The sequence below is a fragment of the Nonomuraea sp. CA-141351 genome (genome assembly GCF_050944675.1).
Classification (GTDB): Bacteria; Actinomycetota; Actinomycetes; order Streptosporangiales; family Streptosporangiaceae; genus Nonomuraea.
Genome location: NZ_CP191982.1, coordinates 7,453,515 through 7,511,185, shown reverse-complemented (window position 1 = coordinate 7,511,185; position 57,671 = coordinate 7,453,515). Strand labels below are relative to the sequence as shown.

At 71.1% G+C, this 57,671-nt stretch carries 47 protein-coding genes (2 of these 47 cut by a window edge); 28 read left to right on the top strand and 19 right to left on the bottom strand.

What is annotated here, in order from left to right; genetic code table 11:
• The 8 genes from ACQPWU_RS35450 to ACQPWU_RS35415 all read left to right on the top strand — a co-directional run.
• Positions 1-813, top strand: the 3' portion of a protein-coding gene (locus tag ACQPWU_RS35450; RefSeq protein ID WP_433429635.1) for an ABC transporter permease. It extends 162 nt beyond the left edge of the window; 813 of the gene's 975 nt are visible here — the last part of the coding sequence; its start codon lies off the left edge, out of view; it ends in the stop codon at positions 811-813.
• Positions 814-823: 10 nt separating this feature from the next.
• Positions 824-1,720, top strand: coding sequence for a carbohydrate ABC transporter permease (locus tag ACQPWU_RS35445; protein ID WP_433429633.1), 897 nt, complete (start codon positions 824-826; stop codon positions 1,718-1,720).
• Positions 1,717-2,337, top strand: a complete 621-nt coding sequence (locus tag ACQPWU_RS35440; RefSeq protein WP_433429631.1) for a rhamnogalacturonan acetylesterase — start codon at positions 1,717-1,719, stop codon at positions 2,335-2,337. The genes ACQPWU_RS35445 and ACQPWU_RS35440 overlap by 4 nt, the downstream gene beginning before the upstream one ends.
• Positions 2,334-4,916 carry a Tat pathway signal sequence domain protein gene (locus tag ACQPWU_RS35435; RefSeq protein WP_433429629.1) on the top strand — a complete coding sequence of 861 codons (2,583 nt, stop codon included), beginning with the start codon at positions 2,334-2,336 and terminating at the stop codon, positions 4,914-4,916. The genes ACQPWU_RS35440 and ACQPWU_RS35435 overlap by 4 nt, the downstream gene beginning before the upstream one ends.
• 113 nt (positions 4,917-5,029) lie before the next feature.
• The gene (locus ACQPWU_RS35430) at positions 5,030-6,628 is read left to right on the top strand and encodes an ABC-F family ATP-binding cassette domain-containing protein (protein ID WP_433429628.1); all 1,599 of its coding nucleotides are present in this window, start codon (positions 5,030-5,032) and stop codon (positions 6,626-6,628) included.
• 113 nt (positions 6,629-6,741) lie between these two features.
• Positions 6,742-6,957, top strand: a complete 216-nt coding sequence (locus ACQPWU_RS35425) for a helix-turn-helix domain-containing protein (RefSeq protein ID WP_020547488.1) — start codon at positions 6,742-6,744, stop codon at positions 6,955-6,957.
• 150 nt (positions 6,958-7,107) lie between these two features.
• Complete coding sequence (locus ACQPWU_RS35420; protein WP_433445365.1) at positions 7,108-7,923, top strand: enoyl-CoA hydratase/isomerase family protein; 816 nt, start codon at positions 7,108-7,110, stop codon at positions 7,921-7,923.
• Between the two features lie 264 nt (positions 7,924-8,187).
• Positions 8,188-10,074 carry an ABC transporter ATP-binding protein gene (locus ACQPWU_RS35415; RefSeq protein WP_433429626.1) on the top strand — a complete coding sequence of 629 codons (1,887 nt, stop codon included), beginning with the start codon at positions 8,188-8,190 and terminating at the stop codon, positions 10,072-10,074.
• Here ACQPWU_RS35415 and ACQPWU_RS35410 read toward each other — a convergent pair.
• On the bottom strand, positions 10,046-10,930 hold the full coding sequence (locus ACQPWU_RS35410; protein WP_433429624.1) for a sulfotransferase family protein: 885 nt from the start codon (positions 10,928-10,930) through the stop codon (positions 10,046-10,048). The genes ACQPWU_RS35415 and ACQPWU_RS35410 overlap by 29 nt on opposite strands.
• Before the next feature lie 81 nt (positions 10,931-11,011).
• Between ACQPWU_RS35410 and ACQPWU_RS35405 the strand changes: the two genes are divergently transcribed.
• Complete coding sequence (locus ACQPWU_RS35405) at positions 11,012-11,905, top strand: S66 peptidase family protein (RefSeq protein ID WP_433429622.1); 894 nt, start codon at positions 11,012-11,014, stop codon at positions 11,903-11,905.
• A gap of 33 nt (positions 11,906-11,938) precedes the next feature.
• Positions 11,939-12,808: a hypothetical protein gene (locus ACQPWU_RS35400; RefSeq protein ID WP_433429620.1), complete on the top strand. Its 870-nt coding sequence runs from the start codon at positions 11,939-11,941 to the stop codon at positions 12,806-12,808.
• Between the two features lie 66 nt (positions 12,809-12,874).
• Here the strand turns inward: ACQPWU_RS35400 and ACQPWU_RS35395 are convergent, their stop codons facing one another.
• The 3 genes from ACQPWU_RS35395 to ACQPWU_RS35385 form a co-directional block, all read right to left on the bottom strand.
• Entirely contained in the window at positions 12,875-15,181 is a 2,307-nt protein-coding gene (locus ACQPWU_RS35395) for an ATP-binding cassette domain-containing protein (RefSeq protein WP_433429618.1), read from the bottom strand.
• Positions 15,182-15,300: 119 nt separating this feature from the next.
• Positions 15,301-16,464 (bottom strand): pyridoxal phosphate-dependent aminotransferase, encoded by a 1,164-nt coding sequence (locus ACQPWU_RS35390; RefSeq protein WP_433429617.1) that lies wholly within the window; start codon positions 16,462-16,464, stop codon positions 15,301-15,303.
• Between the two features lie 57 nt (positions 16,465-16,521).
• Positions 16,522-17,667, bottom strand: coding sequence for a PP2C family protein-serine/threonine phosphatase (locus tag ACQPWU_RS35385; protein WP_433429615.1), 1,146 nt, complete (start codon positions 17,665-17,667; stop codon positions 16,522-16,524).
• Between the two features lie 331 nt (positions 17,668-17,998).
• On the opposite strand from ACQPWU_RS35385, the gene ACQPWU_RS35380 reads away from it, so the two are divergent.
• The 7 genes from ACQPWU_RS35380 (at position 17,999) to ACQPWU_RS35350 (ending at position 25,358) form a co-directional block, all read left to right on the top strand.
• Positions 17,999-18,328: a hypothetical protein gene (locus ACQPWU_RS35380; RefSeq protein WP_433429614.1), complete on the top strand. Its 330-nt coding sequence runs from the start codon at positions 17,999-18,001 to the stop codon at positions 18,326-18,328.
• Positions 18,328-19,887 (top strand): hypothetical protein, encoded by a 1,560-nt coding sequence (locus ACQPWU_RS35375; RefSeq protein ID WP_433429612.1) that lies wholly within the window; start codon positions 18,328-18,330, stop codon positions 19,885-19,887. The genes ACQPWU_RS35380 and ACQPWU_RS35375 overlap by 1 nt, the downstream gene beginning before the upstream one ends.
• Before the next feature lie 164 nt (positions 19,888-20,051).
• Positions 20,052-21,797, top strand: a complete 1,746-nt coding sequence (locus tag ACQPWU_RS35370; RefSeq protein WP_433429611.1) for an ABC transporter ATP-binding protein — start codon at positions 20,052-20,054, stop codon at positions 21,795-21,797.
• Positions 21,794-23,635, top strand: coding sequence for an ABC transporter ATP-binding protein (locus ACQPWU_RS35365; RefSeq protein ID WP_433429609.1), 1,842 nt, complete (start codon positions 21,794-21,796; stop codon positions 23,633-23,635). The genes ACQPWU_RS35370 and ACQPWU_RS35365 overlap by 4 nt, the downstream gene beginning before the upstream one ends.
• On the top strand, positions 23,623-24,462 hold the full coding sequence (locus tag ACQPWU_RS35360; RefSeq protein ID WP_433429608.1) for an NAD-dependent protein deacetylase: 840 nt from the start codon (positions 23,623-23,625) through the stop codon (positions 24,460-24,462). The genes ACQPWU_RS35365 and ACQPWU_RS35360 overlap by 13 nt, the downstream gene beginning before the upstream one ends.
• Before the next feature lie 5 nt (positions 24,463-24,467).
• Complete coding sequence (locus tag ACQPWU_RS35355; RefSeq protein WP_433429607.1) at positions 24,468-24,842, top strand: YchJ family protein; 375 nt, start codon at positions 24,468-24,470, stop codon at positions 24,840-24,842.
• Positions 24,843-24,935: 93 nt separating this feature from the next.
• The gene (locus ACQPWU_RS35350) at positions 24,936-25,358 is read left to right on the top strand and encodes a DoxX family protein (protein WP_433429605.1); all 423 of its coding nucleotides are present in this window, start codon (positions 24,936-24,938) and stop codon (positions 25,356-25,358) included.
• Here the strand turns inward: ACQPWU_RS35350 and ACQPWU_RS35345 are convergent.
• The gene (locus ACQPWU_RS35345; RefSeq protein WP_433429603.1) at positions 25,322-26,149 is read right to left on the bottom strand and encodes an SAM-dependent methyltransferase; all 828 of its coding nucleotides are present in this window, start codon (positions 26,147-26,149) and stop codon (positions 25,322-25,324) included. The two genes, ACQPWU_RS35350 and ACQPWU_RS35345, sit on opposite strands and share 37 nt — an antisense overlap.
• 330 nt (positions 26,150-26,479) lie before the next feature.
• Between ACQPWU_RS35345 and ACQPWU_RS35340 the strand changes: the two genes are divergently transcribed.
• Complete coding sequence (locus tag ACQPWU_RS35340) at positions 26,480-27,514, top strand: hypothetical protein (protein WP_433429602.1); 1,035 nt, start codon at positions 26,480-26,482, stop codon at positions 27,512-27,514.
• Positions 27,515-27,581: 67 nt separating this feature from the next.
• On the opposite strand, the gene ACQPWU_RS35335 is transcribed toward ACQPWU_RS35340, so the two are convergent.
• Positions 27,582-29,567, bottom strand: a complete 1,986-nt coding sequence (locus ACQPWU_RS35335; protein WP_433429600.1) for a beta-galactosidase — start codon at positions 29,565-29,567, stop codon at positions 27,582-27,584.
• A gap of 179 nt (positions 29,568-29,746) precedes the next feature.
• On the opposite strand from ACQPWU_RS35335, the gene ACQPWU_RS35330 reads away from it, so the two are divergent.
• The 6 genes from ACQPWU_RS35330 to ACQPWU_RS35305 all read left to right on the top strand — a co-directional run bounded on the left by ACQPWU_RS35330 (position 29,747) and on the right by ACQPWU_RS35305 (position 35,401).
• A complete protein-coding gene (locus ACQPWU_RS35330; RefSeq protein ID WP_433429598.1) occupies positions 29,747-31,063 on the top strand; it encodes an ABC transporter substrate-binding protein in 1,317 nt (438 codons plus the stop codon).
• Entirely contained in the window at positions 31,060-31,944 is an 885-nt protein-coding gene (locus tag ACQPWU_RS35325) for a carbohydrate ABC transporter permease (RefSeq protein WP_433429597.1), read from the top strand. The genes ACQPWU_RS35330 and ACQPWU_RS35325 overlap by 4 nt, the downstream gene beginning before the upstream one ends.
• Positions 31,944-32,801 carry a carbohydrate ABC transporter permease gene (locus ACQPWU_RS35320; protein ID WP_433429596.1) on the top strand — a complete coding sequence of 286 codons (858 nt, stop codon included), beginning with the start codon at positions 31,944-31,946 and terminating at the stop codon, positions 32,799-32,801. The genes ACQPWU_RS35325 and ACQPWU_RS35320 overlap by 1 nt, the downstream gene beginning before the upstream one ends.
• A complete protein-coding gene (locus tag ACQPWU_RS35315; RefSeq protein WP_433429595.1) occupies positions 32,798-33,793 on the top strand; it encodes a LacI family DNA-binding transcriptional regulator in 996 nt (331 codons plus the stop codon). Before ACQPWU_RS35320 ends, ACQPWU_RS35315 begins: the two co-directional genes overlap by 4 nt.
• Before the next feature lie 31 nt (positions 33,794-33,824).
• Positions 33,825-34,475 carry a nitroreductase family protein gene (locus ACQPWU_RS35310; RefSeq protein WP_433429594.1) on the top strand — a complete coding sequence of 217 codons (651 nt, stop codon included), beginning with the start codon at positions 33,825-33,827 and terminating at the stop codon, positions 34,473-34,475.
• 95 nt (positions 34,476-34,570) lie between these two features.
• Entirely contained in the window at positions 34,571-35,401 is an 831-nt protein-coding gene (locus ACQPWU_RS35305; protein ID WP_433429593.1) for an SAM-dependent methyltransferase, read from the top strand.
• Here ACQPWU_RS35305 and ACQPWU_RS35300 read toward each other — a convergent pair.
• The 3 genes from ACQPWU_RS35300 to ACQPWU_RS35290 all read right to left on the bottom strand — a co-directional run bounded on the left by ACQPWU_RS35300 (position 35,398) and on the right by ACQPWU_RS35290 (position 40,195).
• The gene (locus tag ACQPWU_RS35300; RefSeq protein WP_433429592.1) at positions 35,398-36,783 is read right to left on the bottom strand and encodes a GH1 family beta-glucosidase; all 1,386 of its coding nucleotides are present in this window, start codon (positions 36,781-36,783) and stop codon (positions 35,398-35,400) included. The genes ACQPWU_RS35305 and ACQPWU_RS35300 overlap by 4 nt on opposite strands.
• 18 nt (positions 36,784-36,801) lie before the next feature.
• Positions 36,802-39,063 carry an alpha-xylosidase gene (yicI, locus tag ACQPWU_RS35295; protein ID WP_433429590.1) on the bottom strand — a complete coding sequence of 754 codons (2,262 nt, stop codon included), beginning with the start codon at positions 39,061-39,063 and terminating at the stop codon, positions 36,802-36,804.
• Positions 39,064-39,169: 106 nt separating this feature from the next.
• Positions 39,170-40,195 (bottom strand): LacI family DNA-binding transcriptional regulator, encoded by a 1,026-nt coding sequence (locus ACQPWU_RS35290; protein ID WP_433429588.1) that lies wholly within the window; start codon positions 40,193-40,195, stop codon positions 39,170-39,172.
• Between the two features lie 751 nt (positions 40,196-40,946).
• On the opposite strand from ACQPWU_RS35290, the gene ACQPWU_RS35285 reads away from it, so the two are divergent.
• Both ACQPWU_RS35285 and ACQPWU_RS35280 read left to right on the top strand, forming a co-directional pair.
• On the top strand, positions 40,947-41,303 hold the full coding sequence (locus tag ACQPWU_RS35285) for a hypothetical protein (protein ID WP_433429587.1): 357 nt from the start codon (positions 40,947-40,949) through the stop codon (positions 41,301-41,303).
• Between the two features lie 2 nt (positions 41,304-41,305).
• A complete protein-coding gene (locus ACQPWU_RS35280) occupies positions 41,306-42,880 on the top strand; it encodes a zinc ribbon domain-containing protein (RefSeq protein ID WP_433429586.1) in 1,575 nt (524 codons plus the stop codon).
• A 204-nt stretch (positions 42,881-43,084) separates the two neighbouring features.
• Here the strand turns inward: ACQPWU_RS35280 and ACQPWU_RS35275 are convergent, their stop codons facing one another.
• Positions 43,085-44,872: an aldehyde ferredoxin oxidoreductase C-terminal domain-containing protein gene (locus tag ACQPWU_RS35275; RefSeq protein WP_433429585.1), complete on the bottom strand. Its 1,788-nt coding sequence runs from the start codon at positions 44,870-44,872 to the stop codon at positions 43,085-43,087.
• A gap of 152 nt (positions 44,873-45,024) precedes the next feature.
• Between ACQPWU_RS35275 and ACQPWU_RS35270 the strand changes: the two genes are divergently transcribed.
• Both ACQPWU_RS35270 and ACQPWU_RS35265 read left to right on the top strand, forming a co-directional pair.
• A complete protein-coding gene (locus ACQPWU_RS35270; protein WP_433429583.1) occupies positions 45,025-47,523 on the top strand; it encodes a beta-glucosidase family protein in 2,499 nt (832 codons plus the stop codon).
• 74 nt (positions 47,524-47,597) lie between these two features.
• Positions 47,598-48,569, top strand: coding sequence for a glycosyltransferase family 2 protein (locus tag ACQPWU_RS35265; RefSeq protein WP_433429581.1), 972 nt, complete (start codon positions 47,598-47,600; stop codon positions 48,567-48,569).
• A 9-nt stretch (positions 48,570-48,578) separates the two neighbouring features.
• Here the strand turns inward: ACQPWU_RS35265 and ACQPWU_RS35260 are convergent, their stop codons facing one another.
• From ACQPWU_RS35260 to ACQPWU_RS35220, 9 genes are all read right to left on the bottom strand, one after another.
• Positions 48,579-48,968: a hypothetical protein gene (locus ACQPWU_RS35260; protein ID WP_433429580.1), complete on the bottom strand. Its 390-nt coding sequence runs from the start codon at positions 48,966-48,968 to the stop codon at positions 48,579-48,581.
• Positions 48,969-49,728: 760 nt separating this feature from the next.
• Positions 49,729-50,958, bottom strand: coding sequence for a glycosyltransferase family 4 protein (locus ACQPWU_RS35255; RefSeq protein ID WP_433429578.1), 1,230 nt, complete (start codon positions 50,956-50,958; stop codon positions 49,729-49,731).
• Positions 50,955-52,202, bottom strand: a complete 1,248-nt coding sequence (locus tag ACQPWU_RS35250) for a lipopolysaccharide biosynthesis protein (RefSeq protein WP_433429577.1) — start codon at positions 52,200-52,202, stop codon at positions 50,955-50,957. The genes ACQPWU_RS35255 and ACQPWU_RS35250 overlap by 4 nt, the downstream gene beginning before the upstream one ends.
• Positions 52,190-52,936, bottom strand: coding sequence for an NTP transferase domain-containing protein (locus ACQPWU_RS35245; protein WP_433429575.1), 747 nt, complete (start codon positions 52,934-52,936; stop codon positions 52,190-52,192). Before ACQPWU_RS35245 ends, ACQPWU_RS35250 begins: the two co-directional genes overlap by 13 nt.
• Positions 52,933-53,631, bottom strand: a complete 699-nt coding sequence (locus tag ACQPWU_RS35240; RefSeq protein WP_433429574.1) for an HAD family hydrolase — start codon at positions 53,629-53,631, stop codon at positions 52,933-52,935. The genes ACQPWU_RS35245 and ACQPWU_RS35240 overlap by 4 nt, the downstream gene beginning before the upstream one ends.
• Positions 53,628-54,776: a 2-phospho-L-lactate transferase CofD family protein gene (locus ACQPWU_RS35235; RefSeq protein ID WP_433429573.1), complete on the bottom strand. Its 1,149-nt coding sequence runs from the start codon at positions 54,774-54,776 to the stop codon at positions 53,628-53,630. The genes ACQPWU_RS35240 and ACQPWU_RS35235 overlap by 4 nt, the downstream gene beginning before the upstream one ends.
• Positions 54,773-55,549, bottom strand: coding sequence for a glycosyltransferase family 2 protein (locus ACQPWU_RS35230; RefSeq protein ID WP_433429572.1), 777 nt, complete (start codon positions 55,547-55,549; stop codon positions 54,773-54,775). The genes ACQPWU_RS35235 and ACQPWU_RS35230 overlap by 4 nt, the downstream gene beginning before the upstream one ends.
• 4 nt (positions 55,550-55,553) lie before the next feature.
• On the bottom strand, positions 55,554-56,231 hold the full coding sequence (locus tag ACQPWU_RS35225; RefSeq protein ID WP_433429571.1) for a hypothetical protein: 678 nt from the start codon (positions 56,229-56,231) through the stop codon (positions 55,554-55,556).
• Positions 56,232-56,667: 436 nt separating this feature from the next.
• A protein-coding gene (locus ACQPWU_RS35220) for a WD40 repeat domain-containing serine/threonine protein kinase (RefSeq protein ID WP_433429570.1) crosses the window boundary here: on the bottom strand, positions 56,668-57,671 show its final stretch. Its footprint extends 1,051 nt past the window's final position; the window shows 1,004 of its 2,055 coding nt (coding positions 1,052-2,055); its start codon lies beyond the right edge, outside the window — the gene reads right to left on this strand; it ends in the stop codon at positions 56,668-56,670.

The window sequence follows — 57,671 nt, the reverse complement described above, 5'->3', positions numbered from 1 at the left end:
TACGGCGTGACGATCGCGTTCCAGGACTTCCTGCCGTTCCTCGGCTATTCGGGCAGCCCCTGGGTCGGCTTCAAGCACTTCGAGGAGCTGTTCGCCGGGCCGGACTTCGGCCGGCTGATGTTCAACACGCTGTTCCTGGCGCTGCTGCACATCGTCATCGTGTTCCCGGCGCCGATCGTCGTCGCGCTGCTGCTGAACGAGCTGCGGATCAACATACTCAAGCGCTCGGTCCAGTCGCTGGTGTACATCCCGCACTTCCTGTCCTGGACGATCGTCGCGTCGCTGACGTACGTACTGTTCGCGGCGGACTTCGGAGTGCTGTCCGGATGGCTGCGCGACATACTCGGTGACACTTCGAAGATCGACTACATGGCGCAGGAGGACTGGTTCCGTCCGCTGATCATCCTGCAGCAGGTGTGGAAGCAGACCGGCTGGGGCACGATCATCTACCTCGCCGCGCTGGCCGGCGTGGACCCGCAGCTGTACGAGGCGGCGCGCATGGACGGCGCTGGACGCTTCAAGCAGCTCTGGCACGTCACGCTGCCCGCCATCCGCCCCACGGTCGTCGTCATGGCCATCCTCGCCTCCGGCAACCTGCTCGACTCGGGCTTCGAGCAGATCTGGCTGATGACCACCTCGCTGAACCGCTCCGTGGCCGACGTTTTCGACACGTACGTCTACTACACCGGCATCACCCAGGGCGCGATCAGCTACTCCACCGCCGTCGGCCTGTTCAAGGGTGTGGCCGGCGTCATCCTGATCTTCGGCTCCAACTGGCTGGCCAAGCGCCTCGGCCAGCGGGGACTGTTCTAAGGAGCCCGGCATGAAGACCAAGAACAAGAAGCTCGCCAGCGACTACAGCACCGTGGGCAGCCGGGTGTTCGACGCGATCAACATCGCCGTGCTCGTCGGCCTGGCGCTGATCACGGTCCTGCCGCTGCTGTACGTCCTGGCAGGGTCGTTCGCCGGCGAGGCGGAGATCTCCACGCGGCCGTTCTTCCTGTGGCCGGAGAAGTTCGTCACGGAGTCCTACCGCTACATCTTCGCCACCGACGCCTTCGTCCGTGCCCTGCTCACGACCGTCGTGGTGACGGCGGTGGGCACAGTGGTGCAGGTGCTGCTGACGTTCAGCATGGCCTACCCCCTGGCCAAGCGGTACCTCCCGGGCCGCGCGCTGGTGCTGAACCTGATCATCTTCACGCTGGTCTTTTCCGGCGGCATGATCCCCACCTACCTGGTGGTGCGCGACCTGGGGCTGCTGGACAGCTACTGGGCGCTGATCCTGCCGCTGGCGATCAACCCGTTCTACCTGATCATCGTGAAGAGCTTCTTCCAGGAGCTGCCGCAGGCGCTCGAGGAAGCGGCGCGCATCGACGGCTGCAACGAGATGGGCGTCTTCTTCAAGATCGTCCTGCCGCTGTCCAAGCCGATCATCGCGACGTTCTCGCTGTTCTACGCGGTGGGCATCTGGAACGACTACATGTCGCCGCTGCTCTACGTCACCGACCCGAACAAGTGGACGCTGCAGATCCTGGTGCGCCAGCTCGTCAGCACCGACGCGGCCAACGCCCTGTCGCAGATGGACCGGACCTGGGTGCCGCCGGAGCAGGGGCTGAAGTTCGCGGTCGTGGTGATCGCGACGCTGCCGATCCTGTTCTTCTACCCGTTCCTGCAGAAGCACTTCACCAAGGGCGTCCTGATCGGGGGCGTCAAGGAGTGACCCGCACCATCCTCCTGGCCGGTGACTCGACGGTCGCGTCCTGCCCGGCCTGGGAGGCGCCCATGTCCGGGTGGGGAGCGCAGCTCGGCGCGTACGCGGGCGAGCCCGTGCGCAACTTCGCCAAGGGCGGCGCCACCACGGCGAGCCACCGGGCCGAGGGACTGTGGGCGGCGCTGCTGCTCGAGGTCGTGCCCGGAGACGTGGTGGTGATCGAGTTCGGGCACAACGACCAGAAGGATCCCGCGATCCCGTACCAGGACAACCTGCGCGCCTTCGTCGAGCAGGCGCGCGGGGCGGGGGCGCTGGCGGTGCTGTGCACGCCGGTGCAGCGGCGCAGGTTCGACGGGGAGCGGCTGGTGCCCACCCATGGCGAGTACCCCGAACAGGTGCGCGCGCTGGCCGCCGCCGAGGGCGTGCCGCTGATCGACCTGACCGCCGCCACGACCGAGCTGTACGAGCGGCTCGGCCCCGACGGCTCCAAGGCCCTGTTCACGCACTTCCCGCCGGGGCGGCACCCGCTCTACCCCGGCGGGGTGGCCGACGACACCCATTTCAGCTTCCGCGGCGCCGACGAGGTGGCCGCGATCGTCGCCGAGCGACTGAAGGAGATCCGATGACTGCGCTTCGCTGGCTGGACCGACCGGGAGAGCAGGGGGTGACCTGGGGCGTCCCGTGGCCGCGGGGCACAGTCGAGCGAGATACGACGTTCGCGCTGGCGGACGCGGAGGGGCGCGAGGTGCCCGTCCAGAGCTGGGTGACCGCCACCTGGCCGGACGGCTCGGTCAAGTGGTCGGCCCACGCGATCGGCGCGCAGCCGGCCGCGTACTCGTACCGGATCGAGCCGGGCAGTGAGCCCGCCGCCGCGGCCACACCGGTCACCGTCGTCCGGGAGGGCGGGGTGCTGACCGTGAGCACCGGTGTGGTCACCTGGACGATCGAGGAGTCCGGCGGCACGCTGGCCCGTTCGATCTCGCGCGGGAGCCGCGAGATCGCCCGGGACGTCCGCCTGGTCAGCCTCCGCCAGAGCGAGCCGACGCCCGACGAGGGCGGCCCGGTGGCCCGTTCGGAGAGCACGGGGCAGGTCGAGACCGTCACGGTCGAGCAGGACGGGCCCGTGCGCGCCGTCGTCCGGCTGGAGGGCAGGCACGGCGACTGGCTGCCGTTCACCGTCCGCCTGTACTTCTACGCGGGCGCCGAACAGGTGCGGATCATGCACACGTTCGTCTGGGACGGCGACCCCGAACGCGACTTCCTGGCCGGGCTCGGGCTGCGCGCCGACGTGGTCATGCGCGACGAACCGCACGAGCGGCACGTACGCCTGGCCGGTAGCGGTGGTTTCCTCACCGAGGCCGTGCGCGGGCTGACCGGTCTGCGCCGCGACCCCGGCGAGTCCGTACGGCGGGCGCAGGTCGAGGGCCGCCCGGTCGGCGAGATCGCCCCCGACGTCGCCTCCCGGCTGCACCTCATCCCCGCCTGGAACGACTACACCCTCGACCAGAGCTCCGCCGACGGCTTCACGCTGCGCAAGCGCACCGCCGACGGCCACGCCTGGGTGACGATCCCCGCGGGCACCCGCTCGGCCGGGTACGGCTACGTCGGCGGCGTCAGCGGCGGCCTCGGCTTCGGGCTGCGCGACTTCTGGCGCCTGCACCCCACCCGCCTCGACATCAGGAACGCGGCCACCGACCTGGCCGGCGTGACCGTCTGGATGTGGTCGCCGTCCGCGCCGGCCATGGACCTGCGCTTCTACCACGACGGCATGGGCCAGGACACGTTCGCCGAGCAGCTCGAGGGCCTGGAGATCACGTACGAGGACTACGAGCCCGGCTTCGGCGACGCCCACGGCGTGGCGCGCACGCACGAGCTGATCCTGCGCGCCCACGACGCCACGCCGCCGTCGCGGGCCCTCGCGGAGCACGCGGCCGCGATGAACCAGCCGGGGCTGCTGGCCGTCGACCCCTCGCGGACGCGCGAGGCCGGCGTGTTCGGGGTGTGGGAGCTGCCCGACCGCTCCACGCCCGCGCAGGCCCAGATCGAGGACCGCCTGGACTTCCTGTTCGACCTGTACGAGCGCGAGCGCGAGCAGCGCAGGTGGTACGGCTTCTGGGACTACGGCGACGTGATGCACACGTACGACCCGGACCGGCACACCTGGCGCTACGACGTGGGCGGCTACGCCTGGGACAACTCCGAGCTCTCGCCCGACCTGTGGCTGTGGCTGCAGTACCTGCGCACGGGAAGATCGGACGTCTTCCGCTTCGCCGAGTCGATGACCCGCCACACCGGTGAGGTCGACGTCTACCACGCGGGCAGGTGGAAGGGCCTGGGCAGCAGGCACAACGTGCAGCACTGGGGGTGCAGCTGCAAGCAGCTGCGCATCTCCAACGCCGCCTACCGGCGCTTCTACTACTACCTGACCGCCGACGAGCGCACGGGCGACCTGCTGGACGAGCTGAGCACGCCCGAGGAGACGTTCGTGGTGATCGACCCCACACGCAAGGTGCGCGAGGACGTCTACACCCCGGACCCGTCGGCGCTGTCGGTCGGCCTCGGGACCGACTGGGGATCGCTGGCCGCCGCGTGGCTGACGCGGTGGGAGCGGCACGGCGACGAGCGGGCCAGAGACCGGTTGCTGGGCACGATGGCCGACATCGGGGCGCTGCCGCACGGATTCCTGACCGGCGAGGCCAGGCTGGACCTGGAGAGCGGACGGTTCGACACCTCACGCGACAAGATCTCCGTCTCGCACCTGTCGTCGCTGTTCGGGTTGCCGGAGATGTGCGCGGAGCTGATCGCGCTCGACCTGGACGTGCCCGGGTTCGAGCAGGCGTGGCTGCAGTACTGCCGGCTCTACCTGGCCACGCCGGAGCAGCAGGAGGCGGAGGTGGGGGAGCGGCTGAGCGGGATCTCGCTGATCCAGGCGCACAGCAGGCTCACCGCGTACGCGGCCGCCCGCACCGGGGACGCCGAGCTGGCCGCCTGGGCGTGGCGGAAGTTCACCTTCGACGAGGGCGACCAGCTCAACAAGAACCAGCTGCAACGGCAGAAGGACTGGCGCCTGACCCTGGTGGACGGGCCTCACGTGCTCTCTCCCGTACGGGAGGCGCCCTTCGTGAGCACCAACGGCGCCAGCCAGTACGGCCTGGCCGCCATCCACAACCTGGCCCTGATCGGCAAGCACCTGGCGGAGCGTTAACCAGAGGTGGGCCCCCGGCCAGGGGGCCTACACTGATGCGTATGCATACTCCCGATTGATCTGGCGTCGCACGCCCAATCCTCCGTTTCCTAGCTCGGGAGTGTTCCGCCAATATGATCATCGCCAGTGATATCGAGCTGCGCGCGGGCGCGCGGCTGCTCATCGAGAAAGCCTCGTTCCGGGTCAACCCGGGCGACAAGATCGGGCTCGTCGGCCGCAACGGCGCGGGCAAGACGACCCTCACCAAGGTGCTGGCGGGCGAGGGCCTGCCAGCCTCCGGCACCGTCACCACCAGCGGCGCCGTGGGCTACCTGCCCCAGGACCCGCGCACCGGTGACCTGCAGGTGCTCGCCCGCGACCGCATCCTGTCGGCGCGGGGCCTCGACGAGGTGCTGCGCAAGCTGCGCGAGGCCGAGCTCGGCATGTCCTCCGCCGACGACCGGACCCGGGAGAAGGCGGTCAAGCGGTACGGCAGGCTCGAAGACCAGATGCACGTCCTGGGTGGATACGCGGCCGAGGCCGAGGCGGCCTCCATCGCCTCCAGCCTCGGACTGCCGGATCGCGTGCTGTCACAGCCGTTGCAAACGCTTTCCGGCGGTCAGCGCCGACGCGTGGAATTGGCGCGAATTCTTTTCAGCGGGGCGGAAACTCTCCTTCTCGACGAGCCGACAAACCACCTAGATGCCGACTCAATCGGGTGGCTTCGTGATTTTTTGCGATCTCATCAAGGTGGGTTGGTGATCATCAGCCACGATGTCGGTCTTCTTGAAGCGACGGTCAACAAGGTCCTGCACCTCGACGCCAACCGTTCGGTGATCGATCACTACAACGTCGGCTGGAAGGCCTACCTCGCCCAGCGCGAGACCGACGAGAAGCGCAGGAAGCGCGAGCGCGCCAACGCCGAGAAACAAGCGGGTGCGCTGCTCGCGCAGGCCGACAAGATGCGCGCCAAGGCCACCAAGGCCAAGGCCGCCCAGGACATGATGCGGCGTGCGCACCGGTTGCTGTCGGGCACCGAAGAAGAGCGTAAAAGCGACAAAGTGGCGCGGCTGCGCTTCCCCGAGCCGCAGGCGTGCGGGCGCACCCCGCTCACGGCCGAGGGGCTGTCCAAGGCGTACGGCTCGCTGGAGGTCTTCACCGACGTCAGCGTGGCCATCGACCGAGGTCACAGGGTCGTCATCCTCGGCCTGAACGGCGCGGGCAAGACCACGCTGCTGCGCCTGCTCGGCGGCATCGAGACGCCCGACACGGGCGAGATCCGGCCCGGCCATGGCCTCAAGATCGGCTACTACGCCCAGGAGCACGAGACCCTCGACCCCCGCCGCACTCTGCTGGAGAACATGCAGTCGGCCGGCGGCCAGTTCACCGACACCGAGCTGCGCAAGGTGCTCGGCTCGTTCCTGTTCACGGGCGACGACGTCGACAAGCCCGCGGGGGTGCTGTCGGGTGGCGAGAAGACCCGGCTGGCGCTGGCGATCCTGGTGCTGTCGAGCGCCAATGTCCTCCTCCTGGACGAGCCCACGAACAACCTCGATCCGGTCAGTCGCGAGCAGGTTCTCAATGCTCTCAGGTCGTATTCAGGAGCAATCGTCCTAGTCACACATGACGAGGGTGCCGTTGACGCCCTGTCACCGGATAGGGTGATCTTGCTACCTGACGGAACTGAAGACGCATGGAGCGACGAATTTTCCGATCTTGTGGCACTTGCCTGATCTTAATTTGAGTGGGTACGGATCTTTTCCCGTGGAGTAGGTAGCCGATCCCGCTGAAATGACTGATCATGGCGGAGTAACGCTGCGGAAGTCCGGCACTACAGGAGGTACTCGTGGCCGAGACACTGAAGAAGGGCACCCGGGTCACCGGGGCCGACCGGGAAAAACTGGCCGGCGATCTCAAGAAGCGCTACGCCGCGGGTGAAAGCATCCGCGCCCTGGCCGCTTCTACCGGTCGGTCTTACGGGTTCATCCACCGCATCCTGAGCGAGTCCGGCGTGACTCTGCGCGGGCGCGGCGGGGCGACTCGAGGCAAGTCCAAGCGCTGACGGCCGCCTCGGAACGTGCGACCGCAGCCGCCCGTCCCAAGTCAGCCATCCGTCGCGCCCGTGCCAGAACGATATTCTGTAGGCTCGGGCGCGACGGTCAGCTTTCTGGGCGCGCACTCCTTGCGCGACCAGGACTGGAGGGAGCGGGCGATGGCGGAAGCACAGGCGCGACAGCGCGGGGGGTATGCGGATGAGGTCTCCGCTGCGGCGGAGAACGGGGTCCGCTTCGAGGTGGACGGTGAGATAGCGACGATCACGCTGGACCGGCCGGAAAAGCGCAACGCACAGACGTTCGCGACATGGTCGGCGCTGGCTCGGATCGGCGAGAGCCTGCCCGAGCAGGTGCGCGTAGTCGTCGTGAAAGGTGAGGGACCGTCCTTCTCGGCAGGGATCGACCTGCGAATGTTCACACCTGAGGGGGTGCCCGGGCAGGGCTCGTTCAGCTCGGCGGCCACCAGCGACGACGCAACCTTCGAGCAGCGCATCCGGCAGGCACAGGCGGGATTCCTGTGGCTGCGCCGCCCGGAGATCGTTTCCATCGCCGCAGTGCAGGGGCACGCGATAGGCGCGGGGTTCCAACTCGCGCTCGCCTGCGACCTGCGGATAGTGGCCGATGATGTTTCCTTCTGCATGAAAGAGCCCGCACTGGGCCTGGTGCCCGACCTGACGGGGACCAAGCCCCTGGTCGAGCTGGTGGGTCTGGCCAAGGCGATCGACATCTGCCTGACCGCCAGGACCGTGCACGCGGACGAGGCCATGCGCATCGGTCTCGCCGAGCAAGTGGTCGTCGGGGGCGACCTGGATCAAGCGGTACGAGACAAGGTCGCGCAGCTGCTGGCCGTCAACCGGGACGCGGCGGTCGCGACGAAGCGGCTCCTCCAGGGGGCGCAGGGCCGCACCCTGGAGGAGCAGAGCGTTGCCGAGGGCCTTGAACAGGCGGCCCGCATCAAGGCCCTCTTCGGCTGACCCGATCGGCGGCGCCCAGGCGCCGCCGCCGTCGTGGCTGCCGTCCTTTGAAGGGCAGGGTAGGGGAGGGGAGGGGCGCAGACCCGCGGTCGGCGGCGATCCGTGGGACGGTGCGCATGGACGCGGTGGGTCGCGGTGGGCGGTGCCGTCGTGAGGAGCCGGGAAGAAGGGTGGCGATGGCGGTGAGTTTCGCGGTGAGCGGACGGGGGAATCGCCAGGCGCGATGGCGGCGCTGACTCCGGGGGAGGAGGAGGGATCCCCCGCATGATGGTGATGGGAGGGGGCTTCGGCCCTCACGTGATGGCGTCCCTGCGGCGCGACGGCTCGGTCACCGAGCAGCGGTTGCGACCCGGCACGGTCCGGCGCATCGCGCGCTACGCCAAGCCGTACCGGACGCATATCGCCGCGTTCCTGCTGCTCGTCGTGGCGGGCGCGGTGATCGTGGTCGTCAACCCGCTGCTGATGAAGGCGATCATCGACGACGGCATCCTGGCCAAGCAGCCGGGCGTCGTGGTCGCCCTGGCCGTGACGATCGGCGCGCTGGCGCTGGTGGACGCCGGGCTGACGCTGGTGCAGCGGTGGTTCTCGGCGCGCATCGGCGAGGGCCTGATCTACGACCTGCGCACCGAGGTGTTCGACCACGTGCAGCGCATGCCGGTGGCGTTCTTCATGCGCGCCCAGACCGGCGCGCTGGTCAGCAGGCTCAACACCGACGTGATCGGCGCGCAGCGGGCGCTGACCAGCACCCTGTCGTCGGTGGTCTCCAACGTGGTCAGCCTGGTCCTCGTGCTGGGCGCGATGCTGGCGCTGTCGTGGCAGGTGACGCTGGTCGCGCTGGTGCTGCTGCCGATCTTCATCGTGCCCGCCAAGTTCGTCGGGCGGCGCATGTCGGCGCTGACGCGCGAGCAGATGCAGCTCGACGCCGAGATGAGCTCGGTCACCACCGAGCGCTTCAACGTGGCCGGCGCCATGGTCGCCAAGCTCTACGGCCGCCCGGAGGACGACGCCGAGGTGTTCGGCCGCAGGGCCGCCAGGGTACGCGACGTGGGCGTGACGGTCGGCATGTACGGCACCGTGTTCAGGGTCGCGCTCGGGCTCGTCGCCGCGCTCGCCACAGCGCTGGTGTACGGCATCGGCGGCGTGCTGTCGGTCTCCGGCGTCTTCGAGCTGGGCACGCTGGTGGCCCTGGCCGCCCTCCTGATGCGCCTGTACGGGCCCCTCACGTCCCTGTCCAACGTGCACGTCGACGTGATGACCGCGCTCGTGAGCTTCGACCGGGTCTTCGAGATCCTCGACCTCAAGCCCATGGTGGCGGAGAAGCCCGGCGCCACCAGGCTCCCCGACGGGCCCGTGACCATCGAGTTCGACGACGTGCGCTTCCGCTATCCGGCCGCCGAGGAGGTCTCGCTGGCCTCGCTGGAGTCGGTGGCCAGGCAGGACAGCGGCCCGTCCTACCCCGTGCTCAAGGGCATCTCGTTCACGGCCGAGCCGGGCCGGCTCGTCGCCCTGGTCGGCCACTCGGGCGCGGGCAAGACCACCATCACGTCACTGGTGTCCCGCCTGTACGACGTCAACGAGGGCGCGGTCCGGATCAACGGGCTCGACGTGCGCGACGCCACCCTCGACTCCCTGCGCGACACCGTCGGAGTGGTCATGCAGGACGCTCATCTCTTCCATGACACGATCGGGGCCAACCTCCGCTATGCCAGGCCGGGGGCGGGCGACGAGGAGATCTGGGAGGCTCTCAGGGCCGCGCAGATCGGCGACCTCGTCGAGAGCCTGCCCGACCAGCTCGAGACGGTCGTCGGCGACCGCGGCTACCGGCTGTCCGGGGGCGAGAAGCAGCGCCTCGCGCTGGCCAGGCTGCTGCTGAAGGCGCCCCGCGTGGTCGTGCTCGACGAGGCCACCGCCCACCTCGACTCGGAGTCGGAGGCGGCCGTGCAGGTGGCGCTGAAGACCGCGCTGGAGGGCCGCACCTCGCTGGTGATCGCGCACCGGCTCTCCACGATCAGGGAGGCCGACGAGATCCTCGTCATCCACGAGGGCCGCATCGCCGAGCGCGGGCGCCACGAGGAGCTGCTGGCCCGCGGCGGCCTGTACGCCGAGCTCTACCGCACCCAGTTCACTTCTTCAGGTAGCCCAGGCGCTTGAGCTCCTCTCTGGCCACCTTCTCCACGAGCTCCAGGTCGGCCGATCTGAGCTTGGTGCGCCAGGCGCCGACCTTGGGGACGCCGGTGTCGTACAGGACGACCTTCGACACCCGCGTCTCCAGGAACTCCGCCAGCGCGGCCACCGACGGCGCCGGCTTCTGCACCAGGTCCTCGTAGCGCAGCGTCAGGAGCTGTCGCTCGGGCAGCGTCCTGCGCAGCTCGGCGCTCAGGCGCACGGCGCTGCGCCAGCGCAGCGCGCTCTTGCCGGCCGCCGGCATGCTCTTCCACCGGTCGAGGTGCTCGTCCTTGTTGACGCCGAGGAACGCGTTGGGGAACTCGGTCTGCTCCGACAACATCGCCGGCTTGAACCAGGCCAGGCACGCGGGATCGCCGAGCATGCCGGCCACCACGTCCCTGCCGTCGCGGATGAGCTGCACGAACCGCGCGTCGGGAAAGGCCTGGAGCAGCACGGGAGCGCTGTAGAGCAGGTCGGGGCCGCCGTCGCCGAACCTGGTGATCTCGCTCGTGGACACGCAGGGACCGGTCCCCGTGACCCCGCCCGCCTCTCTGCACGACTCGGCGCACCCGCCGCAGGATCGGGGCAGCACCTGCCACGACTCGGCGAGCGCGTCGCGCATGACGCGCACGGCGCCGGAGGTCTGGCCGATGGACGGCTTGCGGGCGAAGGCGTACACCACGTGCGCCACGCTCGCGCGGCCCATCGTCACGTGGAAGCCGGGAGATCTTTTCAGGGCGCGGGCAAGCAGGTCCGTACCGGAATGCGGCGCTCCGATCAGGAAGACCGGCCGGCGGACCTTGATGCCGTTGACCACGAGTATGTGGGGCGGAAGTCGCATATGAGAGGTAAGTGTGACACCGTTTTCCACGTGGACGAGCCATTCGTTTCCACCCGAACGAGCCATTCGAGGAGTTGATCGATGCGACCCGGTGACACCGTCGCGGTCGTCTCGCCGTCGGGCCCGCCCAACGCGGTGATGCTCAGGCGCGGCGTCGAGCGTCTGGAGAGCCTCGGGCTGAAGGTCGTGGCCGGCGCGCACGCGCTCGACCGGCAGCCGCTCGACTACCTGGCGGGCGACGACGCCGCCAGGGCCGCCGACCTGCAGTCCGCCTGGTGCGACCCGGCCGTCTCCGCGGTGTTCTGCTGCAGGGGCGGGTACGGCGCCGCCAGGCTGCTCGACCTGCTCGACTGGAACGCCATGCGTGCGGCGGGCCCCAAGGTCCTGCTCGGGTCGAGCGACATCACGGCGCTGCACAACGCGTTCGCCATCGAGCTCGGCGTGCCCACGCTGCACGGGCCGATGGCGGCCTGCGACATCCTGGCCGACGAGAAGGGGCCGGAGCCGCGCACCTGGAAGAGCCTGCAGGCGGCGCTGTTCGGCACGCCCGAGCCGGTCCAGGGCGAGCGGGTGCTGGTCCAGGGGCGGGCCGAGGGCGTGCTCGCCGGCGGCAACCTGTCGCTGCTCGCCTCGATGTGCGGCACGCGGTGGCAGCCGTCGTTCGCGGGGAAGCTCGCGTTCCTGGAGGACATCGGGGAGGAGCCGTACCGGATCGACCGCATGCTCACCCAGCTCCTGCAGGCGGGGGCGCTCGACGGGGTACGCGGGATCGCGCTCGGTTCGTGGGTCGACTGCGGTGACCCGTACCCGGTGCTCGAAGACCGGCTCGGCGGGCTCGGGGTTCCTGTCCTGGCGGGGCTTCCGGTGGGACACGGGTCGCCCCAGATGAGTGTGTGGCTTGGGAGACTTGGGGTTATCGATACCGAATCGTGCTCCCTAGCTGCCATTGTCGGTGATGGGGAGCAGGCAAGGTAAGAGGGACGAATCCGACAGAAAGGGACATTGCGCGTGAGCTTGTTCAGGCGGCACCGGGAGCCCTCACGCCGGCCGGTCGAGGACGTCGATCTCGACTCGCTGCTCGCGCTCGTCGCCGAGTCCCTCGGATACTCCTTCGAGTTCGCCCGTGACGGCGGATCCGTGACGCTCACGGGCGACATGGAGCTGGTCGTCAGGCTCACGGGGCTGCGTCGCGAGGCGGGGCGCAGGGCCAGGGAGGACTGGCCCATGCTCGTCTCCGAGCACCTCTCGCACGCCGTGGCCACCGCGGGGGAGCGGCTGGACGTCTGCGACCTGGAGCAGGCCGGGCCGCTCGTCCGGACCCGCGTGGAGGCCGTGGAAGAGGTGGCCGACCTGACCCGCGTGGTGGGCCGCCACCTCAACGCCGACCTGGTGGAGCTGCTCTTCGTGGGCTCGCGCGCCGTGCGGCCCGAGCAGGCCGGGTGCTGGCCCGTGCCGACCGCCCAGGCGATCGAGATGGCCGTCGCCAACGTCCGCCGCGAGGAGCGGCTGGAGGTCGAGTCCATCGAGCTGTCGGGCACGCCGATCACCCGTCTGACCGCCATGTCCCCGTCGGCCGCCACTCATCTGCGGTGGCTGGGCGACTACCTCTCCGTTCCCTCCGACGGGGTGCTCGTGGTGCTGCCCGACCCGTACACGCTGCTCGTGCACCCGGTGGACGGGATCGGCGTGGTACGCGCCATCGAGCGGCTGCGGGTGCACGCGGCGCAGACGGGCGGGCTCAGCTCGCAGGTGTACTGGTGGCACGAGGGGCGGCTGACGCACATCAGGGCCGACATCGTCTCGCAGCAGGGCCAGACCCGGCTCGTGGTGGCGCCCCCGCCGGAGTTCGCCCGCGTCCTGGCCCGTCTGGCCGTCTGAAGCGCCCGCCCTGCGCCTGGTCCCGCGCGGGCTGGAGGCGCGCGCGAGACCGGCCGGCCCCCTGGCTCAGGGGTTGCTCACGTAGTCGCGCAGGTGGATCGCCGTGAGCGAGGTGCCGGTGGCGACCAGCTCGCCGGGGGTGCCGGAGAAGACCACCTGGCCGCCGTCGTGACCGGCTCCAGGGCCGAGGTCGATGATCCAGTCGGCGTGGGCCATGACGGCCTGGTGGTGCTCGATCACGATGACCGTGTTGCCGTCGTCCACCAGGCGGTCGAGCAGCGCCAGGAGCTGGTCCACGTCCGCCAGGTGCAGGCCCGTGGTGGGCTCGTCCAGCACGTACGTGGTGCCGTTCTTGGCCATGTGGATGGCGAGCTTGAGCCGCTGCCGCTCGCCGCCCGACAGCGTGGTGAGCGGCTGGCCCAGGCCCAGATAGCCGAGGCCGACCGCGGCCAGGCGGTCGAGGATCGTGCGGGCCTGTCGTTCGGTGAAGAAGTCGCGGGCCTCGGCCACCGGCATGGCGAGCACCTCGCTGATGTCCTTGCCGCGCAGCGTGTACGTCAGCACCTTCGGCGTGAACCGCTTGCCCTCGCACTCCTCGCACACCGAGGCGACCTCCGCCATCATGGCCAGGTCGGTGTAGATCAGGCCGATGCCCTTGCACGCCGGGCAGGCGCCTTCGGAGTTGGCGCTGAACAGGCCGGGCTTGACGCCGTTGGCCTTGGCGAACGCCGTGCGGACGGGGTCGAGCAGGCCGGTGTAGGTGGCCGGGTTGCTCCGCCGCGAGCCGCGGATCGGCGACTGGTCGGCCACCACCACGCCGTCCCGCCCGGCGACGTACCCGTGGATGAGGGAGCTCTTGCCCGAGCCGGCCACGCCGGTGACCACCGTCAGCACGCCGAGCGGGATGTCCACGCCGACGTCCTTGAGGTTGTGCAGGGTGGCGCCCTTGATCGGCAGGTGCCCGGCCGGGGTGCGGACGTGGTCGCGGAGCCGTACGCGATGGTCCAGGTAGCGGCCGGTCAGGGTGCCGGAGGCGCGCAGCCCCTCCAGGTCGCCGTCGTAGCAGAGCTGCCCGCCGGCCGTGCCGGCGCCGGGGCCGAGGTCCACCACGTGATCGGCGATGGCGATCGTCTCCGGCTTGTGCTCGACGACGAGCACCGTGTTGCCCTTGTCGCGGAGCTGGAGCAGCAGGTTGTTCATCCGCTGGATGTCGTGCGGGTGCAGCCCGGCCGTGGGCTCGTCGAAGACGTACGTGACGTCGGTGAGGCTCGAGTTGAGGTGGCGCACCATCTTGACGCGCTGCGCCTCGCCGCCCGACAGCGTGCCCGACTCGCGGTCGAGGCTCAGGTAGCCGAGGCCGATCTCGACGAGGGAGTCGAGCGTCGAGCGCAGCCCGTCCAGCACGGGGCCGACGGCGGGGTCGGCGATGCCGCGGACGAAGGCGGCCAGGTCGTTGATCTGCATGGCCGAGCAGTCGGCGATGTTCCTGCCGTCGATCATGGCCGACCTGGCGGCCTCGTTCAGCCGGGAGCCGCCGCAGGACGGGCAGACGGCCAGCTTGATCGCCCGCTCCGCGAACGCCCGCGCGGAGGGCTGCATCGACTCGCGGTCCTTGCCGAGGTAGGTCCGCCTGACCCGGGTGACGAGCCCCTCGTAGGTGAAGTTGTTGGAGCCGTACTTGATCTTGGTCGCGGGCTTGTGGAGGAGGTCCTCCCATTGCTCGGCGGTGAAGTCCTTCAGCTTGACGGCGGGATCGAACAGGCCGGAGCCCGCCACGACCTGCCAGGGCCAGCTGTCCACCGCGAATCCGGGGGCCTTGATCGCCCCTTCGTTCAGCGACAGCTCCCTGTCGACCAGCTCGTCCACGTCGATGTCGGACGCCTTGCCCAGCCCCTCGCACTCGGGGCACATGCCCTCGGCGCGGTTGAAGCTGAAGGCGGAGGCGGGGCCGACGTGGGGCTCGCCGATCCGGCTGAAGACGATCCGCAGCATCGTGTGCGCGTCGGTCGCCGTGCCCACGGTGGAGCGGGCGTTGGCGCCCATGCGCTCCTGGTCCACGATGATCGCCGCGCTGAGGTTGTGCAGGGCGTCCACATCGGGGCGGGCCAGGCTCGGCATGAACGCCTGGATGAACGCCGTGTAGGTCTCGTCGATCAGGCGGCGCGACTCGGCGGCGATCGTGTCGAAGACGAGCGACGACTTGCCGGAGCCGGACACGCCGGTGAAGACGGTGAGGCGGCGCTTGGGGATGTCGAGGGAGACGCCCTTGAGGTTGTTCTCCCTGGCGCCGCGGACCTGGATGAGGTCGTGGCTGTCGGCGGCGGTGTGATCGCGGTGCTGATCGGTGCTGGCCTGGCGGCTGGGGACGACCACGGAACCCTTCCATCGTCTGATTTTCTCTGCCGTACGGGGGAAAGCCGGGACAGCCTATAGCCCGTCTCCGACATTCTGTGGGTTCCGTACATCGTACCGTACGGCATACGATACGAATCTCAGGCCGACAGCGGGTTGACGTGCCGGTGGTGCAGCCCGATCACGGGGATCTCGTGGAGGCTGCCCGAGTACAGGAACTGCGTCATGCCGATGAGCAGCCGCCGCACGTCGTCCTGCGGCCGCACGACCAGGCGGATGAACTGGCTCGTCGTGCCCAGCTTGTTGCCGCACTCTCGGACGTACACGCCGTGCTCGCTGAGCAGGTGGTCGCGCAGCGGCACCCCGTCGTGCCCGGGCGGCAGCTTGACCAGCAGGAAGTTGCCCTGAGAGGCGAACACCGACAGGCCCGGCATGGTGCTGAGCTGCTGGAACATCGCCCGCCTGTCGTGGCCCACCCGCTTGAGGCTCTCCTGGTACTCGGGCATGAACTGCCGCATCATGAACACCACGACCTCGGCGAACGAGTTCAGGTTCCACTTGGGCAGCGCGTCGCGCACGCGGGCGGCCAGCGCCGGGTTCGCGACCAGGTAGCCGAAGCGGATGCCGTGCAGGCCGAAGTTCTTGCCCAGGCTGCGCAGGACGATCACGTTCGGCCGGACCGCCGCCTCCGCCGCCAGCCCCGGGTACGGCTCGGCGTCCACGAAGTCGCCGAACGACTCGTCCACGATCACCAGATCCAGGTCGATCAGCTGGTCGAGCAGGCGCAGGACCTCGTGCTTGGGCAGGTAGCCGCCGTCGGGGTTGTTGGGGTTGCAGATCACCGCCACCCGGGAGCCGCGCATGCGGATGAACGAGACGTAGTCGTTCACGTCCAGCGTGAAGTTGCGGCTCTCCAGCAACGGGTACATGTCCACCCGCTTGCCCGTCTCCAGCGGCTGGTCGGTCCAGCGCCCGAAGGTGGGGATGGGCACCGCCAGGCTCTCGCGCACCAGCAGGTGGTCGATCCAGGTGATCAGCTCGGTCGACCCGTTGCCCATGGCGACCGTCTTGGGGTGCAGCCCGAGCGTGGCGCAGAGCTCCTCGGTGATCGTGCCCGCGTCGCTCGGATAGAACTTGAGTATCGTCTCCAGGTTCCTCCCGAGGTGATCGAAGATCTCCGGGGTCGGGAAGTACGGGTTGCACGGAATGCAGAAGTCGACCGGCGCGCGCTCTCCCGACGAGGCGCGCATCAGTGAGAAGTACGACGGGCTGTGCGCCTGTGCCCGTAAGAGGCTGAGCTCCACGACACCTCCATCGACCATGTCCGATGTGTGTAGGTACGCGCCATCGGAGTGGCCGGTTCATGATGTTGTGTGGGTGTCCCGCAGCCCGTCGTACCAGACCTCCCACCGCGTGCTTCCCGGCTCGCTCCTGCGCAGGGTGACGATCGCGACGTCGTCGCGCGGGGCCGCCCTGGTGAAGGCGTGCAGGTCGGCGCCGAGCGCCTGGGCGAGCCTGTCGGGCGGGTCGGGTGCCCATGCGCGCAGGCGCTCCGCCAGCGGGTAGAAGGCGCCGCCGGGATCGCGGGCCTCCGTGACACCGTCGGTGCACAGCACCAGCGTCGCGCCCGGCGGGAACGCGAACCGCGCGCTCGTCCGCGGCTCCGTGGTCAGCGCCGCCACGCCGAGCGGCACGGACGGCTCCCCGAGGTTCACCTGCCGCGCGACGCCGGCGTGGATCATGTACGGGGCGATGTGCCCGCAGTTGACCGCTTCGACGTCCAGTCCCGTGCAGATGTCGAGCACGAGCGCGGTGACCAGGCGCTCCTGCTCCCCGGTGGTGGCGGCGAACGTGTTCTGCCTGACGACGGCGTTCTCCAGCGCGTCGACGACGCCGTTCAGGGTGTCCTCGCGGTAGGCCGCCTCCCTGAACGACCCCAGCACCGCCAGCGCGGTCCCGATCGCGGGCAGGCCCTTGCCCTGCACATCGGCGATGAGCACCCGGGCGCCGCGCCGGGAGACGGCCACCTCGTACATGTCGCCGCCCACCATCGGCTCTTCCTCCGCCGGCTGGTAGAGGCCGTCGACGACCACGTCGGCGGTGCGCAGTGGCAGCGGGCGCACGATCAGTCGCGCGAGAGCGGACGCCGCCGAACGCAGCCGGCGCACCTCCTCCTCACGCCGCACGCGGTAGCGGCAGCCGAGCACGGCCAGTCCCCCGAACGCGGCGGTGAACCCGACCGCCAGCAGCTTGTCGTCCAGCTCGGCGCCCAGGTAGGTGCTGACCCCGACCTCCGCCAGGACCACCCACACCGACGCGTAGACCGTCTGGCGCACCGTGCCCAGCCCGGCGACGATGGCGGGCAGGAAGATCAGCAGCGGGAACAGCCGCACCGCCGTGCCCGTGAGGACGTCCAGCGCGGCCACCGTCGCGGTGATGAGGACGAGCCCGGAGACGAAAACGAGCGTCGAGAGATAGGGCCCTTCGCGTCTCCCGCCTTCCGTCACGAGTCCTCCATCCCCTCTCGGGGAAAAGCGTAACGGCTCGCTTTCCGGGACGGCCGTGAGGAATCGCGAAACGGGCTGCTGGATTTGCTCTCCCGCGATTACGGGAGGCGGATGCATTGCCTCTGTACTGGGACAATAGGCGGATGAATACGGACAGTAACGATCCCTGTCCCTTATGGCTGGATTTGCTGTATTGGTCGATGACCTCAGCGTGGCATTCTTTTTGTTTCTTATCCTCAATCTTATTGACAAGCAAAAATGATCTTGTAAGCATTTAAAGTTAAACGGGCTGTGCGCCAATTCCACTTCTGCGCCGAGAAAGGGTGGCCGTGTGAGCGAGCACGACTGGACTCCGCTGCCGGCCGCGGCCGTGGGGGTCGTGCGGCTGGAGCGGCGGGTGCTCGACCTGCTCGCCGGGCCTCCGGGGGTTCCGGAGTGCGGTGCCGCCGAGGGCGTGCGTGGCGTGGCCGGCGCGACGCGCGTTCCGGTGCGGGGCCGTGTGGAGGCGTCCGGCGCCTCGGAACGCAGTCGCGTGGTGGGCGGCGGGGCCTTCCGCGCGCGGTCGCACCGAGGTGCCGGGCTCCTCCGGACGCCGGCCCCGCGCACGCGGGCGGCGCGCCCGTGTCCGTATCCATATTCGTGGCCGGGGGAGTGCCGCTGATGGACCTGATCATTGTTCCGCCGCTCACCGACTTCACCACCGAAGTCGTGCCGCCCGCCGGGGCCGAGGTGCTCGACCTCAACGAACGGATCGTCGAACGCCTCGCCGATCCGTCCCGTCTCAAGGCCGCCGCGGAGCGGCTCGACGGCGGGCCGCTCACCGCGTTGCTCGATCGGGCGGCGGCGGCCGTCCTGGAGCGCAAGGCGTTCGACGACGCCCACCTCAGAGCGGTGGGCACGGCGCTGCGGCTGGCCGCGGACCCCGCCGTCCGGCTCAGCATCGACGACCTGGAGCTGGCCGAGGGGAGCACACAGAGCAGCAGGGACGTGCTCGGGGCGGCCGGGCGGTGCGAGCTGTTCGGTCCCGAGGTCGAGCTGGCCATGGCCGCGGCCAGGGGGCGGCGGGCGCACGTCGTGGTGGACGACGGCCAGCAGCTTCCCGCGGCCTTCGCGCTGGTAAGCGCCCTGGGAGCCGGGCAGGTGACGTTGTGCGGGCGACTGGCGGCCGAATACGGCGCGGCGCTGCGGCGCGTGCCCGAGCTGGCCGGGGTCGAGCTGCTGGCCTGGTCGCCTGAGCGGGTCATCCGCCCCCTGTGGTACGACGCCGTGCCGATGGGGCGGGCATGCACGTGGCATCGGCCGGATGCCGCGCCCGCCGAGGGGGCGCCCTTGTGCGACGCCCCGGACACCCAGCCGGGGAAGCGTGTGCGCTGGGTGACCGGGGCGTGCCCCCCGCCCGCGAGCGGGCCGTGGGCCGGGCGGCTGGACGCGGTGGGGGCGGCCGCGTTCCCCGGCGACGTGCTGGCCCGCTGCCGCGGCCTGACGATCACCGTGACGCGGATCGACTTCCTGGCCGCCGTGACCGGGCTGAACGGCGTGACCGTCAACCTGCGGCGGCTGCTGGCCGGGATACCGCCGGGCGTGCCGGTGACCTGCGAGCTGGTGCTCGGCGCGCCGGGCATGGACGCGGGCGTCGTGGGAGAGTCCGTGGAGCTGCTGGCGGAGGGCGCGGGCGGGGTCCGGCTCGCCGGGCTGCGGCCGTACCGGATGGCGATCCGCTCCGGCTGGGCGGGGCAGAGCGTGCGCTTCCCGCCGGACGCCGCGAACGACCTGGCTCGGTGGATCGAGTTCGACGCGCCGGACACCATGCGGGCGTACGAGGTCGCGGCCATGATCAGGACGTGGGTGGGGCGGCTCCGGGGGCTGCCGGCCGGCCGGCTGGCAGCCTGTTCGGTCGCCGGCCAGGAGCCCGCTTCCGCGTGGCATCTGTGTACGGAGGTGGATCGGGCGGGGGCCAGGCCCTGCGGCCAGTCCGCTCCCGCGTGGGATCCGTGTGCGGAGGTGGTCAGCGGAGGAGCGGGGCCGGACGGGGGCGGGCCAGGGACGTTCGCGGTCAGCCTGCGGTCAGGGCGGTCGTTCCGGCTCCACCCGTACGAGGTCGCGCCCGTCTCCCGGCTGGCGGCCGACGACCCGCACGCCCTCGACGGCCTTCCCGAGCGCGCCCGCACGGAGCTGACCACAGGGCTGGCCCGGGCGGGAGTGCTGAGGGGGCACGGGTGAGCCGCTCCCGGCGCCGGCAGGCCCCGTAAATCGGTTGCCCCGTAACGCGACGGGCTGCTGTACTCCCCTGCAGCAGCCCATCGATCCAGGAGGTCCCGCCATGCGGACAGCGCTCATGTCCACCCAGCGCAAAGACACCTCCTATCCAAAGGGCATGACGCTTCTTGACACCGTTCGACCAGGGGATCGCTCCGCGTAGCACCTCCGTCCTGCGCCTGCTGCGCCCAGGACCCCGCCCTGCCGCCGCGCTGGTCGCGGCCATCGCCGCCGCCACCGCCCTGCCGCTGGCGGCGCCCCAGATCACCCGCCGCTTCGTCGACGACGCCATCGCCGGAGCGAGCACCAGACACCTGACCCTGATCGCCCTCGGCTACCTCGCGCTCGCCCTCGCGGGCCAGGCCGCCAGGATGGTCACCGCCTGGCTGGCCAGCCGCCTCGCCTGGGACGGCACCAACCGCCTGCGCGAGCGCCTCGCCCAGCACGCGCTCGGCCTGGACATGGCCTACCACGGCCGGCACACGCCCGGCGAGATGATCGAGCGCGTGGACGGCGACGTGGTGGCCGTGGCCGACTTCGTCGTCGCGTTCCTCATGGACGTCGTGGCCGGCGTGCTGCTCCTGGCCGGGGTGCTGGTCGTCGTCTTCGGCGTCGACTGGCGCATCGGCTGCGCGCTGCCGGCGTACTGCCTGCTCATCGGGTACGGGATGGCCCGCGCGCAGCGGCTGGCCGTGCCCGCCGCGGCCCGGTCGCGGGCGGCGAGCGCCAGGCTGTTCGGCATGCTCGAAGAGCGGCTGGCCGGAGCCGAGGACATCAGGGCCAACGGCGCCGGCGAGCACACCGTGCGCCGCTTCCAGCAGGTCAGCGCCGCCCTCTACCGCGCCGAGGTCAAAGACGCCCGCATCGGGACCACGCTGCTGGCCGGCACGTCGGTGGCGTTCGCGGCAGGCACCGCCATGATGCTCGGGCTCGCCGCCTGGGCCCTGAAGTCCGGGACGCTCACGATCGGCACCGCCGTGCTGATCTTCCAGTACACACTGATGGTACGCACGCCGTTCGAGCGGCTCATCGACCAGATCAGGCAGTACCAGGCGGCGCTGGCCGGCTTCGCACGCATCGGCGACCTGCTGGCCGAGCGGCGCACCCTGCCCGAGGGCACCCGCCCGCTGCCGGAGAAGGGCCCGCTCGGCCTGCGCCTGGACGGCGTCGGCTTCGCCTACCCGGGCGACGACGAGCAGGTGCTGTCGGGCGCCACCCTCACGCTGGCTCCCGGCGAGACGCTCGGAGTGGTGGGGCGCACGGGGAGCGGCAAGACCACCCTCGCCCGCCTGGTGCTGCGCCTGTACGACCCGACCGAGGGCGTCGTGCGGGCCGGCGGGCTGGACCTGCGCGAGGCGGACCCGGCGTCTGTCAAAAAGCGGATCTGCGTGGTCACCCAGGACGTGCAGCTCTTCGCCGCCAGCCTGCGGGACAACCTGACGCTCTTCCGGCCCTCGCCAGGGGACGAACTGCTGCGCGAGGTGCTCCACGGCGTCGGGCTCGGAGACTGGCTGGCCACGCTGCCCGACGGGCTCGACACCGAGCTGCGCGTCTCGGCCGTGTCGGCGGGCGAGTCACAGCTCATCGCGTTCGCCCGCGCGTTCCTGGCCGACCCCGGGCTCGTCGTGCTCGACGAGGCGTCCAGCAGGCTCGACCCGGCCACCGAACGCCGCATCGAGCGGAGCATCGACCGCCTGCTCCAGGGCAGGACCGGCGTGATCATCGCGCATCGCCTGTCCTCGCTGTCCCGCGTGGACAAGATCGCCGTACTCGACCAAGGCAAGATCATCGAGTACGGCCGCCGCGCCGACCTCGCCGCCGACCCCGGCAGCAGGTTCGGGCGCCTGCTGGACCTGGCGGGGGTGAGCCGGTGAAGCCGGTGATGCTGGTGGCCACCCGGCTGGCCACGTTCGGCTTCCGCCGCTACCTCGTCGGCGCGCTGCTGTGGCTGCCGGTCCACGTCATCCCGCTCGCGAGCGGGCTCGTCCTGCAACGGATCTTCGACGGGCTCCACGGCGACCTCGGCTTGGTGCTCTGGTTGTGCGCGGCGTTCGTGGGCGTGGAGGTCGCCCGAGGGCTGATGATCGTCGTCGCGTGGACGTACGGCGTCTACTGGTGGGCCGCCGCGGCCACCCTCCTTCGGGCCAACGCCCTGCGCTCCATCCTCACCGCGCGCGGCCCGGCCGCGGCGCGGCTGCCGCACTCGTCCGGCGAGTCCGTCGCCCGGCTGCGGGACGACGTGGCCGACGCGGTCGACTTCACCGACGAGAGCGTCAGCCTGGCCGGCACGACGCTCTTCGCCGCCGCCGCGCTGGCGATCATGGCTTACGTCGATCCCGTGATCACGCTGGTGCTCGTCCTGCCGATGGTCGCGATCGGCGTGCTGAGCAGGGCCATGCGGCTGACCATCGGACGGCTGCACCAGCGGGCCAGGACGCTCGGCGCGGCCGTCACGGCGTACGTGGGCGAGATCTTCGGCGGCGTGCTCGCGATCAAGACCGCGGGAGCGGAGGCGGCGGCGCTGGAGCGGCTGCGCGAGCACAACCGGCGGCGGCGCGCCGCGGCCGTGAAGGACCGCCTGGCCATCGACCTGCTGGACGCCGCCACGGGCACCACCGTGGAGCTCGGCATCGGGCTCGTGCTGCTGCTGGCGGCGCCGGCGATGCGCGGCGGCGAGTTCACGGTGGGCGATCTCGCGCTGTTCACCAGCTACATCGGCTGGCTGACGGCGCTGCCCCGGACGATCGGCACGATCCTGTACCGCCTGCCCCAGGCCGCGGTCGCCACCGAACGCCTCACCCGGCTCATGGCGCCGCACGGGAGCGCCGACGACCTGTCGCGGGGCGCGGACGTCTGGCTGCGCCGCGACCCGCCGGCCGTTCCCCGTGTGCCACCGCGTGATGACCCGCTCCGGGTTCTCGAGGCGCGCGGGCTGAGCGCGCACGGCGTGCGGGGGATCGACCTGCGGGTCGAGCGCGGTTCGTTCACGGTCGTCACCGGCGCGGTCGGCTCCGGCAAGACCACGCTGGTACGCGCCCTGCTCGGCCTGATCCCGCTGGACGAGGGCACGATCTCGTGGAACGGCACGCCCATCGGCGATCCGGGCACGTTTCTCGTCCCCGGCCGGGCGGCGTACGCGAGCCAGGTCCCGAGGTTGTTCTCCGAGACCCTGCGGGAGAACCTGCTGCTCGGCCGGCCAGCGACCGACGGCGACATCGCGCGGGCGCTGGAGATGGCGGCGTTCGAGCCGGACCTGGCCGCGATGCCCGACGGGCTCGGCACGGTGGTCGGGCCGCGCGGCGTGCGCCTGTCCGGCGGTCAGGTCCAGCGCGCCACCGCGGCCCGCGCGCTGGTACGCGACCCGGATCTGCTCGTCGTGGACGACCTGTCATCCGCGCTCGACGTCGAGACCGAGCGGCTCCTGTGGGACAGGATCGCGGGTCACGGCACCCTGCTCGTCGTCTCCCACCGTCGGGCCGCGCTCGAACGCGCCGACCAGATCATCGTCCTCGACCGCGGCCGGATCGCCGGGCGCGGACGGCTCGCCGAGCTGCTGGAGAACTGCCCCGAGATGCGGCGGTTGTGGAGCGCGGAGCGGATCGCCGAGGCCGGGGAGGGAACGGGTGGCCAACCGGGCAGCGCGTGGGCCTCGCGGGTGCGACAGGGCCGGGGAACGGGCAGGTCCGCAGATCGGGCACCATGGACTCTGTGACAGTGACACGACTGGCCGAGCTGGTCGCAGGGGGAGGCGTGGCCGTGCTCAGCGGGGCAGGCCTGTCCACCGAGTCCGGCATCCCCGACTACCGGGGGCCGACCGGCCGGGCCCGGCGCGCGGAGCCGATGACGTACCAGCGCTTCGTCGGCAGCGCGGAGGCCCGGCAGCGATACTGGGCGCGCAGCCACGTCGGCTGGCGGCAGATCGGCCAGGCCCGGCCCAACTCCGGCCACCGGGCCGTGGCCGAGCTGGAGCGGCGCGGGCTGCTCGCCGGCATCGTCACCCAGAACGTCGACGGCCTGCACCAGGCGGCCGGGGCCCGGCGGGTGATCGAGCTGCACGGCGGGCTCGACCGGGTCGTCTGCCTGTCGTGCCGGGAGCGCACGCCCCGCGCCGAGCTGGAGCGGCGGCTGCGCGCGGCCAACCCCGTCTGGGACGCCGGCGGCCAGATCAACCCCGACGGCGACGCCGTGCTCACCGACGAGCAGGTCGCCGGGTTCAAGGTGGTCGACTGCGCGGCGTGCGGCGGGCTGCTCAAACCCGACGTGGTCTTCTTCGGCGAGAACGTCCCCCGTCCCCGCGTGGACGAGTGCTTCGCCATGGTGGCGGGGGCGCGGACGCTGCTGGTGCTGGGGTCGTCGTTGACGGTCAAGTCGGGGCTGCGGTTCGTCACCAAGGCCGCCGCGCTCGGCATCCCGATCGCCATCGTCAACCAGGGCCCGACCGGTGGCGACGCCGACGCCTCCCTCACCCTGGACGCCCCGCTCGGCCCGACGCTGACCGACCTCACGGGCCGGTTGCCGGGCCGGCTCGCGGCACAATAGGGCGCATGCCTCGTACATGTCCCTGCGGCCTGCCCGCCCCCTACCAGGACTGCTGCGGCAAGCTCCACCGGGGCGCGGCGGCCGCCGCCACCGCCGAGCAGCTCATGCGGTCACGGTTCAGCGCGTTCGGGGTGGGTGACGCGGCCTACCTGCTGCGGACCTGGCATCCGGCCGCGCGGCCCGCCTCGCTCGACCTCGACAGGAAGATGCGGTGGGTACGGCTGGAGGTGCTGGAGACGACCGGCGGCAGCGTCGTGCACACCGAGGGGACGGTCCGCTTCCGCGCCCACTACGTCGACCGGGGGCGCGAGGGCACGCTGGAGGAGCACAGCCGTTTCGTCCGTTTCGAGGGCCGCTGGGTGTACACGGGCACGGTGTGACGCGTACGGTCACTTTTTCTTCGCGGGTTCCGTCAGGGCATTGAGAGCGAATGCCTGACGGTGGCGTTCGCCACGAGGAACCGGGAGAGGCACATGTCACCCAAGGTCCGTCTCGTCGCGTTCTGGGTCGCGACGGCGATCTTCATCGCGGAGTCGTTCACCGGCGCGGGCTGGGACCTCCTCCGCATCCAGTACGTCCGCGACACCTTCGACCATCTCGGGCTGCCCTACTACCTGCTCACCATCCTGGGCGTGTGGAAGCTGCTCGGCGCCGTCGCGATCGTCGTGCCCGGCTTCCCCAGGCTCAAGGAGTGGGCCTACGCCGGCATGGTGCTCGCCTACAGCGGCGCGGCCTTCTGCCACATGGCGGTCGGCGACGGCCCGGACGCCTGGACGATGCCGCTCTTCTTCGCCCTGCTGAGCCTCGTCTCATGGGCGCTGCGCCCGCCGTCCTACCGTACGGCCAGGTCCGCGCGCCATCACGGCTTGCGGGCGACGCCGCCGACCAAGGTGTGATGGGCGAGGCCGGGCTTGGCGCGGCCGCCGGAGCCCGGCCGCCATTCCGGCAGCGGCACGAGGCCGGGCTCCAGCAGCTCCAGGCCGTCGAAGCAGGCGAGGATCTCCTCACGCGTGCGCCACCGGCCCGTCCCGAAGGCCTCGTTGAAGAGCTTCTCGGCCGCGTACGCCTGGTTGGACGCCTCCGGGTGGTCCACGGGATCGTGGAAGTGGGAGACGGCCAGGTAGCTGCCGGACGGGAGGCGTTCCATCAGGCGGGCCACGGTCCCGGCCGGGTCCTCGTGGTCGGCCAGATGGTGCAGGACGCCGAGCATCAGCAGCCCGACCGGTTCGCCGAGGTCGAGGAGGCGCCTGGTCTCCGGATCGTCGATGATCGCGTCCGGGTCCCTGGCGTCGCCCTCGACGACCGCGGTGCGGTCGTCCACGGCCAGCAGCGCCCGGCCGTGGACCAGCACGATCGGGTCGTGGTCGACGTACACGACCCTCGAGTCAGGGGCGGCGGACTGGGCGACCTCATGGACGTTGTCCTGTGCGGGCAGGCCCGCGCCGATGTCCAGGAACTGCCTGACGCCGGCCTCCGCCGCCAGGAACCGGACCACTCGAGTGAGGAAATCCCTGTTCGCCCGGGCCGCCTCCGGCGCGCCGGGTGCGATCTCGAGCACGCGCAGTGCCAGCCGGCGGTCCGCCTCGTAGTTGTCCTTGCCGCCGAGCATGAAGTCGTAGACGCGGGAGGTGCTGGGTCTGGAGGTGTCCACTTCCAGGGGCCCGCGCTTCTGCCGGCGGTCGGCCATGGGCGGCTCCTTCGGATACGCACTGTGCCATCGAGGTGGCTGACCGCGATCTTACTGATGGGCTGACCAGTTGTCCGTACTGTCGGTAAATTTCGGTCGGCGTTCTCGGTCTGGCGGCCCACCTGGCGTGTTGGGGAGATAGGGGACGAACCGCCCTGTCGAACCGGGTCGGACACCAAGGAAAGGACAAGATCCATTCCGGTTGGCGTCTGGGACGGGGTGTCGCCCTCCCTCGCGATGATCGCGGGCGCTACTCGTGTGCCTATGCAAATATTGCGTTCACGGCACACGACGGTAGCCGCTACCGCTTTGCCGTTCATGCTCATGTCCGTGGCACTGGCGACGCCCGCCGCTGCCGCGCCCACCGAGCCACCCCCGGAGGCGTTCGCCTTCACCCAGCAGTACGACCTCGGGTTCGTGCAGCAGCAAACGATCAGCGGCACCAGCCCCTCCGACACCCGCACGTGGGTGCAGGCCGCCCCCTGTCCGAGTCGCGACGCCCTTCTGCTGAACGGGTTCGCGCTCATGAAAGTCAAGGGGTGCGGCGAAGCCGCCGGACTGTCGTCCAGCGGCTACATCGAGTACGGCATCGAGGCCGACTACGGGATGGAGGGCGCGTGCGGCGCTGAAGCCATGTGCGGCACCGCGCCAGCCGCCTCCACCTCCGGATGCGGCCTCTCCAGCACGGCCGGCGCGTGCGGCGCGTGCGACCGGTGCGCGGGGTCCGACTGGCCCGGCATGGACGGTGGGCTGGTCATCACGAGGACGAGCAGCATCGAGATCAGGCCCGGAGCGTCGTCAGTACAGATACGTCCGATCAGGCCCGCCGCTCCGGTCAAGCCCATCGCGCCTGCCGTGGTGGTCAAGCCGGCCGTTCCGGCCAAGCCTGTCGCGCCGCCCTGCGCGGCGGTCAAGCCCGCCGCGCCTGCCGTGGTGGTCAAGCCGGCCGTTCCGGCCAAGCCTGTCGCGCCGCCCTGCGCGGCGGTCAAGCCCGCCGCGCCTGCCGTGCAGGTGAAGCCCGTCGTTCCGGCCAAGCCCATCGCTCCGGTCAAGCCCGCCGTGCAGGTGAAGCCCGTCGCTCCGGTCAAGCCCGCGGTGCAGGTGAAGCCCGTCGTTCCGGCCAAGCCTGTCGCGCCGGGCGAGCCCTGCACGGCGGCGGTCACGCCGGGCGAGGGCAAGTCCTCGACCCTGCCGGCCAAGCCCGCCGTGCCGATCAAGCCGGTCGCGCTGGTCAAGCCGGCCGTTCCGGCCAAGCCCGTCGTCCTGATCAAGCCGGCCGTACCGGCCAAGATCAACACAGTGAAGGTCAAGCACGAGAAGCGGACGGTTCGCCGTCACTCCTGCCCGTGTCCGGGCAGCAATTGAGAAAACCTTGAGCGGCCGGGGCATCGCCCCGGCCGTTCGCTTTGGATTCGGTCACCGCTGGGGAAGATCAACTGAGGGCGACGACCATGACCGCGCCGGGCGCGACGGTGATCGGCCCGTCGTGTCGCACGCCGTCGAACACGTTCCTCCCGCTCACCCCATCGACCGTCACGGGCTCGTCGCCGTGGTTGATCAGGAAGACGTGGCCGCCCCTGCGTACCAGTTCGAGGGTGTCGGGCAGGCCGCGTGGCCGGGACACGTTCGCGTGGTCGAGCACCTGGACGAGCAGCTCGCGCAGGCCGGAGACGGGGGAAGTGGCGAGATACCAGGCGGTGCCCGCGCCGAGGTCGTGGCGGGTGAAGGCGGGGTGCCCCGCGTCGGGCCCCGTGGCGAAGTCGCGTACGGCGACCGCGCCGGCCGGGCGGACCCGCTCGGACCAGACGCGGGCCGTGTCGCCACCGTCGCCGCCGCTCAGGGCCACCCTCTCGTGCTCGCGCAGCGGGTGGAACTCCTCGATCGACAGGCCAAGCAGCTCGCGCAGCGCGCCGGGGTGGGCGCCCGGGTGGATGGTGTCGTGCTCGTCCACGATGCCGGAGAAGTAGGAGACGAGCAGGTTGCCGCCCGCCTCCACGTACCGGTGGAGGTTCTTGGCGGACGCCTCGGTCAGCAGGTACGAGCTGGGCACCACCACCAGGCGATATCCCGAAATATCGGCGGAAGGGTGGGCGAAGTCCACCGTCACGTGCTCCCGCCACAGCGCCTCATAGAAAGCATCCATCGGCTCCCTGAACGTCAGGTCGACCGACGGCCGCCAGTCCAGCTCCAGCGCCCAGTACGACTCCCAGTCCCAGACGACCGCCACCTCGGCCCGCACCCGGCTGCCCCGCAGGCCGGCGAGCTCGCGCAGGTCGGCGCCCAGCCGGACCACCTCGCGCCACTGCTCGGAATCGGTCCCCGCGTGCGGCACCATCCCCGAGTGGAACTTCTCGGTCCCGAAGCGCGAGGCCCTGAACTGGAAGAACAGCACGCTGTCGGAGCCCCGGGCCACGTGCGCGAGGCTGTTGCGGCGCATCTCGCCCGGCCGCTTGGCGATGTTGCGCGGCTGCCAGTTCACCGCGCCGGCCGAGTGCTCCATGAGCATCCACGGCGCGCCGCCCGCCACCGAGCGGGCGAGGTCGGCGGACATGGCCAGATCGATGTGGTTGTCGGGCCGTTCGGCCTTCAGGTAGTGGTCGTTGGCGATCACGTCCAGCTCGCGGGCCCACTGCCACAGGTCGGCGGACTTGCAGTTCACGGTGCCCGCGAAGTTCGTGGTCACGGGGATGCCGGGGGTGAGCTCGCGCAGGATGTCGCGCTGGAGCGCGTAGTGCTCGCGGTGCTGGCCGTCGCTGAAGCGGGCGTAGTCGAGGCGCTGGGCGGGGTTGACGGCCGTGTGGTTGAACCGGGGGGCGTCGATCTCCGCCCAGTCGGTGTACGTCTGGCCCCAGAACGTGGCGCCCCAGGCATCGTTCAATGTGGAGACATCGCGGTATGTGGCTTTCAGCCATACGCGCCAGGCCGCCAGGCTGTGCTCGCAGTAGCACTCGCCGAGCGGCGCCCCGTACTCGTTGTGCACGTGCCACATGACCACGGCCGGATGCCCGCGATAGTGCTCGCCCAGCGCGCGCACCAGCCGCGCGGTCGCCTCGCGGAAGGCCGGGGCGCTGGAGCAGGCGCTCTGCCTGCCGCCGAACCCGATCCGCGTGCCCTCCCTGGTCACCGGCAGCACGTCAGGATGTTTCCGGATGAACCAGGCGGGTGGGGCCGCGGTCGGCGTGGCCAGGTTCACCGCGACCCCGGCCTCGTGCAGCCGGTCCACGATCTCGTCCAGCCAGCCGAACTCGTAGCGCCCCTCCGCCGGCTCCATCAGCGCCCACGAGAACATGCCCAGGCTGACCAGGTTCACCCCGGCCTCGCGCATCAGGGCCACGTCCTCCTCCAGGACCTCGCGTGGCCACTGCTCCGGGTTGTAGTCGCCGCCAAAGGCGATACCGGCAGGACGCTCCGGGTACATCCATCCCCCTCGAAAAGCTTTCTGTGAACGTGCACAGTAGCGCCCGCCCCGCATCCAGGGGAACGGCCGCCCTGGCTTCTCCCGATAATGGCTGATTAACGAGAACATAACGACCCCTTGACGGCTGTTTCGTGGCTGTTTCACTCTGTGCACGTTCACAGAACCTTCTGGAGGTACGTATGCGCGCCAACCGCCTTGGAGCCGCCCTGGCCGTCGTGCTGACGGCTGCCCTCGCGAGCTGCGGGTCCGGCGAGCCCGCCGAAAGCTCCGAGGCCGCGCAGAGCCCTGCGAGCGCCGCCAAGGGACCGGTCAAGCTGACGTACTGGACCTGGGCCCCCAACATGGACAAGATCGCCGCCGTCTGGAACCAGGCGCACCCGGATATCCAGGTCACGGTCAGCAAGCAGGCGGGCGGTGACGACGCGGCGGCCAAGTTCCTCACCGCGGCCAAGGCGGGCAACCCGCCGGACCTGGTGCAGGCCGAGTACCAGCACCTGCCCTCGTTCGTCGCCGCCGACGCGGTCGCCGACCTCAAGGCCGAGACCGCCTCGATCAAGGGCGAGTTCGCCGAGGGCCTGTGGGGCCTGGTCACGCTCGGCACGGAGGGCGTGTACGGCATCCCGCAGGACAGCGGCCCGATGATGCTCTTCTACCGCAAGGACCTGTTCGACAAGTACGGCCTCGCGGTCCCCAAGACCTGGCAGGAGTACGCCGACGCCGCGCGCACCGTGCGCAAGAAGGATCCGAAGGCCTACCTCGGCACGTTCTCCAGCAAGGACCCGGGAGCGTTCACGGGCCTGGCCCAGCAGGCCGGCGCCCAGTGGTGGTCGATCAGCGGCGAGTCGTGGAAGGTCGACATCGCCGACGAGCCCACCAAGAAGGTCGCCGACTACTGGGGCGGGCTGGTCAAGGAGGGCGTCATCGACGACATGCCGTTCTTCACCCCCGAGTGGAACAAGGCCCTCAACGACGGCAAGCTGCTGACCTGGCCGTCGGCGGTCTGGGCGCCGGGTGTGCTGTCGGCCAACGCTCCCAAGGCCAAGGGCAAGTGGGCCGTCGCCCCGCTCCCGCAGTGGAACGCGGGCGAGAACTTCAGCGGCTTCTGGGGCGGCTCGTCCACGGCCGTGTCCGCCAAGACGCCGAACAAGGCCGCCGCCGCCCAGTTCGCCACCTGGATGAACACCGACCCCGCGGCCGCGGACCTGCTGATCAAGGAGGCCGCGGTCTACCCGGCCGCCACCAAGGCCCAGTCGTCGCTCGGCCAGGCGCCCGACTACTTCTCCAACCAGCCCGACTTCTGGCAGCAGGCCGCCGCGGTCTCCGCCGTCGCCCGCGGCTTCACCTTCGGCCCGAACGTCGGCGTGACCTACAACGCGTTCAAGGACAACTTCGACAAGGCGCTGCAGAACAAGACGCCGTTCGCCGACGCGGTGCAGGCCATGCAGGACGCCACGGTCGCCGACATGCGCAAGTCCGGATTCCAGATCGCCTCATGAGAAAGTCCGAAAGGGGGGCGTGGCCGTACCTGTTCCTGACCCCCGCGATCGTGCTGTTCACGCTCTTCCTGGCCGTGCCCATCGGGTACACCGTCTGGCTGGCGATGCGGCGGACCAAGGTGTCGGGGCTCGGGCTGGGCAGGGGCGCGCGGAAGGAGATCTACGTCGGCTTCGACAACTTCTCCGCCGCCCTGTCCGACCCGGAGCTGTGGAACGGCTGGCTGCGCGTGCTCGGCTACGGCGCGCTGGTGCTGGCCGTGATGCTCGGGCTGGCCCTGCTGTTCGCGCTGCTGCTGGACTCGGCACGGGTGCGGCTGGCCAGGTTCTCGAGGATCGCGATCTTCCTGCCGTACGCGGTGCCGGGCGTGGCCGCCACGCTGCTGTGGGGCTTCCTCTACCTGCCCTCGCTCAGCCCCATCAGGGACATCCTGGACATCGAATTCCTCGGGGCCAGCACCGTCACGTACTCCATGGCGAACGTGGCGGTGTGGGGCGGCGTCGGCTTCAACATGCTCGTGCTCTACACGACACTGCGTGCCATCCCGCGCGACCTGTACGAGGCCGCGCGGCTGGACGGCGCCTCCGAGATCCAGATCGCGCTACGCGTGAAGATCCCGCTCCTGACCCCGGCGATCATCCTCACCACCGTGTTCTCGATCATCGCGACGATCCAGGTGTTCACCGAGCCCACCACGCTGCGGCCGCTGACCAACACGATCAGCTCCACGTGGAGCCCGCTCATGAAGGTCTACCGCGACGCGTTCGTCACCGGCGACCTGTACTCGGCCGCCGCCACCTCGATCGTCATCGCGGCGATCTCGCTCGTCCTGTCGTTCGGGTTCCTGCGCGTGGTCCGCAACCGCGCCTTCGGGGAGGGCTGATGGCCACCGCACACCGCCGGGCGGTCGCGCGCACCCCGTGGGGGGTGGCGCCGACCGGGCTGCTTCTGCTCGGCGCGATCTACTGCCTGTTCCCGGTGCTCTGGGTGTTCATCGCGGCGACCAAGTCGCCCGGCGAGCTGTTCAGCACCTCGACGCTGGCCTTCGGCACCGGCTTCCTCGACAACGTGACCCAGCTGTTCGCCTACCGGGACGGGGTGTTCTGGCTGTGGGCGGCCAACACCCTGCTGTACGCGGGCGGCGGCGCGCTGCTGTCGACCGCGGTCTCGGCGATCTCGGGGTACGCGCTGGCGAAGTACCGCTTCCCCGGCCGGAACCTGATCTTCAACCTGCTCATCGGCGGCATCCTCGTGCCCGCCGTGGTGCTGGCGATCCCGCAGTACCTGCTCTTCTCCAAGGTCGGACTGGCCGACACCTACTGGGCCGTCCTGCTGCCGCAGATCCTGCACCCGTACAGCATCTATCTGGCCCGCATCTACGCCACCGCGGCCATCCCCGACTCGCTGCTGGAGGCGGGGCGGATCGACGGGGCCGGCGAGTGGCGTCTGATGTACCGGGTGGCGATGCCGCTGATGGTGCCCGGCATGGTGACGATCTTCTTGTTCCAGTTCGTGGCCATCTGGAACAACTTCCTGCTGCCGTTCATCATGCTCGGCGACGACGGCAAGTTCCCGCTCACGGTCGGACTCTTCACGCTGCTGGCGTCCGGGGCGAACCAGCCCTCGCTCTACAACCTGATCCTCACCGGCGCGTTCCTGTCGCTCGTGCCCTTGATCGCGCTCTTCCTCACAATGCAGCGATACTGGAAGACCGATCTGTCCTCCGGAGCGGTGAAATGAAGCGCCCTACGATCCACGACGTGGCCGCCGCCGCGGGCGTGTCCCGCGGCACGGTGTCCCGGCTGCTCAACGGCGACAAGTACGTGAGCACGGCGGCACGCGTGGCCATCGAGCGGGCCATCTCGGAGACCGGCTACGTGGTCAACCGGGCCGCCCGCAGCCTCGTCACCCAGCGCACGGGGTCGGTCGTGATGGTGCTGTCGGAGCCGCACGAGAAGCTGTTCGAGGACCCCAACTACAGCACGACCATCCGGGTCGCCATCAGGATGCTGGCCGAGCGCGACCTGTCGCTGGTGATGATGATGGCGGGCGACGAGGGCGACCGCGAGCGCGTGGTCCGCTACGTCCGCGGGGGCCACGCCGACGGGGTGCTGCTGCTCTCGACCCACGCCGGCGACCCGTTCATCGACGCCCTGCAGTCCGGGCCGCCCGCGGTCTCCTGCGGCGCCGTCATCGGCCGCGAGAGCGTCATCCCGTACGCCGCCGCCGACGAGCGCCTGGGCGGCCGCCAGATGACCGAGTACTTCGTGAGCCAGGGCCGCAGGCGCATCGCCATGATCACCGGCCCGATGGACACGCCCGGCGGCATCCAGCGCCTCGAGGGCTTCGCCGACGTGCTGGGCCGCAAGGCGACCAAGAAGCTGATCGCGCACGGGGACTGGACGCAGGCCAGCGGCGAGCGGGCGATGGCCGAGCTGCTGGCCCGCACACCCGACATCGACGCCGTCTTCGTGGCCTCGGACCTGATGGCCGCGGGCGCCCTGGCCGCCCTGCGCGCCGCGGGGCGCAGGGTGCCGGAGGACGTGGCGGTGGGCGGGTTCGACGACTCGTCGGTGGCCCTCTCGACGCACCCGCCCCTGACCACGATCCGCCAGCCGCTGGCGGAGGTGGCGCAGGAGACGGTACGCCTGCTGCTCGCGCTCATCGACGGCGCCGAGCACGTGGAGCCGGTGATACTGCCCACGGAGCTGGTGATCCGCGAGTCCGCCTGAGTCCCGCCCCGGACGTTGACATCATGGCCCTATGGCGATCAACGAACTGAGCCCCGACGAGCTGCTCACCACGACCCGCAGCGTGCGCAAGCGCCTCGACCTCACCCGCCCCGTGTCCATGGACCTGGTACGCGAGTGCCTGGAGACGGCGCTCCAGGCGCCCACCGGCGGCAACCGGCAGGGGTGGCACTGGATGGTGGTCACCGACCCTGAGCTGCGCAGGGCCATCGGTGACTACTACGGTCGCTCGCTGCGGACCTACTACGAGTCCGGCGCCTCCGCGGGGTCGCTGTTCAAGGACGACCCGGACAGGGCGGCGACGCAGCAGCGCGTGTCCGAGAGCTCCACCTACCTGGGCGAGCACATGGGCGACGTGCCGGTGCTGGTGATCGGCTGCATCACGCTGCCGGGCGGCGGGCTGCCGCAAGGCAATCAGGCCGGTCTGTGGGGGTCGCTGCTGCCGGCCGCCTGGAGCTACATGCTCGCCGCCCGGGCCCGGGGGCTGGGCACGGCGTGGACGACGCTGCACCTGGCGTACGAGAGCGAGATCGCCGAGCTGCTCGGCATCCCGGACGACGTCCGCCAGGGCGTGCTCATCCCGACCGCCCACTACCTCGGCGAGACGTTCAGGCCCGCGCGGCGGCAGCCGCTGGACGACGTGCTGCACGTTGATCGCTGGTAGCCGCGCGACCCGCCTCTTGCATGATGAAATGTCCGCATAAATCGGGGGTTCGAAAATAGGATCATGGATCTAGCCACCTGACCGAGGAGCCGACAGTGCCCGACAGCGAGCAGGAGCGCGCGCCCAGCGGGATCGACACCACCAAGCCGAGTGTCTCCCGCGTCTATGACTACATGCTCGGCGGCAAGGACAACTATGAGATCGATCGTCAGGTGGCCGCGGCCGCGCTGAAGATCGCGCCTGACGCGCCCGAGGCGGCCAGGGCCAATCGGGAGTTCCTGCGGCGCACGGTCCACTACCTGACGGCCGAGGCGGGCATCCGGCAGTTCCTGGACATCGGCTCGGGCCTGCCGACGCAGGGCAACGTGCACGAGATCGCCCAGGCGGTCGCCCCTGAGTCGAAGGTCGTGTACGTGGACCACGACCCGATCGTGCTCGTCCACGGCCGTGCCCTGTTAGCCGTGGACGCGTCCACCACGATCGTCGAGGCCGACGCCCGCGAGCCGGAGAGGATCCTCAACGACCCGAAGACGCGCTCCCTGCTCGACTTCGACCAGCCGGTCGGGCTGCTGATGTTCGGGATCCTGCACCACCTGGCCGACGACGAGGATCCGGCCGGCGTCGCTGCGGCCCTCCTGCGGCCGCTCGCCTCGGGCAGTCACGTGGTGATCTCGCACTTCCACAACCCGGGCGACGCCCACCCCGAGGTGTCGAAGCAGGCTCACGAGGCGGAGAGGATCTTCAACGAGCACCTCGGCACCGGCCGGTGGCGCGCCCGGGAGGAGATCCTCGCCTACTTCGACGGCCTCGAACTGCTGGAGCCCGGCCTGGTGCCGATGCCCGAGTGGCGCCCCGGCCCCGACGACCGCGCCACCCCGGGCATCACCTACCACACCTTCGTCGGGGGCGTGGCCCGCAAACCCTAGCCGGGCAGCTTGCCGGAGGCGACCACGTCGCGGTACCAGTGGGCGCTGTCCTTCCAGATGCGCTCGAGCGTGTCCGGCTGCACCCGGATGATGCCGAACCGCTTGGCGTACCCGTGCGCCCACTCGAAGTTGTCCATGAGCGACCACAGGAAGTACCCGCGCACGTCCGCCCCGGCCGAGATCGCCTCGGCCACGGCGGTCAGGTGCCGGTGCAGGTAGTCGACGCGCCGCTCGTCGTGGACCCGCCCGTCGGGGGTCACGACGTCGGCGAACGCGGCGCCGTTCTCGGTGATCATCGTGGGCGTGCCGGGGTAGTCGCGGTGCAGCCGCAGCAGCAGCTCGGTCAGGCCGGTCTCGTCGATGTTCCAGCCCATCTCGGTGTACGGGCCGGGCTGCTGGACGAACTCGACGTCCTCGCAGGCGATCCACGGTGACGCGGCCCCGTCCTGGTGCCCGTCGGAGGTCGCCCGGTCGCTGGACCCGTCCCACTGGCGCACCAGCGTCGGGTTGTAGTAGTTGACCCCCAGCACGTCCAGCGGCTGGCCTGCGGTGGCCTCGTCGCCGTCGCGCACGAACGACCAGTCGGTCACCTGGGCGGTGTCGGCGATGAGGTCGCGCGGGTAGGCGCCCTCCAGCATGGGGCCGAGGAAGGCCCGGTTGGCCACCGCGTCCACCCGCCGTACGGCATCGGCGTCCTGCTCGGACACGCCGCGCACGTGGTGCAGGTTGAGCGTGACCGACATCTGGGCGGTCGGGGCGGCGACCGCGCGCAGGGCCTGGACGGCCAGGCCGTGGCCGAGGTTCAGGTGGTGCACGGCGGCCAGCGCGGCGGCGGGCTCGGTCCTGGCGGGGGCGTGCACGCCGGAGGCGTAGCCGAGGTAGGCCGAGCACCATGGCTCGTTCAGGGTGATCCAGGTGGCCACGCGGTCGCCGATCGTCTCACCCATGAGAGCCGCGTACTCGGCGAAGTGGTAGGCGGTGTCGCGGTTGGGCCAGCCGCCCGCGTCCTCCAGCTCCTGCGGCAGGTCCCAGTGGTAGAGGGTGGCGACCGGAGCGATCCCGCGGGCGAGCAGCCCGTCCACCAGCCGCTCGTAGAAGTCCAGCCCCGGCCGGTTGACCGTGCCGTTCGGACGGACACGCGGCCAGGAGATCGAGAACCGGTACGCGCCCACGCCCAGCGCGGAGAGGATGTCCAGGTCCTCATCCAGCCGGTGGTAGTGGTCGCAGGCCACGTCGCCGGTGTCGCCGCCCGCCACCAGTCCCGGCGTGTGGGAGAAGGTGTCCCAGATCGAGGGGCCGCGGCCGTCCTCGTTCCAGGCGCCCTCCACCTGGTAGGCGGCGGTGGCGGTGCCCCACAGGAAGTTCTCGGGGAAGGTGGGCATGGTGCTCCTCACAAATCCTTACAGGGTGATCTCGATGTCGTCGCCCTGGGTGGTCTCCGTCGCCTGGCGTTCTCCGAAGAGGCGCAGGCTCCAGCGCGCGGGCGCGCCCGCGACGCGGCGGGCCCTGACGCGGTCGCCCGTGCGGGACACCTCGAAGACAGTAGCCGCGCTGCCGTCGAGGGCGGGCACGGTGACGGTGCGGCGGGCGCCGTCGGGGAGCCGGTAGGCGTTCAGGGTGACGCCGTCGGCGTAGTCATAGTCGGGCCGGTCCTCGCGGGCGCCCGTCGGCACCACCGCGCCGGGCCGCACCAGCAGCGGCAGGCTGTCGAACCCGTGCCGCTCGGTGCGCCACCCCGGCCCGCTCACGCTCTCCCCGCCGAGCAGCGGCGTCCATTCCCCATCAGGGACGTAGTACGAAATTTCACCATCCGCCGACATGACGGGCGCCACCAGCAGATCGGGCCCGAGCATGTACTGGGCGTCCAGGTGGTCGCAGCCCCGATCCCCGGGGAACTCCAGCCGCATGGCCCGCATCACCGGCAGCCCGTCGGTGGTCGCCTCGACCGCGGCGCCGTACAGGTACGGCATGAGCCGCGCCTTCAGCCGCGTGAACGAGCGCAGCACGTCCACCGACTCCTCGTCGAACAGCCACGGCACCCGGTACGAGCCGCTCCCGTGCAACCGGCTGTGCGACGACAGCAGCCCGAAGGCCACCCACCGCTTGAACACGGCCGGATCCGGCCGCCCCTCGAACCCGCCGATGTCATGGCTCCAGAACCCGAACCCGGCCATCCCCAGGGACAGCCCGCCCCGCAGCGACTCGGCCATCGCCTCGAACGTCGACTCGCAGTCGCCGCCCCAGTGCACCGGCAGCCGCTGCCCGCCCACCGTGGCCGACCGGGCGAACAGCACGGGCGCACCCCGTTCGGCCAGTACCCGGTGCACGGTCTCGTTGTAGAGCAGGGTGTAGTAGTTGTGCATGCGCTCGGGGTCGGCGCCGTCGGCGTAGGCGACGTCGGTCGGGATGCGCTCGCCGAAGTCGGTCTTGAACGCGTCCACCCCCATGTCGAGCAGCCCGCGCAGCTTGCCCGCGTACCACTCCCTGGCGGCCGCGGAGGTGAAGTCCACCAGCGCCCGGCCCGCCTGCCAGTGGTCGTCCTGCCACACGGTCCCGTCGGGACGGCGCAGCAGGTGACCGGCCGCTGCCCCCTCGTCGAACAGCTTCGACGCCTGCCCGATGTACGGGTTGATCCACAGGCAGACGCGCAGCCCGCGCTCCTTGAGCCGCCTGATCATGCCCTCGGGGTCCGGGAACACCTCCGGGTCCCACTCGAAGTCGCACCACCGGTACGGACGCATCCAGAAGCAGTCGAAGTGGAACACGCTCAGTGGCAGGTCCCGCTCGGCCATCCCCTCCACGAACGACGTCACCGTGGCCTCGTCGTAGTCGGTGGTGAACGACGTGGACAGCCACAGCCCGAACGACCAGGCGGGCGGCAGCGCGGGGCGGCCGGTCAGCGCGGTGTAACGGCGCAGGATGTCCTTCGGCGTGGGCCCATGGATGACGAGGTATTCCAGGTCGTGGCTCTCGACGCTGAACTGCACCTGCGACACCAGCTCCGAGCCCACCTCGAACGACACTCGCCCCGGATGGTTGACGAACACGCCGTAGCCGCGGTTGGTGAGGTAGAAGGGGATGTTCTTGTAGGCAAGGTCGCTGCTGGTGCCGCCGTCGTCGTTCCAGATGTCGACGGACTGCCCGTTGCGCACGAGGGGGCCGAACCGCTCGCCCAGCCCGTACACGAGTTCACCGGCGCCGAGGCGGAGCTGCTCGACCACGAAGTGCCGCTCGTCGGCGTCGCGCATGACACCGAGGCTCTTGCCGCCGCTGCGGGTCAGCTCGCGCCCGTCCGCGCTGAAGGTCATCTCCCACGGCGCGTCCCTGCGCACCCGTACGGTGAGGGCGCCGCTGGTCAGGCTCGCCTGCTCGCCGTCCACGGTGACGTCCACGTCAGGAGCGTCGTCGCGCACCTGGAAGGCAGGGGAGGCGGGGACGGATCCGGCGAAGTGCACCGTACGGACGCGGATCACGTCCGGCATCGGAGACGACACGTCGACCCGCAGCACCGGGCCGTCGATCGTGTGACCCCGGCGGGTGATGGGCCTGGCCGGGGCCAGGATCCGCAGCGAGCCGGCGTCGGCGGTCACGTCATGCGCCTCCACGGCGTAGTCCGCCCGCACCCCGGGACGCAGCCGCCAGTGACCGTCCCTGAACTTCATACCTCTCCTTCGACGAGGGCCGCGACCGCCTGCGGCGCCGGTGTGACGCATCCGTCCACGGTCCGGCGCGGGGAGGCGGTGGGGGTGTGCATGCCGATCTGTGGTGTCACGATGCATTCCCCCCTCGCGGGGGGCCGGAGCTGTCGCCGATCACCAGGCGGCAGGGCAGCAGCCGGTGCCGGGGCGGGCCGTCGTCCTCCAGCCGGTCGATGAGCATGCGCGCGCCGAGGCCGCCCAGCTCGGCGCTCGGCGGCTCCAGCGTGGTGAGCCGGGGATGGAACATCTCGGCGACCCTCGCCGACGACAGCACCAGCATCAACGTCAGGTCCTCCGGGATCCGCCACCCGCGCGCCGCCACGGCCGCGATCACGCCGGCCGCCGCGTGGTCGTCCATCACCGCCAGCGCCGTCACGTCCGGATGCGCCGCGACCAGCCGTTCGAACGCCTCCCTGCCCTCCTCGGCCGAGCCAGGCCGGAAGTCGTCCACGAACCCGATCCCGGCCGCGCGGGCGGCCTCGGCGAACTCCGCTCCGGCCCGGATCGCGGGACCGTACTGCGCCGCGTACGCGTCGGCGGAGAGGTTGAAGAAGGCCAGCTCGCGATGCCCGAGCCCGGCCACGTGTGCCACCGCCTGCCTGGCAGTGGCCGCGAAGTCGATGTCGGCGTGGTCGATCGAGCCCGGGTCGCGGGTCCGCCCGATCATGCCGAACGGGACGCCCGCCTCCGTGAGGTAGTCGATGCGCTCGTCGTCCAGCCCGACCTCCATCAGCAGCACGCCGTCCACCAGCCCCAGGCCGGTGAGGTGACGCAACTCCTCGACCGGGTCGGCGTGCTCGGGGGAGAGCAGCAGGTGGTAGCCCAGCTCGCGGGCCGCCTCGGCGGCGCCGGTGGCGAACTGCATCTCGGTCAGCCCGAAACCGCTGCGCGGGGCGGGGTAGAGCAGGGCGAGGATGCGGGTGCGCTTGCTCTGCAGGCCGCGGGCCAGCAGGCTCGGGCGGTATCCGAGGTCGGCCGCGGCCTGCTCGATGCGCCGCCTGGTGTCCGCCGCCACCGGACGGGTGCCGTTGAGCGCGGCGGACACGGTGCTGACCGCGACCCCCGCCCGTTCGGCCACGTCACGTATCGAAGACATCACACTGCCGGTTCCCCTGGATCGAAACGTTTCGCACAACCTAGGGTCCGCTTTGCGGGGCTGTCAATGGGGTGGAATCGGGCGTCCCAAACCCCCTCTTGAACGGGGGCGTGTCTTCGTCAGGAGTGACGCTTCACGGCGGGGGAGCGGTGGACTGGCGCTGGATCAGCTGGATCGGCCCGGCCAGCACCTCGGCCACCGTGTCGTCCGGCTTCAGGGTGTGAACGGTCCTCCCTTTTCGCTATGGGAACCTAAGGCTTGGATTTGATCTCTCCATGGCTCTGTTGAGGTTAGCGGCGGTAGCCAAGCGTTTGGGGCGTACCCGACGCGGACCTGTCGTTGCGGGTGGTGCGGCCATTGTGGTGGGGATCGGCCGAGGGCGCCGATGTACGCGCCTCCGGTACGGCCGGTCAAGCCGATGCGGCGGAGGTGTCCGTCAATGCTCGCATGCCCTGGTTTGCCCTGGTATCGAACCGTGTCAGCTCGCGGCTACTGCGCTTGATCGCCCCGTCTGTCCGGGCCGGGTGTCGGCTGTGCGGTATGGATGCTGCCAGTATCGATGTGTTGTTCACATGTTCTATCCGGGTGCGCCGGCCCGTGTGGTGCGTCTGGTGGTACGAATGCCGCTCGTCGGCATGCCGTCGTGCCGCTCGCTGCTTAAGACGGTCGAGCATGGCCACGGTTGTTGTAACGCGCCCGCTCGGCGCGGTCGTTTTTCACCTTCGGCCCGTCCCGGAACCGGAGATGGTCGATGAGTAAACTCACCGCGACCGCGACCTGCACCGCCCATGGCGCGATCGTGGAGCAGACCGGTCAGGTCGTCCCTCAGCCGCTGCCGGCCCAGCGGGTCACCTGGCTGGCCGGCCTGGCACAAGATCTGACCGCGGGTCTGATCGCCGCCCGGTGGAATGCGGCGGATCTGGATGCGCTGGCCTGCGGGGTGGGGCTGGCCGGGCGGGCGTTGCCGGCAAAGGGCTGGATGGCTGTCCGTCGGCTGGGCTGGGGCACGATCCCCGCCCCGGGCGTGCACGTCTGTGATCGCGTGGTGCGGTGCGCGCAGGAGCAGGCCGCCCGCACCCTGCGGCTCGCGCTGCTGCCGGACGGGTAACCGTGGCGCAGATCCGCAACCGGACCCGGCAGATCGCCGCTTACCTCGTCGAGCATGGCGCGTTGCCCGCCGATCTGACCGACCTGGAGCAGCCGCCGAACGTCGCGGCGCAGATCGTGCTGGCCGCCGCGGACCGGCAGTTGGTCGCCCTGGAGCGCACCGGCGATCACAGCGCCCGGTTGCGGGTGCGGCTGCCGCTGGTGGAGGCTCCTGCCTCCGGCCGGGAGTGCGCCTGGCACGTGCTGGATGTGGCTTTGCCGCCGACCGTCCCACGTGCTGCGACGCTGTGCATGCTCACCCTGCGGGTACGAAACGGCCGGGTGCGCGTCGATCTGCCGTTCCAGACCCCGATCGGCTTCGCGCCCGCCACCGGACATGCGACCGGGATGGGGTTCGACTGGGGCCTCAACACGCTGCTCACCGGCGTGACCGGGCGCCTGACCGACGGCGGCCGGGTGATCTCCGACGGGCGGCCGCTCACCTACGACGCCACCGCCATCTCGGCCAAGCTGCACCGGCTGCAGGCCGAGCGTGAGCACCTGGCCGCCAGACAGCGGCACCAAGACAAGCTCCTGTCCGGCATGGCCGTCACCGATCCCCGCCCCCTGGAACTGATGCGGGCCTACGAGAGCACCGGAGTCGAACACGACCGCCTGTGCGCGCGCATCCGCAACCTGAACCATGCGCCGGCCTGGTCAGCGGCCCGCTGGGCGGTCGACCAAGCCATCGCCGCCGCCGCGACGGTCATCTACCTGGAAGACCTGGCCACCCTGGAAGCGCGCGGACGCCGCGGACGGGCGAACGCGCGCCTGTCCGGGCAGGTGCGCGGGCAGATCATCGAGGCGATCCGGCACCTGGCGGCCAAACACACCATCGCCGTCGCCACCGTCCCAGCCCGCGGCACCTCCAAATACTGTCCCCGCTGCGGGAACGGCACCTCACTCCTCCGACACTGTCCGGCCCCTGACCGGCTCACCGAGCGGGGCTGGGCGTGGGCCTACTGCCCGGCCTGCGGCCTGTCGTGTGATCGTGACTGGGCCGCAGCCGAACGCATCCTCGCCCGAGGCCTGCTCGGCCAGAATGCCACCCGCACCCACCGCGCCACCGGCGCCCGCACCATCGGCAAGGTCGTGGAGGGCAACGTGGCCCGCGCCCGCCGCACCCGCAAGCCCACCAGGGCCGCCCGGCGCGCCCGCCGCACCCGAACCGACCTGCACCCCCGACCCGAAGCGCGGGACCGATCCAAGAACCGCCCCACCCTGAAACGACTGGCCCGCACCACGAACAACCCGGTCAGCAACACGGTGAACAACCTGTCAGACGATGCGATGACCTCCAGCCGTGTGCCCGACCGGCGCACGGTGCCCGCCCCATTCCCCCCGGGGAATGGACAGCGTCCGGCGGGCCAAGCACCCCAGGCGACCCACCCACCGGCGGGCCGTACAGGGCTTGCACGCGATTCTCAACACCGGACCGGCTTCCACCGCGTCGCAGCCACCCCCGTACTCTCCCTCGGAGAGTACCGAGACGGCCCGACACGGCCACGCCCGCCCGATTTGCCGGAAATGCTCAGGTAAACACGGAGAATCGCAGACGCTGGCCAGCAGGGTCACGGTGCTCGGCCGGGATGGTCAGGTCGGCCGCGGGGCGATGGGCGCGAAGCGCGGGCGCACGCCGAGCCGAGACGGCCGCCGCCGCCCGTGACGAGCGCCGTCCGCCCGCTCAGGTCGATCGTGACAGCCATCCCCGAGGGACTCCCTTCGGCCAAACGATTGACCAGGCTATAACCCGTCGCCAGTCCAGCCGAGCTCCTCGTAGAAGGCGCCGCGGGCCTGCTCGAACGAGGCGCGGTCCAGCACGGCGCCCCGGTGGGGCCCCTCGGTGATGGGCTCTTCGTGCATCCGGGCGGGCAGCTCGTCGGGGCCGCCGCCCTCGCGGGCCGCGTACGCGCGCATCGCGTCGAGCCGCGCCTGACCGGCCGCCAGCAGGTCGTCCAGGGTGAACCCGTCCCCGTGGACGGCGGTGACCAGGGCGGTCAGATGGTCGACGGTCAGCGGGCGGGTGGGGGAGGAGGCGAAGACGCACAGGTTCAGCGCGTCGAGCCCGCTCCACAGCCGCAGCAGCCGGGCGGTGCGCCGCCCCCGCTCGGCGTCGAGCTCGGCGACCGGGGCGGGTGCCACCCCGATCCGGCCGGCCTCGCCGAAGCTGTACGCCAGCCCGGCGACGGGGTCGAAGTCGAGGTCGTGCTCCAGCGCGTCGTAGCGCGGCCCGCCCGGGGCGATCGCGTACCCGAGCCCGATGCCGGGCTGGACGCGGGGGTCGAAGCAGGGCAGTTCGGCGCCCTTGACGGTCATCGCGTACGGGGCGGCGCCGGGACCGAGCTTGGCGGCCGCCCGCGCCGCGCCCTCGGCGAGCAGGTCGCCCACGGCGCCGGTGCGTGTCGCGACGTCCCCGATGAGCCCGGGCAAGGCCGCCGCGTCACCGAACGCGGGCCCGCCGGGCAGCAGGCCGTGCCCGGCGCACTCCATGGCGAACGCCAGCGTCCCGCCGAGGGAGACCGGGTCGAGGCCGAGGTCGTTGCAGAGGGCGTTCGCGCCGAGCACGGCGTCGAGGTCGTCGATCCCGAGGTTCCACCCGAGCGACAGGAACGCCTCCTGCCCGAGCCCGCCCGGCCTCCGCTCCGCGGTGCCCGGGGGCGCGTACACCTTGAGGCAGTCGTTCGGGCAGCCGGGGCAGGCGCCGGTGGTCGTCACTGCCCGTCCGTCGTAGTCGCGCGCCTCGGGGACCCGCAGCCCGGACGCGCCGGACACCGAGAAGTTCCGCACCGAGGCGTACCCGGGGGCGGGCGGCTCTCCGACCCATCCGGCGAACCCCGGCAGCCCGGCCTGGAGCGCCGCGAGCGGGTTCGTGGCCAGTGAGTCCCGGTAGTAGGCGGCGATCCGGGCGACCGCCTCAGGGTCGGCCACCTCCGCGGGCGCGTCGCCCACGCACACGATGGCCTTGAGGTTCTTGGCCCCGAAGACCGCGCCGAGCCCGTACCGCCCGGCGGCGTAGGCGTAGTCGGTCACCACGCTCGCGTACCGGACGAGGCTCTCCCCGGCGGGCCCGATCGCCGCGACGTGCGCGGCCTGGCCGTGCCTGGCCCGCAGCGCGTCCGTCGTGGCGGCCGTGCCCAGCCCGCGCAGCTCAGAAGCATCGTGCACCGACACCTCGCCACCTTCGACCAGCACGTAGGACAGACGCCCGGCCCGGCCGGTGACGGCCAGCGCCTTGGCGCCCGCCCCGCGCAGGCCCGCCGCGAACGGCCCGAGCGCGTGCGTCTCCCCTGCCACCCCGGTCAGCGGGGACTTCGCCAGGAACACGGCCTTGGCCAGCCCGGGCGCCGCCGTGCCGCCCAGCATCCCGGCCGCCACGTACAGCAGCGCCCGCGGGTCGTACGGATCGAGCCCGGCGGGCGTGCGCTCGGCCATCAGCCGCAGCCCGAGTATCGACCCGCCGAAATGCCCCCTCTCGGCCGAGCGATGCTCCTTCTCCACGTTCCCGCTGGTCAGATCCACAATGAACGGCACGCCGAAGCCTCCTGGGGTCGATGAGGGCACCAGGAGCGGACAACATCACATGTCACCGCGAGGGCGCAACCCGTCATTGTTTTGCCGCAACGTAATTCGCCACTGCCTGCGGGTCCTTCTCTGCCGGACCCGGATGCGCTGCCATGGATGACATGGCGCTCACTCAGTCGCTCACCCGCCGCGACGCGGCCCGGCTCCTCGGAGCGGCCGTGGCCGTGGCCGTCGCCGCCGCACCCTCACCGCGGACCGCCCACCGCGCGAACGTCGACGCCCTGCTCAGGCGGCTGACGCTGGAGGAGAAGGTCTCGCTGCTGCACGGCGCCAAGGACCCCGCCTCCAAGGGCCAGGCGGGCTACCTTCCCGGCGTGCCCCGCCTCGGCATCCCCGAGCTGCGCCTGGCCGACGGGCCCGCCGGGGTCCGGGCCACGGCGAGCGCCACCGCCCTGCCCGCCCCGGTCGCGCTCGCCTCGACGTTCGCCCCCGACCTCGCCAGGCGGTTCGGCGCGGTCATCGGCCGGGAGGGCCGGGCGCTGGGCATGGACGTGCTGCTGTCGCCGATGACCAACATCGTCCGGGTTCCGCAGGCGGGCAGGAACTTCGAGACACTCGGCGAGGACCCGCTGCTGGCCGCCGCGATGGTCGCGGCCGAGGTGCGCGGCATCCAGGGCGAGGGCCTGATCGCCACGGTCAAGCACTACGCCGCCAACAACTTCGAGAACGACCGCCGTACCGTCGACGCCCAGGTGGACGAGCGGACCCTTCGCGAGATCTACCTGCCGGCCTTCGAGGCCGCCGTGGAGGCGGGCGTGGGCGCGGTCATGGCCGCCTACAACCGCGTCAACGGCGTGTACGCCGCCGAGAACCCGCACCTGCTGACCGAGATCCTGCGCGACGAGTGGCGCTTCGGCGGCTGGGTGATGTCCGACTGGTCCGCCACGCACAGCGGCGCTCCCGCCGTCACCGCCGGGCTCGACATGGAGATGCCGTCCGGCGCCAACTTCGCCGGCCTGGTCGCCGCCGTCACCTCGGGGCGGCTGGCCGAGTCCGTGGTGGACACCGCGGTCCGCCGCGTCCTCGTCCAGCTCGACCGGTTCGGCCTGCTCGGCGGCGGCCGGCCGCGACCGTCCCTCGACCGGGAGGCGGGCGCCCGCACCGCGCGGGAGATCGCGCTGGCGGGCGCGGTGCTGCTGCGCAACGAGCGCGACCTGCTGCCGCTCGGCCGCGACGACCTGGCCGACCTCGCCGTCATCGGCCCCACCGCGGCCGGCCCGCTGGCCGGCGGCGGAGGCAGCGCCCGGGTGATCCCCGCCAGAGCCGAGAGCCCGCTGAACGCCCTGCGCCGCCAGGCCCTGACGACCGTGGGGCCGGGCAGCCGCATCCGCTGGGCGACCGGCGTCGACCTGGAGGGCGTACCGGTCCCCGCCTCGGCCCTTTCCCTGCGGCGCACCCGGCGCGGCGGCACGCCGCAGGCCGCCGCCCAGGTCGACCACACCGGCGCGAACGCCCTGCCCGCAGGCTCGTCGTGGACGTGGACGGGCACGCTCACCGCTCCCTCGACCGGCGACTACGACCTGCGCATCCAGGGCGCGGGCGGCTTGCCCTCGTTCAACGGCTCGATCTCGCTGACCGTCGACGGCGTCAAGGTCGGCTCGGCCGGCGCCCTCATCGGCGGCAACAGCAGCCTCATCGCGACCTCCGGCGGCCTGACCAACGCCGGCGGCGTCATCCACCTGGAGTCCGGCCGTGCCAGGCGGATCACCATCGCGGCCACCGGCGCGGCGGGCTCGCCACTGCAGGTCAGGCTGGCCTGGGTCACCCCGCGGCGGCGCCAGGAGGCGCTGCGGGAGGCGGCCGCCCTGGCCAAGGAGACGCGGGCGGCGCTCGTGTTCGCCTTCAACGAGGGCACTGAGGGCGCCGACCGTGCGAGCCTCGCCCTCCCGAAGGGCCAGGACCAGGTCATCGCGGCCGTCGCCACCGCCAACGCCCGCACCGCCGTGGTGCTCAACACCGGCGATCCGGTGCTCATGCCCTGGGTGGAGCGGGTGCGGTCGATCCTGCAGATGTGGTACCCGGGCCAGGAGGGCGCGGACGCCACCGCCACCCTCCTGCTCGGCGGCGCCAGCCCGGGCGGCAAGCTGCCGGTGACCTTCCCACGGCGGGCCGAGGACACGTCCACCGCACAGCCCGGGCGCTACCCGGGCGTGAGCGGCGTCGCCGTCTACAGCGAGGGCGTCTTCGTCGGCTACCGGCACTACGACGCCGGCGACGTCGAGCCGCTCTTTCCCTTCGGGCACGGCCTGTCCTACACCCGCTTCCAGTACGGCGACCTGTCGGTGCGGGGCGCGGGCGGCGGGCTGAGCGTGTCCTTCACCGTCACGAACACCGGCCGCCGCGAGGGCGTGGAGATTGCCCAGGTCTACCTCGGCCCGCCGCCCGGCCCGCCGGTCCCGATGCCGCCACGGGCACTGGCCGGGTTCGCCAGGGTGCGGCTGTCGCCCGGCGAGCGGCGCCGCGTCACCGTGACGGTGGACCGGCGCGCGCTGCAGTACTGGTCGGACGGCCGATGGGTGCTCGCGGGCGGCCGCCGTACGGTCCACGTCGGGTCCTCCTCCAGGGACCTGCGCCTACGTCAGGACGTGACAGTCCGATGAGAGGCTCGTTGATGCGCCGCGGGGGCGGTCTGCGAGATCATGGAGACCCTCAGGACACGTGAAGGGCTGCCCCCGTGACGAAGGTTTCGCTGATCGTGCCGTGCTACAACGCCAGCAGGACTCTGCGCATGTGCCTGGAGTCCGTGCTGTCCCAGACGAGGCGGCCCGACGAGATCGTCGTGGTGGACGACGCCAGTGACGACGGCTCGCCGGCCATCGCCGAGGAGCTGGGCTGCCGCGTCGTACGGCTCCCCGACAACCGCGGAGTCTCGGCGGCCAGGAACGCCGGGGTGGAGAGCACCAGCGGCGACGTGATCTTCTTCCTCGACAGTGACGTGGCGTTACGACCGGACGCGGTCGCCAACGCCGTGAAGCTGCTGGAGGACGATCCCGGCCTGGGCTGCGTACACGGCGTCTACGACACCGAGCCGCTCATAGACGACGGCCCCGTCGAGTGGTACCGCCTGCTCCACCAGGTCCACTGGCGGCGCAGGCACCTCGGCGAGGTCAACAGCGTCGTGTTCGCGCTGGCCGCGATCCGCCGGGCGGTGTGGCTGGAGGCGGGCCGGCTCGACGAGGGCCTGCGTGACAGCGAGGACGTGGAGTACAGCAGCCGCCTGGCCGTGCGCACGAGGATCCTGCTGACCGACGCCGTGATGGGCCGCCACGACGAGGGCCACCGGTTCCTGCCGGTCCTCGCCGAGCAGTGGCGGCGCGCCCTGCCGCTGATCCCGCTCGCGCTGGCCACGGCCAGGCGCGGCGCGGCCAAGCCGGAGAACGCCAACAGCCGCGCCGGCATCCTCGCCTGCGCGCTGGCGCTCGCCTGCCTGCCGCTGGGGCTGCTGGATCCGGCCCTGTTCCTGGTGCCGGTGGTGCTGGTCGGGTGGTTCGTCGTGGCGGATCCCGAGCTGCTGCGATTCGTGCACCGGCAGCGCGGGGTGGCCTTCACGGCCTACTTCATGGCCGTACACCTGGCGGTCCACGTGGTGCTCGTCACGGGCCTGGCGGTGGGCTCCCTGCGCGTGCTCAGGAGAGCCCCCGCCTGACGGTGCGGTTCACGGTTCCCGGGAGTCGCCGTCCTGAAGGCCTGACTCGCGATCCGGGACGTCCGCGACGACGGCCCGGATCCACGACGCCACCACCCGTCCGAGAAGCGAACGAGGCATCACGGCGCCGGCCATGCCCCTGTCGGCCGAGATGAGCGTCACCGTCCGTGTGACCTGGCCTGCGACAAGACATGTCGTGGTCGCGGCGCCCAGGACGACCCACAGGTCGTATCCCTGCGGGAGCAGCATGACCACGAACGTCACGTACGTCACCAGTACGCCCACGAACACGACCACCCATGTGGCGCGCTGTTCCCTGGCCGGTCGTCCACCGGAGGGCTGGGCCCGGCGAGGGGCACGCCTGCGGCTCCTGCCGGAAGGTGCGGTCGACGTCGCCATGAGCGACCTCCTTGATCCTTGTTGACTCCAGGTGGGAGCGCCGGACGCGGCCCGCGAAATGGCCGCTTCGAGGCGCCGGCTTACGACGAACCTCGTGATACAACGCCTGGGCAAACAGGGATGTGAGAGTTCCTCGTGTGAGTAAGCATGGCATGCCGGTCGCCCTCCGTGACGGCCGTAATGAGACGTCACGGGGAGAAATGACGAAGAGGTCTCCTGTTTGCCCAGGAGACCTCTTCGCTTTCAACCGGTCCCGGCGCCCCACCTGAAGTCAGCAGACAGTCGCGCCGGAATCACGGCGGGAACGGATTTGCCTCTCATATTGAGAGCCGGCCCTCCGCGACCTGCAGCCACAATGTCCTGGCTGCAAGCTTGAACACGATGATTGTACATGTGCCCGTCAGGCCGCAAATCTCCTGCTCCAGGAGGGTTGGACAATAAGGGTGAAACCATATGAACGCGTACAAAACGGAACATGAGCCTCCGAGCCCCTTCAATGCCGGGCCAAACCATTTCGGAGGGTCGGCGGAGATATTTCGCCGTGCGCCCGCACTGCCGGGCCTGAGCATTCTGAATATTCGCTTATCTGCGGCAGATTGATTCTGGAATATGTGGCGAGCCGCACCGGAATTCGGGCGGGAAGCGCGCAGGTAAAATTTGACGGCGATTGGACGCGGGCGTGTCGCGGAAGGAGTCGTGCAGGCGTCAGTCACTCTCCGCATTCTGTCGATGACATAACGTTATCGAATTGGCGTCGATTTCAGCGGGCGGTCGTTTTCGCCGCCTCGTGATACACCCCGGCCGTCTCGGCGGCGGCGCGGGACCAGCTGAGACTTTCGCTGACGAACCGCTCGCCCCGCTCCGCCAGCCCGCGGCGCAGCGCCGCGTCGGTCATGACCTCGATCACGCCCCGCGCGATGTCGGCGGGCTCGCTCGCCCGCACGAAGTACGCCGCGGGCGCTTGCGGATCGGGCCCGAGGAAGAGCCGCGAGAAGCCGTCGCCCAGAATCGTCGCCCGCCCCATCGCCATCGCCTCGGTCGCCACCAGCCCGAACGGCTCGAACAGCGACGGGAACACGCACGCGTCGGCCAGCTCGTAGTGCTCCAGCAGCTCCCGGCCCTCGACGAACCTGCCGCCGGCCAGCACCCGCCCCCGCAGCCCCGTCGAGGCGACGATGCGCTCGACGCCCGCCACGTCACCCTCACCGACGATCAGCAGCCGCAGCCCCGGCACCGCGTCCGCCGCCGCCCGCATCGCCTCGAGGAGCTGGTAGACGCCCTTCTGCCGCTCGATCCTGCCCACGAACAGCAGCACCGGATCCCCTTCCGGCAGCCCCAGCCTCTCGCGCAGGGCCCGCGCCCCGGCACGCAGCGTGTCCCGCCCGTACGACGGGAGCACCGCCTCGTACGTCCCGCCCAGCGGCACGACGTCGATGGGCGTCCGGTCCCAGCCCGCGGCCTGGAGCTGGTCGCCCACCTCCGGCGTGGCCACCACCACGCGCCGGGAGATCCTGGCCAGCCACCGCTCCAGCGCCGCGAACACGTTGAGCGGGTCGGTGATGCTGCGCTGCGGCGCGACCCCGTACTCCGTGGTGTGCAAGTGGAAGACCACCGGCAGCCGCAGCACGTAGTGGCAGAGCAGGCCCGACAGGAAGTTCGTGGAGTCGTGCACGGCCACCAGGTCGGGCCGCTCACCGCGGCGGCACAGCCGCAGGAAGTAACGCCAGTTGCTGACCACGACCTGCAACGCGAGCAGCAGGAACTCCGCGCGCTTGGTGCGGTTGAGCCGCTTCCCGCGGATGAAGACGCTCCGCGGCCGGTGCACGCGGATGCCGCCCACGCTCTCGTCCACCGGCTGGTGGCCGTCGTTCAGCGTGTACACCGTCAGCTCGTGATCGCGGGCCAGGTACGGCGTGATCAGCTCGACGTACCTGCCCAGGCCGGCGGTGATGTTGGGCGGGAACTGGTTGACGACGTAGGCGATCCTCATGCGGCGCCTTCCACGGGCCGGTAGATGCGGGCGGCCGCCGCTGCCACGACGGCCAGCAGGACGAGGTTGGCCAGCGCGAAACCCACGAGCCCCCCGGCCAGGCCCTGCCAGCGGATGCAGGCGGCCAGCGCGGCCAGCGCGAGCGGGGTCCCCGCCGCCAGGCAGCCGATGAGCACCTTCGCCCCGCGCACCCCGTCCATGGACAGGGCGACGGAGTACAGGTTGAACGCCGTGTGCGCGCCGATGCCGAGCGCTGACAGCGCCATCAGGCCCGGTGAGTACGGGTAGTCGCCGCTCATCAGCAGGAAGAACACCGTGCTGGCGGCGAACGAGACCAGAGCCGTGACCCCGGCCACGGCCGGGACCAGCCGGGCGATCCGCCGCATCAGCAGCGGCTTGTCCGAGGTGGCCATCGCGGGCAGCAGCACCAGCCCGATCCCGTCGGTGAACACCACGCCGAGCAGCCGCTTGGGGAAGCCGTTGTAGACCGAGTACACGCCGACGTCGGCCGGGGTCGCCCAGTGGTTCAGGAAGATCACGTCGATGCCGAACAGCACGCCGGTGAGCGCGGCGATGACCGTCACGTACATGCCGTGCCGGTACAGCGACCGGGCCAGCCGGGCCGACCAGAGGCGCGGCCGCGGCCGCACCGCCGCCAGCGCCGCCACGGCGAACGCCACGTTCGTGGCGATCAGGCCCACCAGGTACGGCTCGGCCTCCCTGACGCCCAGCACCAGCAGGCAGTACGTGGCGGTGGCCAGGTAGACGATCGCGATGGCCAGCTTGAGCCCCGCCACGAAGGCGAATCGACTCAGCCCGCGCAGGAAGCTCTCGGCGAGCTGGTTCACCGTCATCGACGCCGCCAGCGCCAGGCCGAAGCCGAGCGTGCGGGTGTCCACGTTCAGCGCGGACGTGAGCAGCGGCGCCGCCAGCATGCCCAGCACGGCCAGCCCGGCGGTCACCGCCAGCGCGGCCGGCAGCGCCGTGGCCACCAGTTCGGGCCGCCGCTCCGGATCCGCCCTGGGCAGCTCCTGCAGCATCACGTAGTGCAGGCTCGTCAGCATGCCGACGGTGACGATCAGCGCGATCGACAGTACCACCGTGAACTGGCCGAACGCGCTCGCCCCCGCCCCGCGGGCGATGACCAGCGTGGTCGCCGCCGCCGTGCCGCTGGCCACCGTGCTCACCAGCGTCGGCCCGGCCGCCCACCGCAGGCCCGCCGCGCGTTCCCTCAGGACCTGCACCGCTGGTACGCCTGCCTGGCGAACTCCAGATCGTCCGCCGTGTTGATGCCGCGCGCCTCGTCCGGGTCGGCCACCGGCACCACGGTCACCGGCAGGCCCTCGGCCCGCGACAGGTGCGGCAGGAACGGCAGGAAGTTCACCTCGCCGGTGGCCGCGCCCTGCGCCGCCTCCGCCGTGTACCGCTCCCACGCCGCCCCCAGCCCCTCGGTGGCCAGGCAGAACACGCCGACGTCGCTGAGCCCGCCCGGGCGGCACTCGTCGCCCTCACGGGACTGCCGCACGCGTACGAGCCGGCCCTCGGACAACTCGTACTCCACGTACGGCTCGGCCATCGGCACCAGCGGCAGGGTCAGCCCCTTGCCCGGGTGGGCGGCGACGACCTCGCGCACGGTCGCGGGGGAGAGGTTCGCCTGGTCGCCCCAGACCACCAGGATCGTCTCGTACGCCGCCCAGTGCCCCGCGGCCCCGAAGATCGCGTCTCCCATGCCGGTCGGCCGCTCCTGGACGCTCACCGACACCGCGCCCGCGCCGATCTCCACGGCCGCGAGGTCCCGGAACGGGGCCTCGCCGTCGGGGGAGAGGACGACGTGGATGCGCTCGGTCCACGGCCGCAGCCGCCGCAGCAGCAGGTGCCACACGGTGACACCCTCGGCGACCTCGATCATGATCTTCGGGATGCCCTGGCCCAGCCTGGTGCCGCGCCCGGCGGCCGGTATCACCGCACAGATGCTCAATTCATCTCCAAGAGGGACACGATGTCGTCCAGGCCGCGTACCGCGACCGCGCCGGGTGCCGGCTCGGCGGTGTGGACGTGCAGCGTCGCCAGCCCGGCCCCGACGGCGGAGGCCACCCCGTGAGGGGAGTCCTCCAGCACGACGGCCTCGGCCGGATCGACGAGCCAGCGGCGGCAGGCCAGGCGGTAGAACTCCGGGTCCGGCTTGCTCACCGGCACGTCGTCGGCGGTGAGCACGTCACGGAAGCACGCCCCCAGGGACGAGCCCGCCAGCACCCGCTCCACCGACCCCCGGCTTCCGCTGGTGACCAGGTACGCCACCCGGCCCTCGCCGGACAGCCGGTCGAGCAGCCGGCGCGCCCCCGGGAACGGCCGGACCCGGCCCCGCTCGACGGACTCCCGGTAGAGGTCCTGCTTGCGCCGCGCCAGCCGTCCGGCCACCTCGCGGTCCCCGGCGGTCAGCAGGGCGGCCACCTCGGCGGTGCTCGCGCCCGCGTGGTCGGTGTACCGGAAGGACGGGAGCGCCGCCGGGACGAGCTCCGCGATGGCCTGGCGGAAGGCGGCCTCGTGGGCGGGGAACGAGTCCACGAGCGTCCCGTCGAGATCGCACAACCACACCCGCCGCCCGGCAAGCGGCACACTCGCGCCGGCGACGCCTCCCCGGGGAGCGTCTGCCGGGCCTGTGGGGCCGCTCATCCGGCCCGCGCCAGCGGGATCTCGCCGACCACGGCCTGGAGCGCCTCGGCCGTGCGCGGGCCGCTGTGCGTGCCGGGACGCTCGGCGTCCTCCAGGTCCACGCTGATCCAGCGCGCCCCCGCCCAGCAGCCGCGTTCGACGACCCCGCGCGGCACCGCGGGCCCGCCGGACGCGCCGTGATGGCTGAGGACGTGCGTGATCGTCCGCCGCTCGTTGCCCGGGTCGCCCAGGTACGCCAGCGTGCGATCCACCAGATCGGTGGCCGTCAGCCCCTGGATGTCGTGGTCGCCCCCGATGTTGACGACGAACACCCTGGCCGCGGCCCGGCTCTCCGCGATCGCCTCGGCAACGCCCGGCGTCAGGTAACTGGGCAGCAGCGACGAGTGCGGCGTGCCGGGGCCGTACACGACGAGGTCGCTGTCCCGGGCCGCCTCCAGCGCCTCGGGGTTGGGCGAGATCCCGGCCGCGTGCCGGGCGAGCAGCTCCCGCACCCGCTCCGGCGGCCGCCCCGCCAGCTCGGCGCGCGCGGCGGCCGTCAGCGGCTCCCGCAGCAGGAACAGCCCCGTGATGGCCGCCGCGTCCTGCGGCGCGACGATGTCCGCCTCGTCGGCCAGCACCCGCCCGTCCTCCTTGAGCGCGACCAGGAACGCGTTCTCGCCGGCCGTCACGTTGAGCAGCCTCGCCGGAGACCCGAACATGCGCGCGCACGCGCGTACCGCGGCGTTGAAGTCCTCGCCCAGCCGCAGGTACGCCCCGGCGAACACGAGGTTGCCGAGCGCGCAGTCGGCCAGGTCGAGCCCGTCGGGCTCGGCGCGCAGCCGTCCCGCGAAGACCCGCAGCTCCCGGGCGATCCGGTAGTCCAGCGGCCCGTCGATCAGCCGCTCCAGGTCCGCGGCCGTCGTGCCGGGCGCGAGCCGGCGTTCGAGCAGCTCCCGGCGGGGGTCGCCGCGGTCCAGGTGGAGCAGGAGGTTCTTGCGGAAGTCCGACGGTCCGAGCATGCCCGGCAGGTAGCGGCGCAGCGCGCCGGTGGACAGGCCGTTGTCGTACCCGTTGATCAGCAGGGACAGCTCCAGCCCCGGCCTGCGCAGCAGGGCGCGCGCGATCCCGGCCGCGCCCCGCCCGCCGCTGAACAGGGAAACCCTCACCGGACCTCCTCGTCCAGGACCGGGACGCGCAGCACGCCACGGCGCACCAGCCAGTGGCGCAGCCCCAGGTACCCCACGAACAGGGCCCGGTCGCGCGCCCCCTGCCAGAAGCGCCAGCCCCGGCTGCCGCCGCCCCGCTCGCGATGCTCGATCGGCAGCTCCACCCACGCGTGTCCCAGCTCGGAGACGCGGGCCGTGATCTCGGTCGAGCAGTTCATCCCGGCCGACTCCAGCGGCAGCGCGCGGAACAGCGGCCCGTACACCACCTTGAAGATCGAGTTGAAGTCGCGGTAGTGGGTGCGGTGCAGCAGGTTGCTGACCGCGCCGCTGGCCGCCGACCCCCACCGGTACGGCAGGCTGTCGGCCTTCCTGATCCGGGCGCCCGAGAACGCGAGCCCCGCCCCCGAGCGGATGCGTTCGATGAACCGGTCCAGGTTGGCGATCGGGAACTGTCCGTCGGAGTCCAGCAGCACGACCCAGTCCATCCGGGTACGCGCGATCGCGGCCGCGATGGCGGCCCCCGCGCCGCGGTTGCGCTCGAACGTGACGACGACGAGCCGCGGGCAGTCCTCCCGCAGTTCCTCCAGGATCTTCCCGGTCGCGTCGCCGCTGCCGTCGTCGCACACGACGATCTCCCAAGCGCCGATCGCCGGGTTGCGCTCCAGGTACTCCCGCCATTCCGTCACCGCGGCCGCGATGTTCTCCGCCTCGTTGTACGCGGGCGCCGCCACCGAGATCTCGATGAGGGGCGGCGCCGCAGGCGCGTTCGGCAAATGGTCACCTCCTCCGGGTGGCGTCCGCGCCGGCTCCCGTCAGGCGCGCGATCCAGCGGTCAAGGGGAAGCAGGTTGATCCCCACGATGAAGGGGACGTGGGCGAGCGTGAACCAGATCGCCGCGCCGAACGAGATCGGCCCGCCGGTGAACAGGTTGATGTGGGGGGCGTCGATTCGGTCGGGGATCTCAATCGGGTTGACCACCTGCCACATCACGTCCAGGAAGCCCGAGAACACGAGCAGCACGCCGGTGGCCATGATCTTCAGGCAGCGGCCGGGGGAGCCGCCGCCGATCCGGTACGCGGCGGCGACCGTGAGCACGATCCCCGGGTACAGCAGCAGGTACAGGTGGGTGTAGAAGCTGTCGCCCTGCGCCCGCGCGCCGTCCCCGTAGTAGAACCAGCTGATCCTCGGGATCAGGTAGCCGGTCAGGAAGACGAATGGGACATACAGCAACCAGTTCAGGCGTGGCGACACCCACGGGAAGAAGGCGATCGCGCAGCACAGGAAGGCGAAGGCGAGCAGCTTGGCCACCAGCTGCCAGGCGGCGTCGATCTCGCGGGCGTGGGGGGTGGCCAGCCAGACGAAGGCGAAGCCGGCCGCGCCGATGGCCAGGGCGATCCACCAGATGTGCGCGGCCCATGGGCGCCGGGCGTCGAGCAGGGGGTCGGGATGGTTCACAGCCGGTCCTCGTGGGGGGACGTCATGGGGGGAACGCGCTCGCGGGAGCGCTCCCAAACGCAGTATGTCAGCTGTTCCCGCAATGGTGATCTCAATACCAAATATCGGACCCGCCGGAATTGTCTGGCCTTTTGACTAACCGTAGTGCGGTAACAAAAGGCCAGCTCAATGACGTTAGTTCAAGATATCTGAAAACATGGAACGTTGTAGTGACGAACCGGTATGGAGGTGTCTGCCTGGGATGTCAAGACCTCCGCTCCGGCGCAGTGGCGGCGTCTTGCGGCGATGTCTTCATTGGACAGCGGATCCAATGATCCAGTGTATTCGCAGTTCAAACGAGATACAGAACGATTGGGAGCGCTCCCGCGCGGATTCACATCCCAGGCCCGAAACACGGGTTTCGGGATCACCGGAATATGCCCGGCCGGGGCCTGAGTCAGGCCGGGCCGAGGCTCCAGATGCGCAGCTTCCGGTCCTCGCCCGCTCCGGCGATCATCGGCCGGCCGTCCCGCTCGGCCAGCGCGAGTCTGCGGATCGCCCCGCCGGGACCCGGGCCGAGCACGCCGATGACGTCCCCGTCGCCGAGGTTCCAGACCCGGACGATGACGTCGCCGTTCCACGGGGCGTGGGCGACGACGGCCACGGGCACGTCGCCGATCCGGCCCGCGACGAGGGCCGTGGCGCCGCGGTCATCCGGAGCCTGGTCGCTGAACTCCCACTTCTTCCTGCGCTTGCCGGTCGCCAAGTCGTACACGCGCAGCGTCGCGTCCAGGTGGGTCGAGACCAGGACGGGCCTGCCGTCGATCTCGCCGCAGGCCAGCAGTTCGATCCCGCCGACCTCCCCGGTGCGGAAGGAGCGCAGCGGCTTCCCGTCCGACAGGCGCCACACCCGGACCCGCTCGCCGCCGTCTCCCGTGACGAGCACGTCGTCCTCACCCAGCCTGCCGAACGCCAGCCCCCTGACACCCTGGAAGTGGTCGCTGATCGCGGGGCCGATCTGCTTGCCGGTGGAGATGTTCCACAGCCGTACGACGCTGTGGAGGTCCCGCATGTCGTCGTACTTCTGCGACACCGCGACCGCCGCGCCCGCCGTGACGGTGACGGCGATGACGGGGTCACTCACCTTGCGCGAGGCGAGGCTCCCGCCCGCCGGGCGCCACAGCCGCATCCGGCCGTCGTGGTGACCGGAGGCCACCGCCGGTGTCCCGCCGAGGCTGCCGGCGCACACCCATTCGGCCGAGCCGCCACCGTCACCGAGCCGGGTGACCTCGGGGCCCAGGTCCCACGCGAACACCGCGCCCTTGGCGGTCCCGACGACGGTGCCCCCTTCGGCGGCCATCGCCGTGGGCGCGCCGTCCGTCGCGGGCAGGGGTACGGGATCGCCGGTCTGCGTGCCGAAGGGCTCGGCGGACGCGGCCGGGTTCGGTGACGCCGTGCCGG

What these genes read in the sequence shown, in the direction of transcription:
- ACQPWU_RS35445 (WP_433429633.1), top strand. Translation starts at nt 824, where the DNA reads ATGAAGACCAAGAACAAGAAGCTCGCCAGCGACTACAGCACCGTGGGC.
- ACQPWU_RS35435 (WP_433429629.1), top strand. Translation starts at nt 2,334, where the DNA reads ATGACTGCGCTTCGCTGGCTGGACCGACCGGGAGAGCAGGGGGTGACC.
- ACQPWU_RS35430 (WP_433429628.1), top strand. Translation starts at nt 5,030, where the DNA reads ATGATCATCGCCAGTGATATCGAGCTGCGCGCGGGCGCGCGGCTGCTC.
- ACQPWU_RS35420 (WP_433445365.1), top strand. Translation starts at nt 7,108, where the DNA reads ATGGCGGAAGCACAGGCGCGACAGCGCGGGGGGTATGCGGATGAGGTC.
- ACQPWU_RS35415 (WP_433429626.1), top strand. Translation starts at nt 8,188, where the DNA reads ATGATGGTGATGGGAGGGGGCTTCGGCCCTCACGTGATGGCGTCCCTG.
- ACQPWU_RS35410 (WP_433429624.1), bottom strand. Translation starts at nt 10,930, where the DNA reads ATGCGACTTCCGCCCCACATACTCGTGGTCAACGGCATCAAGGTCCGC.
- ACQPWU_RS35405 (WP_433429622.1), top strand. Translation starts at nt 11,012, where the DNA reads ATGCGACCCGGTGACACCGTCGCGGTCGTCTCGCCGTCGGGCCCGCCC.
- ACQPWU_RS35375 (WP_433429612.1), top strand. Translation starts at nt 18,328, where the DNA reads ATGGACCTGATCATTGTTCCGCCGCTCACCGACTTCACCACCGAAGTC.
- ACQPWU_RS35360 (WP_433429608.1), top strand. Translation starts at nt 23,623, where the DNA reads ATGGACTCTGTGACAGTGACACGACTGGCCGAGCTGGTCGCAGGGGGA.
- ACQPWU_RS35355 (WP_433429607.1), top strand. Translation starts at nt 24,468, where the DNA reads ATGCCTCGTACATGTCCCTGCGGCCTGCCCGCCCCCTACCAGGACTGC.
- ACQPWU_RS35350 (WP_433429605.1), top strand. Translation starts at nt 24,936, where the DNA reads ATGTCACCCAAGGTCCGTCTCGTCGCGTTCTGGGTCGCGACGGCGATC.
- ACQPWU_RS35345 (WP_433429603.1), bottom strand. Translation starts at nt 26,149, where the DNA reads ATGGCCGACCGCCGGCAGAAGCGCGGGCCCCTGGAAGTGGACACCTCC.
- ACQPWU_RS35335 (WP_433429600.1), bottom strand. Translation starts at nt 29,567, where the DNA reads ATGTACCCGGAGCGTCCTGCCGGTATCGCCTTTGGCGGCGACTACAAC.
- ACQPWU_RS35330 (WP_433429598.1), top strand. Translation starts at nt 29,747, where the DNA reads ATGCGCGCCAACCGCCTTGGAGCCGCCCTGGCCGTCGTGCTGACGGCT.
- ACQPWU_RS35325 (WP_433429597.1), top strand. Translation starts at nt 31,060, where the DNA reads ATGAGAAAGTCCGAAAGGGGGGCGTGGCCGTACCTGTTCCTGACCCCC.
- ACQPWU_RS35320 (WP_433429596.1), top strand. Translation starts at nt 31,944, where the DNA reads ATGGCCACCGCACACCGCCGGGCGGTCGCGCGCACCCCGTGGGGGGTG.
- ACQPWU_RS35315 (WP_433429595.1), top strand. Translation starts at nt 32,798, where the DNA reads ATGAAGCGCCCTACGATCCACGACGTGGCCGCCGCCGCGGGCGTGTCC.
- ACQPWU_RS35310 (WP_433429594.1), top strand. Translation starts at nt 33,825, where the DNA reads ATGGCGATCAACGAACTGAGCCCCGACGAGCTGCTCACCACGACCCGC.
- ACQPWU_RS35300 (WP_433429592.1), bottom strand. Translation starts at nt 36,783, where the DNA reads ATGCCCACCTTCCCCGAGAACTTCCTGTGGGGCACCGCCACCGCCGCC.
- yicI (WP_433429590.1), bottom strand. Translation starts at nt 39,063, where the DNA reads ATGAAGTTCAGGGACGGTCACTGGCGGCTGCGTCCCGGGGTGCGGGCG.
- ACQPWU_RS35290 (WP_433429588.1), bottom strand. Translation starts at nt 40,195, where the DNA reads ATGTCTTCGATACGTGACGTGGCCGAACGGGCGGGGGTCGCGGTCAGC.
- ACQPWU_RS35285 (WP_433429587.1), top strand. Translation starts at nt 40,947, where the DNA reads ATGAGTAAACTCACCGCGACCGCGACCTGCACCGCCCATGGCGCGATC.
- ACQPWU_RS35270 (WP_433429583.1), top strand. Translation starts at nt 45,025, where the DNA reads ATGGCGCTCACTCAGTCGCTCACCCGCCGCGACGCGGCCCGGCTCCTC.
- ACQPWU_RS35260 (WP_433429580.1), bottom strand. Translation starts at nt 48,968, where the DNA reads ATGGCGACGTCGACCGCACCTTCCGGCAGGAGCCGCAGGCGTGCCCCT.
- ACQPWU_RS35255 (WP_433429578.1), bottom strand. Translation starts at nt 50,958, where the DNA reads ATGAGGATCGCCTACGTCGTCAACCAGTTCCCGCCCAACATCACCGCC.
- ACQPWU_RS35240 (WP_433429574.1), bottom strand. Translation starts at nt 53,631, where the DNA reads ATGAGCGGCCCCACAGGCCCGGCAGACGCTCCCCGGGGAGGCGTCGCC.